General features: G+C 69.9%; 34 protein-coding genes and 1 pseudogene (1 of these 35 cut by a window edge). 6 read left to right on the top strand and 29 right to left on the bottom strand.

What is annotated here, in order from left to right; all coding sequences use genetic code 11:
* Nucleotides 1–229 precede the first annotated feature (229 nt).
* Complete coding sequence (gene pepN, locus ACFWHU_RS09015) at nucleotides 230–2,800, bottom strand: aminopeptidase N (RefSeq protein ID WP_387224450.1); 2,571 nt, start codon at nucleotides 2,798–2,800, stop codon at nucleotides 230–232.
* 148 nt (nucleotides 2,801–2,948) lie between these two features.
* Between pepN (ACFWHU_RS09015) and ACFWHU_RS09010 the strand changes: the two genes are divergently transcribed.
* Nucleotides 2,949–3,458, top strand: a complete 510-nt coding sequence (locus ACFWHU_RS09010) for a DUF1203 domain-containing protein (protein WP_385802496.1) — start codon at nucleotides 2,949–2,951, stop codon at nucleotides 3,456–3,458.
* A 196-nt stretch (nucleotides 3,459–3,654) separates the two neighbouring features.
* On the opposite strand, the gene ACFWHU_RS09005 is transcribed toward ACFWHU_RS09010, so the two are convergent.
* From ACFWHU_RS09005 to ACFWHU_RS08950, 12 genes are all read right to left on the bottom strand, one after another.
* Nucleotides 3,655–4,317 (bottom strand): DUF6875 domain-containing protein, encoded by a 663-nt coding sequence (locus ACFWHU_RS09005; RefSeq protein WP_387224449.1) that lies wholly within the window; start codon nucleotides 4,315–4,317, stop codon nucleotides 3,655–3,657.
* Between the two features lie 157 nt (nucleotides 4,318–4,474).
* Complete coding sequence (locus ACFWHU_RS09000) at nucleotides 4,475–5,116, bottom strand: hemerythrin domain-containing protein (protein WP_385802500.1); 642 nt, start codon at nucleotides 5,114–5,116, stop codon at nucleotides 4,475–4,477.
* Between the two features lie 279 nt (nucleotides 5,117–5,395).
* On the bottom strand, nucleotides 5,396–7,234 hold the full coding sequence (locus tag ACFWHU_RS08995) for an acyl-CoA dehydrogenase (protein ID WP_387224448.1): 1,839 nt from the start codon (nucleotides 7,232–7,234) through the stop codon (nucleotides 5,396–5,398).
* Between the two features lie 88 nt (nucleotides 7,235–7,322).
* Nucleotides 7,323–8,420, bottom strand: a complete 1,098-nt coding sequence (locus ACFWHU_RS08990; RefSeq protein WP_387224447.1) for a pyridoxal phosphate-dependent aminotransferase — start codon at nucleotides 8,418–8,420, stop codon at nucleotides 7,323–7,325.
* A 31-nt stretch (nucleotides 8,421–8,451) separates the two neighbouring features.
* Nucleotides 8,452–10,098 (bottom strand): AMP-binding protein, encoded by a 1,647-nt coding sequence (locus ACFWHU_RS08985; RefSeq protein ID WP_385802506.1) that lies wholly within the window; start codon nucleotides 10,096–10,098, stop codon nucleotides 8,452–8,454.
* A gap of 2 nt (nucleotides 10,099–10,100) precedes the next feature.
* Nucleotides 10,101–11,111 carry an acyl-CoA desaturase gene (locus ACFWHU_RS08980; protein ID WP_385802508.1) on the bottom strand — a complete coding sequence of 337 codons (1,011 nt, stop codon included), beginning with the start codon at nucleotides 11,109–11,111 and terminating at the stop codon, nucleotides 10,101–10,103.
* 93 nt (nucleotides 11,112–11,204) lie between these two features.
* Nucleotides 11,205–12,677, bottom strand: coding sequence for an MFS transporter (locus tag ACFWHU_RS08975; RefSeq protein WP_385802510.1), 1,473 nt, complete (start codon nucleotides 12,675–12,677; stop codon nucleotides 11,205–11,207).
* Nucleotides 12,678–12,741: 64 nt separating this feature from the next.
* Nucleotides 12,742–13,668 (bottom strand): SDR family NAD(P)-dependent oxidoreductase, encoded by a 927-nt coding sequence (locus ACFWHU_RS08970; protein ID WP_385802512.1) that lies wholly within the window; start codon nucleotides 13,666–13,668, stop codon nucleotides 12,742–12,744.
* A gap of 20 nt (nucleotides 13,669–13,688) precedes the next feature.
* A complete protein-coding gene (locus ACFWHU_RS08965; protein ID WP_387224446.1) occupies nucleotides 13,689–14,705 on the bottom strand; it encodes an SDR family oxidoreductase in 1,017 nt (338 codons plus the stop codon).
* A complete protein-coding gene (locus ACFWHU_RS08960; RefSeq protein WP_385802516.1) occupies nucleotides 14,702–16,027 on the bottom strand; it encodes an NAD(P)/FAD-dependent oxidoreductase in 1,326 nt (441 codons plus the stop codon). Before ACFWHU_RS08960 ends, ACFWHU_RS08965 begins: the two co-directional genes overlap by 4 nt.
* Entirely contained in the window at nucleotides 16,028–16,921 is an 894-nt protein-coding gene (locus tag ACFWHU_RS08955) for a class I SAM-dependent methyltransferase (protein WP_385802518.1), read from the bottom strand.
* The gene (locus ACFWHU_RS08950; RefSeq protein WP_385802520.1) at nucleotides 16,918–17,169 is read right to left on the bottom strand and encodes an acyl carrier protein; all 252 of its coding nucleotides are present in this window, start codon (nucleotides 17,167–17,169) and stop codon (nucleotides 16,918–16,920) included. Before ACFWHU_RS08950 ends, ACFWHU_RS08955 begins: the two co-directional genes overlap by 4 nt.
* Nucleotides 17,170–17,343: 174 nt before the next feature.
* On the opposite strand from ACFWHU_RS08950, the gene ACFWHU_RS08945 reads away from it, so the two are divergent.
* From ACFWHU_RS08945 to ACFWHU_RS08930, 4 genes are all read left to right on the top strand, one after another.
* On the top strand, nucleotides 17,344–19,122 hold the full coding sequence (locus tag ACFWHU_RS08945) for a thiamine pyrophosphate-binding protein (protein WP_387224445.1): 1,779 nt from the start codon (nucleotides 17,344–17,346) through the stop codon (nucleotides 19,120–19,122).
* On the top strand, nucleotides 19,119–19,787 hold the full coding sequence (locus ACFWHU_RS08940; protein WP_387224444.1) for an SRPBCC family protein: 669 nt from the start codon (nucleotides 19,119–19,121) through the stop codon (nucleotides 19,785–19,787). The genes ACFWHU_RS08945 and ACFWHU_RS08940 overlap by 4 nt, the downstream gene beginning before the upstream one ends.
* Entirely contained in the window at nucleotides 19,784–20,809 is a 1,026-nt protein-coding gene (locus ACFWHU_RS08935) for a 3-oxoacyl-ACP synthase III family protein (RefSeq protein ID WP_385802526.1), read from the top strand. Before ACFWHU_RS08940 ends, ACFWHU_RS08935 begins: the two co-directional genes overlap by 4 nt.
* A gap of 332 nt (nucleotides 20,810–21,141) precedes the next feature.
* A complete protein-coding gene (locus tag ACFWHU_RS08930) occupies nucleotides 21,142–21,636 on the top strand; it encodes a hypothetical protein (RefSeq protein WP_385802528.1) in 495 nt (164 codons plus the stop codon).
* Between the two features lie 67 nt (nucleotides 21,637–21,703).
* On the opposite strand, the gene ACFWHU_RS08925 is transcribed toward ACFWHU_RS08930, so the two are convergent.
* The 9 genes and pseudogenes from ACFWHU_RS08925 to pepN (ACFWHU_RS08885) form a co-directional block, all read right to left on the bottom strand.
* Nucleotides 21,704–22,456, bottom strand: a complete 753-nt coding sequence (locus tag ACFWHU_RS08925) for a 4'-phosphopantetheinyl transferase family protein (RefSeq protein ID WP_387224443.1) — start codon at nucleotides 22,454–22,456, stop codon at nucleotides 21,704–21,706.
* Between the two features lie 20 nt (nucleotides 22,457–22,476).
* Entirely contained in the window at nucleotides 22,477–22,833 is a 357-nt protein-coding gene (locus ACFWHU_RS08920; protein ID WP_387224442.1) for a helix-turn-helix transcriptional regulator, read from the bottom strand.
* Complete coding sequence (locus tag ACFWHU_RS08915) at nucleotides 22,830–23,666, bottom strand: thioesterase II family protein (protein ID WP_385802534.1); 837 nt, start codon at nucleotides 23,664–23,666, stop codon at nucleotides 22,830–22,832. Before ACFWHU_RS08915 ends, ACFWHU_RS08920 begins: the two co-directional genes overlap by 4 nt.
* A gap of 427 nt (nucleotides 23,667–24,093) precedes the next feature.
* Nucleotides 24,094–25,128, bottom strand: a complete 1,035-nt coding sequence (locus ACFWHU_RS08910) for an aspartate-semialdehyde dehydrogenase (protein WP_385802535.1) — start codon at nucleotides 25,126–25,128, stop codon at nucleotides 24,094–24,096.
* Between the two features lie 212 nt (nucleotides 25,129–25,340).
* Nucleotides 25,341–28,646 (bottom strand): S8 family serine peptidase, encoded by a 3,306-nt coding sequence (locus ACFWHU_RS08905; RefSeq protein ID WP_387224441.1) that lies wholly within the window; start codon nucleotides 28,644–28,646, stop codon nucleotides 25,341–25,343.
* Nucleotides 28,647–28,842: 196 nt separating this feature from the next.
* Nucleotides 28,843–29,370, bottom strand: a pseudogene (locus ACFWHU_RS08900) (hypothetical protein); the annotation flags it as partial.
* A gap of 601 nt (nucleotides 29,371–29,971) precedes the next feature.
* Complete coding sequence (locus tag ACFWHU_RS08895) at nucleotides 29,972–30,781, bottom strand: hypothetical protein (RefSeq protein ID WP_387224440.1); 810 nt, start codon at nucleotides 30,779–30,781, stop codon at nucleotides 29,972–29,974.
* Between the two features lie 1,460 nt (nucleotides 30,782–32,241).
* Complete coding sequence (locus tag ACFWHU_RS08890; protein WP_387224439.1) at nucleotides 32,242–33,309, bottom strand: hypothetical protein; 1,068 nt, start codon at nucleotides 33,307–33,309, stop codon at nucleotides 32,242–32,244.
* A gap of 176 nt (nucleotides 33,310–33,485) precedes the next feature.
* A complete protein-coding gene (gene pepN / locus ACFWHU_RS08885; protein ID WP_387224438.1) occupies nucleotides 33,486–36,143 on the bottom strand; it encodes an aminopeptidase N in 2,658 nt (885 codons plus the stop codon).
* Nucleotides 36,144–36,305: 162 nt separating this feature from the next.
* On the opposite strand from pepN (ACFWHU_RS08885), the gene ACFWHU_RS08880 reads away from it, so the two are divergent.
* On the top strand, nucleotides 36,306–36,944 hold the full coding sequence (locus ACFWHU_RS08880; protein WP_385802542.1) for a DsbA family protein: 639 nt from the start codon (nucleotides 36,306–36,308) through the stop codon (nucleotides 36,942–36,944).
* A gap of 191 nt (nucleotides 36,945–37,135) precedes the next feature.
* On the opposite strand, the gene ACFWHU_RS08875 is transcribed toward ACFWHU_RS08880, so the two are convergent.
* From ACFWHU_RS08875 to ACFWHU_RS08845, 7 genes are all read right to left on the bottom strand, one after another.
* Nucleotides 37,136–37,780 carry a superoxide dismutase gene (locus ACFWHU_RS08875; RefSeq protein WP_385802543.1) on the bottom strand — a complete coding sequence of 215 codons (645 nt, stop codon included), beginning with the start codon at nucleotides 37,778–37,780 and terminating at the stop codon, nucleotides 37,136–37,138.
* A 104-nt stretch (nucleotides 37,781–37,884) separates the two neighbouring features.
* Complete coding sequence (locus ACFWHU_RS08870) at nucleotides 37,885–38,976, bottom strand: glycerophosphodiester phosphodiesterase family protein (RefSeq protein WP_387224437.1); 1,092 nt, start codon at nucleotides 38,974–38,976, stop codon at nucleotides 37,885–37,887.
* A gap of 401 nt (nucleotides 38,977–39,377) precedes the next feature.
* The gene (locus ACFWHU_RS08865) at nucleotides 39,378–40,784 is read right to left on the bottom strand and encodes an FGGY family carbohydrate kinase (RefSeq protein WP_387224436.1); all 1,407 of its coding nucleotides are present in this window, start codon (nucleotides 40,782–40,784) and stop codon (nucleotides 39,378–39,380) included.
* 44 nt (nucleotides 40,785–40,828) lie between these two features.
* Nucleotides 40,829–41,839 (bottom strand): 2-hydroxyacid dehydrogenase, encoded by a 1,011-nt coding sequence (locus ACFWHU_RS08860; RefSeq protein ID WP_387224435.1) that lies wholly within the window; start codon nucleotides 41,837–41,839, stop codon nucleotides 40,829–40,831.
* Nucleotides 41,836–42,972, bottom strand: a complete 1,137-nt coding sequence (locus ACFWHU_RS08855; RefSeq protein ID WP_385802551.1) for an ABC transporter ATP-binding protein — start codon at nucleotides 42,970–42,972, stop codon at nucleotides 41,836–41,838. Before ACFWHU_RS08855 ends, ACFWHU_RS08860 begins: the two co-directional genes overlap by 4 nt.
* Entirely contained in the window at nucleotides 42,965–43,756 is a 792-nt protein-coding gene (locus ACFWHU_RS08850) for a DeoR/GlpR family DNA-binding transcription regulator (protein ID WP_385802552.1), read from the bottom strand. The genes ACFWHU_RS08855 and ACFWHU_RS08850 overlap by 8 nt, the downstream gene beginning before the upstream one ends.
* On the bottom strand, nucleotides 43,753–44,880 hold the 3' portion of the coding sequence (locus ACFWHU_RS08845; RefSeq protein ID WP_387224434.1) for an ABC transporter ATP-binding protein. It continues 24 nt past the right edge of the window; only the last 1,128 of its 1,152 coding nucleotides appear in the window; the start codon falls outside the window, past its right edge — the gene reads right to left on this strand; it ends in the stop codon at nucleotides 43,753–43,755. The genes ACFWHU_RS08850 and ACFWHU_RS08845 overlap by 4 nt, the downstream gene beginning before the upstream one ends.

The following is a 44,880-nucleotide window of genomic DNA, read 5'->3' as shown; positions in this document are numbered from 1 at the left end:
GGTTGGGGTTTGAGGGGGTGTGTGTTGTGCCCCCGCCATCGGGCGGTCCAGCGCCTGGCGGGGTGCGCGCCGCCCCTGTTCCCGCGGCGCGGGGCCCACCCGGGGGGCGGGGGGCCGCCTCTCCGCGTTCTACGGGGCGGGGTACGGGACCGTACGGCGAAGGGGGTGGGGCCGGTCCCGACAGGACCGACCCCACCCCCGACTCCGTCAACTCAACGTCGGAGCGTCGTCACCCCGCCGCACCGTCGACCGCCTGGGCGCGCAGAGCGCGCTCCACGCCCGCGCGTGACTCCGACATCAGCCGCCGCAGCGACGCGTTCGGGGACGCCGAGGCCAGCCAGCCGTCCGTCGCGTCCAGGGTCGACTGCGCGACCTGGAGCGCGGGGTACAGGCCCAGCGCGATCTGCTGCGCCATCTCGTGGCTGCGCGAGTCCCACACGTCCTTGACGGCCGCGAAGTACTTCTCCGTGTACGGCGCCAGCAGTTCCAGCTGGTCCGTCTGGACGAAGCCGCCGATGACCGCTTCCTGGAGCGCGTTCGGGAGCTTGTCGGACTCCACGACCGACGCCCACGCCTCGGCCTTCGCCTCGGCGGTCGGCCGCGCAGAGCGGGCCGCCGCGGCGTGCCGCTCGCCCGCCGCCGTGCGGTCGCGCTCGTACTCCGCGGCGATCTCCTCCTCGTCGTGCAGACCGACCGCCGCCAGCCGCTGGACGAACGCCCAGCGCAGCTCGGTGTCGACGGCCAGGCCCTCGACCGACTCCGAACCGTCCAACAGCCCCTGGAGCAGGTCGAGTTGCTGCGGGGTACGGGCCGTCGCCGCGAAGGCGCGCGCCCACGCGAGCTGGTGGTCGCTGCCCGGCTCCGCGGTGCGCAGATGCGCCAGCGTCGCCTCCGTCCACTGCGTCAGCCCCGCCTCGCGCCACTCCGGCGCCGCGTACAGGTCCAGCGCGAGCTTCACCTGGCGGTGCAGCGACTGCACGACGCCGATGTCCGTCTCCTTGGCGATGCCCGACAGCACCAGCGCCAGATAGTCACGGGTGGCGAGTTCGCCGTCGCGCGTCATGTCCCACGCCGACGCCCAGCTCAGCGCGCGCGGCAGCGACTCGGTGAAGTCCCCGAGGTGCGCGGTGACGACCCGCAGCGACTCCTCGTCGAGGCGGACCTTCGCGTACGACAGGTCGTCGTCGTTGAGCAGGATCACCGCGGGCCGCGGCGTGTTGTGCGGGAACGGCACCTGGGTCAGCTCGCCGTCGACGTCCAGCTCGATCCGGCTCGTGCGGACCAGCTTGCCGTCCGCGTCCAGGTCGTAGCAGCCGATCGCGATGCGGTGCGGGCGCAGCACCGGTGTGCCCTTGGCACCCGGAGGCAGCGCGGGCGCCTCCTGCCGTACGGCGAGCGAGACCACGTGCCCCGACCCGTCCAGCTCGATCTCCGGCCGCAGGATGTTGATGCCGGCCGTCTCCAGCCACGCCTTCGACCAGGTCTTCAGATCACGTCCGGAGGTCTCCTCCAGCGCGCCCAGCAGATCGGAGAGGCGCGTGTTCCCGAATGCGTGCGCCTTGAAGTACGCCTGCACACCCCGGAAGAACTCGTCCTGCCCGACGTACGCGACGAGCTGCTTGAGGACGGAGGCCCCCTTCGCGTACGTGATCCCGTCGAAGTTGACGAGCACGTCGTCCAGGTCGGTGATGTCCGCCATGATCGGGTGCGTCGAGGGCAGCTGGTCCTGCCGGTACGCCCAGGTCTTCATGGAGTTGGCGAACGTCGTCCACGAGTGCGGCCACCGGGACTCCGGCGCGTGCGCGAGGCACGCGATCGAGGTGTACGTCGCGAACGACTCGTTCAGCCACAGGTCGTTCCACCACTCCATGGTGACCAGGTCGCCGAACCACATGTGCGCAAGCTCGTGCAGGATCGTCTCGGCGCGCGTCTCGTACGCCGCGTCCGTCACCTTGGAGCGGAAGACGTACTGGTCGCGGATGGTGACGGCGCCGGCGTTCTCCATCGCGCCCGCGTTGAACTCGGGCACGAACAGCTGGTCGTACTTGGCGAACGGGTACGCGTAGTCGAACTTCTCCTGGAACCAGTCGAAGCCGAGCCGGGTGACCTCGAAGATCGCGTCCGCGTCCAGGTACTCGGCGAGCGAGGACCGGCAGTAGACACCGAGCGGTACCGACTGCCCGTCCTTCTCGTACGTGCTGTGCACCGAGTGGTACGGGCCGACGATCAGCGCGGTGATGTACGTCGAGATCCGCGGCGTCGGCTCGAAACGCCACACGTTCGAATCGGGCTCCGGCGTCGGGGAGTTCGACACGACGGTCCAGCCCTCGGGGGCCGTCACGGTGAACCGGAACGTCGCCTTGAGGTCCGGCTGCTCGAACGACGCGAACACGCGACGCGAGTCCGGCACCTCGAACTGCGTGTACAGATAAGCCTGCTGGTCGACCGGGTCGACGAACCGGTGCAGACCCTCACCGGTGTTGGTGTACTCGCAGTCCGCGGTCACCGTCAGCTCGTTCGCGCCCTGCCGCAGATGGGGCAGCGCGATGCGCGAGTCCCGGAACACCGCGGCCACGTCCAGCGCCTTGCCGTTCAGCACCACCTCGTGCACGGCGGGCGCCACCAGGTCGATGAAGGTCTCCGCCCCGGCGTCCGCGCTCTCGAAGCGCACGGTCGTGACGGACCGGTAGGTCCCGCCCTCCTGCGCGCCGCTGAGATCGAGATCGATCTCGTACGAGTCAACGGTGAGGAGGCGCGCCCGCTGCTGCGCCTCCTCACGGGTCAGATTTGTGCCAGGCACCCGGTCAGCTCCTCGGATCGGTACGTTTTGGCCCATCCTTCCATGCGGACCCCGTCCACCGCCCGGCAGTGGCCGGGCTGCCTCCAGCCGCACCGTGACGTCCGAAAACCGCCGGGATGCGCGGCCCGGTGACGTGATGCTCGGTTGCATGACGCATCACACCGCACGGCACGTCGCACGGCCCATCGAGCCCGCCGTACTCAAGGAACTCCGCGACACCGACGACGCGGGCGCCGCCCGCACCCCGTACACCGACACCGAGGGCGGCGCCCCGCTGCGCTGCTGTCTGCGCTCCAGCCGGGCCGGTGAGCGGATCACCCTTGTCACCTACGCGCCGCTGCGCCGCTGGGCCGCCGAGAACTGGGCCAAGCCCGGCGCGTACGACGAGCAGGGGCCCGTCTTCATCCACGCCGACGTCTGCGAGGGGCCGGCCGAGGACGCGACCGGCTACCCCTTCGCCCGGCCCGGAGCGCTGCGCACCGTACGCCGCTACGACTCCGAGGGACGCATCGCAGGCGGCCGGCTGCTGGAGATCCCCGAGGCGGCGGACGAGGGCTTCGACGCGGCCTTCGCGGAGGCCTTCGCGGACCCGGAGGTGGCGCTGGTCCACGTACGCGCGGTGGAATACGGCTGCTTCCACTTCGAGGTACGCCGCTAGAGACCGTGCTTCAGAGGTCCCGTGTGGCCCGCGACGCCTGGCACGGCACCTCGCCGCGTTGGCGGATCGCCCGAATACGCGCAGTATGAGGACGGTTCTCCTCCTTGCGATGCACCGCATCCGACGCCGCGCGCTGATCCACCGGGGTTACGGGACAGTCCTTGTTCAGTCTTCTGAGTCGGGAATTCCGGGACGGTCAGGCCCTGTCCCATCGGTCCCGCGCCGCGGCGAACGTTTCGGCGAACAGCGGGTCGGCGACCGGTCCCCGCTCGTGCCGCGCGCCGTACCGCTTCTCGTAGGCGGCGAACCACTCGGGATCGGAGTCGAGGAAGAGTACGTCGTGGAAGGCCATCCGGCGCATGGCGAGCATCGGCACCGGGGCCCGGGCGACCTGGAACTCAGGGTTACGGGCGGCCCGTTCATCGCAGTGCGGATGGAACTGCGCGGCCATCAGCTCCCTGTCCACTAGCTCGGGCTTGACCAGCCGGTGTGCCTCGTCGAGCAGACGGAAGCGCCGCTCGGGGAGACCCGAAAGCACCAGCACCAGCGTGTGCAGGACGCGGTTACGGCCCTCCCAGCGGATGGTCTCGAAGGTGTCGGCCATCCGGCGCACCACTTGCACCAGGCCCTCGGTGTCGATCTCCGGATCGACCTCCCACTCCCTCAGCAGGAAGGTCCGCGCCTTCGTCGCGGATTCCACGAAGGGGCAGACCGCGCCCTCCCTGTTGGTGCCCTCGTGCGGGCGGGTGACGAACTCCTCGACCCAACGGCGTCCCGCTTCGAGGAGCGCTGACGGTGGGGAGCCTGTCGCGTCCTCTCCCTTCTGCCCGTGGGGAGGGGAATATATGGGTACTTGCATGGACATTCCCTCTCGTTCAAGAAAGTGCTGAACCGCCACCCGGAGTCGCACGAAGCGGGAGCATTCGGCGACCGGGCGGTTCAGTGATTCAGTTGTGCCGTTCATTTCCGGTGCGCCGACGCCGGGCGCCGGTGGATCAGTCCCCTGGCCGGTGTGTTCAGTAGCGCTCGCCGAAGGCGGCGAGCCGGTTCTTCTCCAACCAGCCGCTGAACAGCCGCCCGACCGGTGCGGCGGGCACACCACCGCGCTCTCCGGGACCCGCCACGGACAGCAGCCAGGCCGGCATGAACCGCAGTGTCCAGACCGGTGCCGTCTTGCGCATGTGCTTTGCGAAGCCCTTCCAGATCCTGCCGTCCAGGGCGGGGGCCAGTCGTCCCGTCAGCTCGCGTTCCTCGTCGGCGGCGTGCTTGGCAAGCTGCTCGCGCAGCTCGTCCGTCCGGGTGGCCAGCTCAGCCGGGGCCGCCTCGTCGGTACCGAGCCGCCGACTCGTCGTGTGCCAGGTGTGCAGGACCTTGGTGAGTTCCTCGTGCTCGGCGGTCATCAGGGCCAGCGCCTCCTCGTCGGCGCCGCGTTCACGCAGCTTCGGCCAGAGGAAGTCGTCCTCGCCCTCGTGGTGGTGCTCGATCAGCTGGAAGATTCTTTCCACGTAGTCGCGCAGAGCGGTGGCGCGTTCAGCGTTGGCCGCCGGCAGTTCACGGGTGGCGCGGCCGATGCGCTCGAGGTCGCGCACCATGGCGCGGTGAGCCAGCAGCATCGTCTGGTGGCCCGGGGCGAGGGCGGTGGTGTCGGACTCGGTCACGAGCGGCTCCTTACATGCGCAACGATGAGGGGACCTGGGGCGTGTTCAGAAGTGGCGTCGTCCGCCCGAAGGGCGGGGCTCGCGGCGGCCGGTGCGTGGGACCGCGAGGCGGAGGATCGCTCTCGTACCGGGCGCACTCGGATGCTTGCGACAACGCTGCCCGCGCGGGGAGCGAACGTGCCAGGCGACGTGAGCCGGACGGGACTTCTGAAACACACCCTGGAGGGGGTGGGCGCTTCACGGATGGCGAGCCGACGGATCGCGGGGCCCGGCACGTGGTCACCAGGAGTCGTCCGGCAGCTCCATCAGGACGCTGTCCTGACGTTCGGCGAGAGCGCGTTGGGCGGCGAGCAGCGGAAGCACCTCCTGTGCGAAGAACCTGGCCGTCGCTATCTTGCCCAGGCAGAAGGCGTGCTCGGCGCTGTTCCGGTCATCCTGGTGCGTCGCCAGCTTCTCCTCGGCCACCGTCGCCTGACGTAGCAGTAGCCAGCCGAGCAGCACGTCGCCGGTTGCCATCAGCAGACGTGTGGTGTTCCGCCCCACCTGGTGGACGGCCGTCGGCTCCTCCAGCGAACGGAGCAGCATCGTGCCCATGGCGTCTGCCATCGCACGCAGTTGCGCCACCGCTTCCGCGAGCAGAGCGCGCTCCGCCGCCAGGCCGCCGCCCGTCTCGCTGCGCGCCTCCTTCTCCACCTCGGCGAGCAGCGCGTGCAGGGCCGAGCCCTGGTCCCGGGCGACCTTGCGGAAGAAGAAGTCCATCCCCTGGATGGCGGTGGTTCCCTCGTACAGGGTGTCGATCTTGGTGTCGCGGATGTACTGCTCCAGCGGAAAGTCCGTCGTGTAGCCGGCCCCGCCCAGGATCTGCAGGGCGTGGTTGAGCTGCTCGCAGGCGCGCTCGGAGCTGTAGCCCTTGACGATGGGCAGGAGCAGGTCGTTGAGCGCCGTCGCCTCCTCGTCGGTGCTCCCCTCGGCGAGCGCCGCCGCGATCCGGTCCTGCACGGTCGCCGTGTAGAGGACCAGGGCGCGCAGCCCCTCCGCGAAGCCCTTCTGGAGCAGCAGGGAGCGCCGTACCTCCGGGTGCCGGATGATGGGCACCTTGGGCGCGGAGCGGTCGCCGAGGGCGGCCAGATCCGAGCCCTGCACCCGCTCCTTCGCGTACGCGGCCGCGTTGAGGTACCCGGTGGACAAGGTGGCCGCCGACTTGGTGCCGACTATCATCCGGGCCTGCTCGATGATCTGGAACATCTGCCGGATGCCGTCGTGCTCCTCGCCGAGCAGCATGCCGACCGCCGGCTCCTCGGCCCCGAAGGTGAGTTCACAGGTGGCCGAGGCCTTGAGACCCATCTTGTCCTCCAGCGCGGTGGCGTAGACCCCGTTGCGGGCCCCCAACCGGCCGGTCGCCGGCTCGGCGATCCGGAACTTGGGCACCAGGAACAGTGACAGTCCCTTGGTTCCAGGGCCGTGCCCGTCCGGCCGGGCGAGTACGAAGTGGACGATGTTCTCGGCCAGATCGTGCTCGCCGGAGGTGATGAACCGCTTGACCCCCTCCAGGTGCCAGCTCCCGTCGGGTTGCCGCCGCGCTCTGGTCCGGCAGGCGCCCACGTCACTGCCCGCCTCAGGCTCGGTCAGCACCATGGTGCCGCCCCATTGCCGTTCGGCCATCACCCGGGCGAGCTGCCGTTGCTCCTGGTTGCCGAGGCGGTCGAGGACTCGCGCGAAGCCGACGAACCCCTGATACAGGTAGAGCGCGGGGTTGGCGCCCAGAGCCAACTCGGCCACCGCCCAGCGCAGCGACGGCGGCACCTCGGCCCCGCCCAGCGACACCGGCAGGTCGAGCAGGTGCCAGCCGCCCTGCAGCCAGGCCCGATAGGCGCGCTTGAAGGAGTCGGGCAGCGTGACCGAGCGAGCTGCGGGGTCGTAGACCGGCGGGGTGCGGTCCGCCGCCACGGAGGCGTCCGCCAACTGGTGCACGGCCAGGCGCTCGACCTCGGCCAGCATGGCCCGCGCGGTCTCCTGGTCAGTTGCGGCGAACGCCCCCCGACCGTATTCCCCGGCGCGGCCCAGCACCTCGAAGAGGACGAACTCCAGGTCCCGCAGGTTCGACTTGTAGTGGCTCATGGCCGGTTGCTCCGCTCCATTGGTGAGATGTGCCGATCCGGCGTCGGAATCCGGCTCCGTGCCGGGCGGCCCTCGGCACGGAACCGGGTCACGGGCGGCCGAGCAGCTGGGTCAGAGCCGTGGCGAGGCGCTCGACCTCCGCCTCCGTACCGACCGAGATACGCAGCCGGCCCGGCAGCCCGAGGGCGGTCAGATCGCGGACCAGGACGTGGTGCTCGTCGGCGAGACGGGCGGCGAAGCGGGCGCTGTCGCCAGGTTCTGCGCCCTTCCCCGGAACCTGGACCATCACGAAGTTCGCTGCCGAGGGAAAGTGGTCGAGACCCAGCGAGTCGAGGGTCTTGCACAGCAGCTCCCTGACCCTGGCGTTGTCCGCGCGTACCCGGTCCAGGTACTCGGGTACCTCCAGGGCGCGCCGCACGGCCCGCTGGGCCTGCCGGTTGACGTTGAAGGGCAGCGCCGTGGCGGTGGTGTTGAGCTGCCGGATCAGATCCGGGGGGCCGACGGCGAAGCCCACGCGCACCGAGGCCAGGCCCCACGCCTTGGAGAAGGTGCGGGTCACCAACACCCGCCGCCCCTCCCGCACCGCCTCCAGTGCGAACTCGTGGGCGGGGCCGGCGAAGTCGATGTACGCCTCGTCGAAGACCAGCACGGTTCCGGTGCTCTCGGCGGTGTCGATCAGCTCCAGGACCTCGTCGCGGTCCAGAAGCGCCCCGGTGGGGTTGAGCGGGTTGCAGACGAACGCGAGGGCGGCACCCTGCCGCATGGTGGCCGTGAGGCCGGCGACCGGGATCGCCGCGCCCGTCAACGGGACGGTGTGCGTCCGCGCGCCCACGGCCGCGGCCGAGGTCACGTAGCCGGGAAAGGTGGTGCTGGTGGTGGCGACGAAGCCGTCGGTCCCGCGCAGGAACGTCAGCGAGGCGAGCAGCACCAGCTCGTCGGTGCCATTGCCGAGCGCGATCATCTCGGGGGCGACCCGGAAGTGCTCGGCCAGACGCTCCCGTACCGCTGCGCACTCGCTGTCCGGGTAGCGATTGAGATGGTCCGAGGCCTCCGCGCAGACGTCCTCGACCGTGCCGGGCGGCGGGCCGTACGGGTTCTCGTTGAGGTGCAGGCGCAGCCAGTCCTCACGGCCGGTGATCTCTGTGGAGGTGAAGAAGTACGGCTGAGCCGAGCCGTCTTGCGGCATGGGAATCCCTCTCTCGAACGGTGTCGACGGGTCAGCCGAGGAGGACCCGGGCCAGGGTCTTGAACGCGTCCCCGTCCGGCCTCAGGGCGGCCCGGCAGCGGAAGCGCTGGACCTTCCCGCTGGGTGTCCGGGGCAGGTGGCCGCGCTCGACGAAGACGCACTCCGCGAGCGCGATGCCCGACTTCTCACGCGCGACGGCGGCGGCCCGGTCGGCGATGAGGTGGAAGTCGTCGCTCCGCCGCTTGGGCTCCAGCAGCAGGACCAGCCGGGAGACGCCGCCGTCGGCCACGTCCACCAGAGCCGAGCACCCCGAGCGGACCGAGCCGAGCGCCTCGACCGCCGACTCGATCTCGCTGGTGTAGACGTTGCGCCCCCCTACCGAGATCAGGTCGTCGGCCCGGCCGACGAAGTACACCTCGCCGTCGTGGACGAAGCCCAGATCGCCGGTGTGCAGCACGCCGTCCCGGAACCGCTCGGCCGTTTGCACGGGGTCCCCGAGGTAGCCGGAGGCCAGACTGGGGGAGGAGACCAGGAGCTGTGAGACCCGTCCCGGCTCCTGGGTGGTCACCGTGACCCCGGGCAGCGGCGGGCCGTTGGACACCAGCCGCGTGGCGCCCGGAGTGTCGTCGGGGACTTCGACGATCTCGCCGGCCATCAGCCCCGCCCCATCGAAGCTGCGGGTGGACGGTTCCTGCCACGTCGGGCTGCTGGAGACAGCCAGGGTCGCCTCGGCCATGCCGTAGGCGGGCATGAACGCCGCCCGGGACAGGCCCGAGGGCCCGAACGCGGCCATGGTGGCCTCCAAGGTCGCCGCGTCCACCCGCTCGGCGCCCACCACGAAGACCTTGAGAGCGAGCGGCTTGGGCAGCGGCGTGCGGCCCTGAGCCCTGGCGGCCAGGTACAGGGCGGTGTTGGTGCCGGCGGACATGGTGGCGCCGAACTCCGACATGTCCCGGAACCAGGTGCGCGGCGCCATCCCGAAGCGTTCGGGGGAGGAGAGGACGAAGTCGTAGTCGAACGCCCAGGCGTTCAGCAGGGTTCCGAAGACGCCCATGTCGTGGGAGAGCGGCAGCCAGGAGACGATCGTCTCGGCGCCGACGCGCCCGTCCGCCAGGTCGTAGAGCATGTGCAAGTGCGTCGCGATGGCGCGGGAGGTGAGCGCGCAGCCCTTGGGCACGCTGGTGCTGCCGGACGAATACTGGACGAAGGCGATCTCCTCCGGGCCGGGCGGCGACGGGTCGATGTGCCCGCCGCCGTACAGCGAGGTCCAGCTGCGGACCGGGAGCCGCGCGGCCAGTCCGGCCGGCACCATCGGCGCGACCGTTTCGTCCGTCAGCAGCAATGTGGCATCGAGCCGCTCGGCCAGCCGCGTGAGCTGACTCCCGTACTCCTCGGGGGTCTGGCCGCGGGCCGGCAGTGGGAATGACGCGACGGTGCCGCCGGCCAGCCAGACCGCGAGCAGGCCGCGCACGGTGTGCGCCGAGTTGGTCAGGACGGTGGCGACCCGGGTCCCGGGTCGCACACCTGCCGTACGGAGCGTGGCCGCCATGCCATGCGCCTCCCGCACGACCTCGCGCCACGGGGTGTGCCCGAAGCCTTCCCCGTCCCAGTGGTGCAGGACTCCCCGGGACCCGCCGCGCAGCAGCAGGTCCCACAGTTCGGTGCCGGTGGCTGCCATGGCTATTCCACGTCCACGAGGGAGATGTCGGAACCGTCGCGCGACCGGTGCGCCATGGGGACGATGCTCTGCTGCCCGGTCAGCAGCTCCTCTCGGCTGAGCTTGCTGCCCTCGACCCGGCTGACTCCGGCCTCGCGCATCGTCATCCGCTCGGGGTCGATCCGGATGACCTTCCAGGCCAGCCGAGTCCGCTCCAGACTCCAGATGAAGACGGCCGAGAGATCGACCTCGTACCACTTCATCCCATGCCGCGCGGAGCGGGGGAAGGCGTGGTGGTTGTTGTGCCACGCCTCACCGAAGGACGGCAGGGCGAGCCAGGCGACGTTGCGGGACTCGTCGGTCGTGGCGAACCGCCGGCTGCCGAAGTAGTGGCCGATGGAGTTCACCGCGTACGTCATGTGATTGATCAGGAAGATCCGCACCAGGCCGCCCCACAGGGTGCCGGTCAGCAGCGCCTCGACGGAGCCCCCTGTGACGGCGAAGGCCAGCAGGCCGGGCAGCAGAATGCCGGCGGCGACGACGGCGATGAAGTTCTCGCTCAGCCAGCGCAGCGGCTTCTCGCGGACCAGGTCCGGGCAGTAACGGATGGGCTCGGATTTGAGCCCCTCGTCGAAGAGCCAGCCCAGGTGCGCGTGCCACATGCCGGCCATCGCGCCCCTGAACCCGGGTTCGAAGCCGAGATGGGGGCTGTGCGGGTCGCCCTCCTTGTCGGCGACCCGGTGGTGCTTGCGGTGGTGGGCTGCCCAGATGATCGGAGGCCCTTGGCCCGCCAGCACGCCGGCCGTGGCGAGCGCGACGCGTATCGGCTTGTACGTCTCGAACGCGCGGTGCGTCAGCATCCGGTGGTACCCGGCGGAGATGCCGAGGCCCGATATCGCGTACATGATCAGGGTGACCAGCACATCGGTCCAGCCGAAGATGTGATTCCAGGCCAGCACCATGGCCGCGCCGAGTGCGAGCAGTGGTACCAGTGACGCGACGAGCATGTACCAGCGGTGTTCCCTGCCGTCCATATCCTTGCTGTCCTCTTCTCTCGTTCCTGCCGTGTCTGGTTCTGTTGCGCGTGGTCGTCCTGTCGTGCGGCCAGGGGCGCGGGCTTGCGGGGTTCAGACGCCCGAGGTGGTCTCCGGGTCGAACTCGGTGCGCAGCGCGGGCAGTGCCAGCGACAGCAGCGCGGCGCACCCGGTGAGCACCGTTCCGAGCAGGAACGCCGAGTGGAAGCTGGTCAGCAGCGCGTCCGGCAGAGCGGCGCCGGAGGAGACCTCGTCCTCCAGCCGGCTGCTCGCCAGGGTGGCCAGGACCGCGAGTCCGATCGCGCCGCCGATCTGCTGGCCGGTGTTGAGCACCCCGGAGGCCGCCCCGGAGTCCGCCTTGGGCACTCCGCTGACGGCCGCCACCACCAGCGGCACCATGGCCAGCCCGTAACCCGCCGCGCACAGCAGCAGGGTCGGCAGCAGATCTGCCGGGTACGACGCCTCCAGCGGTGTCCTGAGCAGCAGCCCGAGCCCGAGGGTCGCCGAACCGAGGCCGACAAGGCACAACACACGGCTGCCCACCTTCGGCAGAAGCTGGATCGCGATCCCGGAGAAGACCGCCATGGTGACGCCGAACGGTGCCCAGGAGACGCCCGCCTTCAGCGGCGACCAGTGCAGCAGGTTCTGCATGTACTGGGTCAGGAAGAAGAAGATCCCGTACAGTCCCGAGGCCGCGAGCAGCATCATGACGTTGGCGGTGGCGATCTGCCGGTTGGCGAAGAGGCCGAGCCGAATCAGCGGTTCGTCGGCGGTCTGCTCCCGCACCACGAACGCGGCCAGCAGCACTGCGGAGCCGATCAGACCGGCCACCGTCGCGGCGGATCCCCACGGGCGGTGGTTGGTGCTGATGACGGTGTAGACGAGGAGCAGCAGCGCGCCGGTGATGAGCACAGCCCCGGTGCCGTCGGTGGAGGGCCGCTTGGCGGGCCGCTCGGCGCGGTCGGCGAGCGCGGGCCGCAGCGTGAGGGCGAACAGCAGGATGCCGATGGGGATGTTGACGAAGAACACCCATCGCCAGTCGATCAGATCGGTGATGACGCCGCCCAGCAGCACCCCGGAGACACCGGAGATGCCGGTGAGCCCGCCCCAGATACCCAGCGCCCTGCGCCGCTCCTTGGCCTCGCTGAAGACGGTGATGAGGATGGTCAGGGCGGCCGGACTCAGCAGCGCCGCCCCGAACCCCTGGGCCCCGCGGCCCACGATCAGCGTTTCCGGTGAGTTGGCCAGCCCGCACCCGAGTGAGGCGAGGGTGAAGATCCCCAGCCCGGTGAGGAACACCCGACGGGGGCCGAACAGGTCGGCGCAGCGGCCGCCAAGCACCAGGAAGCCGCCGAACAGCAGCATGTAGGCATCGACGACCCAGGCCAGCGAGGCCCGCTCGAAGCCGAGCTCGTCGCGGATGGTCGGCAGCGCCATGGCGACGACGGTGTCGTCGATGATGACCATGAACTGCGCACCGCAGGTGACCGCGAGCGCGAGTCCGGCCGCCCTGGGTGCTGCGCCGATCGGGAGGCCCTCGGTGGGCCGCACTATTCCCCTGCTCATTGAGATTCCTTCACGTCGGGTGCGTCGTGCCGTGCCGCAGGACAGCGGGACGGTGCCGAGGAGGTCAGGAGGCACCGGTGCGGCTGATGACCCGGTTCAGCCGGTCCATGCGGGTGGCGAGGCTCATCCGGCCCTCCAGGCGGAAGGCGGGCAGTCGCCGGCCGTCGATGTCGTTGAACCCGTACTCCTCGGCCAGGTCACCGGTCGAGAGCACCTGGCCGGAGCGTTCCAGCACCTGTGGGTCGGCGGCCAGATGGGCGATCGCGCGTCCCACGTACTCGGGGGAGTGGACGACTGCGGCGGGCCCGTCGCCGAGCGCCTCCCAGGCTGCCTCCACCCGCTCGGTGCGTACGAATCCGGGGTGCACCGACAGGGCCGCGACCCGCTGCTTGCGCAGGTCCGCGGCGAACGCCTTGCTCAGCCGGTCACTCGCCGACTTGAACACGTCGTAGGCGGCTTGGCCCAGGTAGGTCTCACCGTCGGTGAAGCCGATGCCGACGATCAGCCCGCTGGGCTGCCCCGTCATCAGCGGGGTGAGCAGCCTGGTCACGTCGTACTGGGCGCGCAGCGAACCCTCGCACAGCTCGTACCGCCACATCGGCTGCTTCCAGTAAGGGGCGTCGAAGCGGATGTCGGCGGAGCGCTCGTAGCCGGCCCAGGCGTTGTTCACCAGCAGATCGAGGGCGCCGTGCTCGGCCGCGACGCGGTCGGCCAGCGCCTGGTTGTCGTTGGTGGAGCGGTGGTCGCAGCGCACCGCGATGCCGGTGCCGCCGCGGGCGGTGACCTCCTCGGCCGTGTCGTCCACCGTTCCCGGCAGGTCCTCGGTGCGCCCGGCGGTGCGGGTGCTGCGCCCGGTCACGTACACCGTCGCCCCGGCGCTGCCCAGAGCGAGGGCGATGCCGCGCCCGACCCCCCGGCTGGCTCCGGTGACCACGGCGACGGTCTTCTCCAGTCGGGGCGGCTGCCACTCCTGGTGCTTGTCCTGGTCCACAGCGTGTCCTTTCCGGCTCGCTAGCTGAGGTGGGCGGAAGCGTAGGCGAGGGTCCGCGCGTAGGCCTCCGTGTCCGCGATGTGCGGCAGGCCGTAGCGCTCGCGCAACTCGGGCATGGAGGTGGGCAGTACGCCGCCGCCGCACCGGGTTACCTCGCTGACGTCTCGCAACACCGAGAGGTAGGAGCGGGCGAGCGGGGGCAGCCGGCGCAGCTCCTCGGGGTCGAGGGTGTCGGGGTCGGTGACCGGCGGCGGGGTGAGAGGGCGCCCGAGTGAGGAGGCGTGCTTGGCGCACACCTCGACGGCGGTCTCCATGTCCATCGCCTCCTGGCCGTAGGTCACCCAGAACTCCCCGCTGTTCTCGTCCAGTTCGACGCAGCGGAGTACCGCCTTGGCGAGCAGGTCCTGGGGTACGACATCGATCCGGTTGCCGCGGTGCACCGGGAGGAACGGCGCCCGCCCGCGGCAGATCCAGTCCGACATGAGCTGGACGATCTGCCCCCGGGATGTCCAGCCGGTCAGGGAGTCACCGATCAGGTTGGTCGGCCGGAAGACGGTGTGCGGCAGACCGCTGTCGCGCAGCAGCTGTTCGGAACGGAGCTTGGAGCGAACGTAGTTGGTGGTGACGTTGGTCTCACTGAGCCGGTGCGGCGCGCCCGCCGACAGCGCGGCGACGAACGCGGTGCTCATGAAGTGCACCGTCGCGCCGGCCGTTTCGGCGAACTCCATCACCCGGCGGGTGCCCTCCACGTTGACCGGCCGGTAGCGCTCGTCCGGCAGGCCCCACTCGGTCAGCCCGGCCGAGTGGATGACGGTGTCCACGTCGCGGACCAGCGTCCCATAGCTGTCCTTGTCCAGCCCGAAGCGCGGTTCGGCCAGGTCAGCGGTGAGCTGTTCCTCCGCGTCGGCGGGCAGTGCGCTGCCCCCGGGCCGGACCATCGAGACCAGCCGGAGGGGGCGGCCCGGGGCCTCTCGCAGGATCGCCCGGCCGACGACGCCGGCGGCCCCCGTCAGCAGTACGGTGCGGCTCGCGCTCATCCCCGGGACTCCTTCCACTCCATCAGGCGTGCGGTGGCGCGGGCCCCGATGTACAGCAGGGGCTCCGGCGGGAAGTCGCGTGCCGAGCGCTGCGCGTCGTCCACGTAGAGCAAGCGGGAGAAGTCCGAGTCCTTGCCCAGTACCAGGTCCCGCAACACCTTGCCGCCGGTGTGGGTGGCGGCGATGCCGTTGCCGTTGAATCCATAGCCGTAGAAGATGTTGCCGCCCGGCAGCGAGCCGAAGTGCGGGGCGTAGTCGCGGGTGATGTCCATGACGCCGCCGTAGGTGTAGGTGAATCGCAGGTCCCGCCACATGGGGAAGAACCGGCCGAACTCCTCGAAGAGAGCGCGGTAGGCGCGCTGGTCGTTCATGCGGCGGCGACGGGTGTCCCGGCCCCAGAAGTAGAAGGCGGGGCCGCCCGCCCACAGCAGGCGGTTGTCGGCGGTGAAGCGGGCGCAGGTCAGGAATGTCTTGGCCTCGACCATGCCCTCGCGGCCCGCCCAGGCGACGCGGCCGAGCTGCTCCTCGGTGAGCGGTTCGCTCACCATCGCGTAACTCCACAGCGGCACCGTCTTGTTGCGGAACTGCCGGAAGGTGAACTGGCGTGCGTTGGCGGCGACGATCACCTTGTCGGCGGTGATCGTGCCCCCGGGAGTGACCACCTGCGGCCGTACCCCGGGCCGCACTTCCAGGACCGGAGTGTTCTCGTGGATCACCACCCCCCGTTTCTTGACCACGCGGGCCAGTCCACGGGCCAGTTTGAACGGATTGACCAGTGCGCCGCCGGTGCGGGTGGCTCCCAGCACGGCCGGGGAGCCGATCACCTCCCGCGCCTGGGCCGCCGAGAGGAGGGGCGGCTGATCCCGGCCGGCGATCGTGCCGGCGAGCTCGCGGTCCGCGCGCAGCCGGTGCAACTGCGCCCGGGTGGTGGCCACCATCAGGTAGTCGTTGGCCTCGTACTCGACGTCTATCTTGTTGCGGCGGGCGAAGCGGCCGATCTCCAGCACGGAGCGCCCTACCGCCTGCGATGCTTCCAGGCTGCGGCGCGTCCCGAACGTCTTGACCAGGCCCTGGATGTCCTTGCCGATGGTCGGCGTGACGAAGCCGTCCGCCCGGCCGGACGCCCCGTACCCGGCGTACTCGGCTTCGACGACGCGGATGTCGAGCGCGGGCTCGGCCTCCTTGAGGAAGTGCGCGGCCCACAGCCCGGTGTAACCGCCGCCGACGATGGCGATGTCGCAGTCCGCGTTCTCGCGCAGCGGCGGCTCGGGGACGACCGGCTCCGTCTCGTGCCAGTAGACGACATGCTTTCTGCTAGTCACTCAGCGCCCCTTCTGGAAAATAATTCTCGACAGCCCCAGATGGCGATTCTGGAAATGCCTGACACTCGCCTCCAGATACTTCTCGTAGTTGGCAACGTTCTCCTCACCGGAGAACCGGACGGCCGCATTCCTGTTCTTCCTGAGCCGGTGCAGCCATTCCACACAGGTCCGACTGTAGTGGTCTGGGTCGTTGCGTATGGAGACGACGTCGAAGAGCTTCTCGCCCCCCTCGACAACCTCCGAGAGGGCCGGAATTTCGGATTCCGGAAAGATGGTCTCGATGATGAACATCAGCTCGCGCACGGTTGTCTTGTCCATCACCGTATTGTTGCCCTTGACATTCGTCTGGAGGGCAAGGCGACCGCGCGGCGGCAGCCACTCGAAGCAGCGCTCGAAGAACTCCCGGTAGGCCGCCACGCGTTCGGCGCGCGAGAGCCCGGTACGGGCGAAGTGCTCGAAGGCGCCGATCGAGATTATGGCGTCGTAGGGCTCGGCCGGATGATGGTCACGCCAGTTCTCCACCCGGATCTCGGCCCCGGGGATGCGGGCCGACTCGGCAAGAGCGGCCTGACTGTCGCTGAGCGTGAGGCCCACCGCGTGCTGGACGCCGTGCACCTGCGTCAGTCGGCTCAGCACGCTGCCCCATCCGCATCCCACGTCGAGGACGCGCCGTGTGCCACCGGCGCGCGCCCCCTCGATGAGGTAGTCCAGCTTGCGTGCCTGCGCCGTTTCCAGGTCGTCCGGCACAGCCTCCGTGCCGAGTACGGGCTCGGCCCACAGGGCGCAGGTGTAGGTGAGGGACCGGTCCAGCCACAGCGCGTAGAAGTCGTTGGAGACGTCGTAGTGGTGCCGGATGGCCTCGGCGGTGGCACCCCGGTAGGCGGCCGTGTTCATGTTGTCGCACCGGCGGCCCGGGTCGTCTCGATCAGGTCAACGAGATCGCCGACCGTCTTGACGCCGGCCGCCTGGCTCGGGTCCAGCTCGACCTCGGCGTCGTCCTCGATCGTGTAGACGATGTCGGCGATCTGGAGGCTGGAGAGGCCAACCGAGTCGAAGGCGGTGTCAGCGTCGAGAATAAAGTTGCCGGCCTTGTTGCCGAGCTTCTTCGCTATGAGGGCGCACACGGTTTCGACGGTGATCACGGATTTTTCCTCTCGATTGATCGCGATTTGAGGAAGCTAACCCGGTCGGCCGCGTGAAACATGGCAGATCCCTGCCATGTGCGTTCCTTTGACGGGTGGCAGAGAGGTGTCACTTGCCGATCTGTGCCGCTGGAATTCAAATTAATGGAACACCGCCTGAGAAAAGAACGGTATATGAGAAGCGAATCCCGTGTGGTCGACTTCATCGTCGATTTCTTGAGGTGCCAGGAGGTTCGGCATGTCTTCGGAGTCGGCGGCGCCAATGTCGAGGACCTCTACGACGCACTCCACCTCTCGGCGGACGGCCCGCTCGGCGTGGTCGCGAAACACGAGTTCTCGGCCGCCACGATGGCGGACGGCTACCACCGTGCCTCCCAGCGGATGCCCGTGATCGCTTCCACCTCCGGTGCCGGTGCCATGAATCTGGTTCCGGGACTGGCTGAACTGCGGGCCTCCTACGTACCCGCCCTCGCGCTCATCGGCCAGCCGCCCCTGTCACTGGACGGCCGCGGTTCCTTCCAGGAGACCAGCGGCCTTGCCGGCTCGATCGACGCGGCCCGGCTGTTCGCGGAGATCGCCGTGCACTGTGTACGGGTGACCGACCCGCAGGCGATCACGGAGGAGCTGCCGCGGGCCTTCGCCGCCGCGCTGGCCGCGCCCGGACCCGCCGTCCTGCTGCTGCCGAAGGACGTCCAGCAGTCCGTACTCGAACCTTGGGGCAGACCCGGGGCGCCGACCCGCACCGCCCGCCCGCGCTCCGCGGACGCGGACCGCGCGCGGGCGGTGGCCCTGCTGCGCTCGGCCGTGGCACGGCAGGGCGTGGCGGTGATCGCCGGCGAGGGCGTGGCCAGAGCGGATGCCCGGCCTCAGCTGGCCGCTCTGGCCGAAGCGCTGGAGGCGCGCGTCGCGGTGGCACCGGACGCCAAGGACGTCTTCGACGACCGGGACCCCCGTCATCTCGGCATCGCCGGAGTGATCGGCAGCGCGCAGGTGCAGGCAGCGGTGGAGCAGTCTTCCGCCGTCCTGCTGGTCGGCACCCGGCTGCCGCAGATGGCGGGGGCCGGGCTGCACGATCACCTCAAGGGCGTACCGGTCGTCTGCCTCGACCCCAGGGCCCCGTTCCTGGAGCCGCACGAGGACATGGTGCGGCTCACCGGGGACCTCGCCGAGGAAATGACGCTGTTGACCGGGGAACTGCTCCCGCCCACCGCGGGGCTCCAGGAGCGCGGCGGCGCCGCACGGGCTCCGGCGGACAACCTGCGTCGGCCTGAGCTCGCACCGATGGACGTGACGGCGGCGCGGGACACGGCCACGGCGGTGCCGGACACCTCGACAGCGGTGCTGGACATGGCGACAGCGGCCCGGGTGATCGGCGCGGTCCTCCCCGAGCGCTCCATCGTGGTCAGCGACGCGGGCAACACCGGCGCGGTCGCGCTCAACCATGTGGGCCTGCCCCCGGGCGGCCGGTTCATCACCGCCATGGGCATGGGCGGCATGGGCCACAGTTTCGGTGCCGCGGTCGGTGCCGCGTTCGCCACCGGGCGGCGCACCTGCGTGGTGGCCGGCGACGGGGCGTTCTTCATGCACGGCATGGAGGTGCACACCGCGATCGAGCACCAACTACCTGTCACCTTCGTCATCTTCAACAACCAGTCCCACGGCATGTGCTACACGCGGGAGCAGCTGTTCTACGCGGGCGACTACTCCTACAACCTCTTCCGCCCGGCCCGGATCGGCGACGGCATGGCGGCCATGTTCCCGGGTCTGGACGCGGTGACACCCCGTAGCGCCCACGAATTGCGCGCGGCGCTCGAACGGGTCCATGCCACCCGCGCGCCCGCACTGATCTGCATCGAGGTCGATCCGGCTGAGGTGCCCCCCTTCCGCCCCTTCCAGAACGTCATCGCCGCCGGCTCCAACCGGCCCGCCAACCTAGGAGTTGTACCAGGATGACCACCGCCCCGACGCACAACGATCCCACCGCCGGCTACACCCCGCCGCCCGCGGTCCCCGACGACCTCGAGGGTGTTCCCGGGCTGCTGCGCTGGGAGACCACGCCCCGAGAGGATGCGTTCGCCCACGCGGCGAAGCTGACCAAGGACGCCTTCACCTACGACGAGGTGTACGGCGAGTTCGTGACCGTCCACCAGTACATCGACGCACCGCCGCAGGCCGTCTACGACTACCTGACCGACGAGCGCAACCTCAACGAATACACCTACAGCACCCGTGACTTCGCGCCTACCAGCGCCCCCGGCGTCTACCAGGGCCGCGACACCCTGCTCGACGACGAGACCAAGATCTTCCTGCGTATCGACGGCAACCCGGACGCGCTCACCGTGGACATGAAGTGCGCCTGGGACCAGGGCGAGGAACTGTGGATGGTCTACATCCACCGGATCATCTCGGCCGAGACCGTGCTGGGCAAGCGCGGCTCAGTGGTCATCTGGACCAACTGCCACCACCCGAACTACGACAAGAACCCGCACCCCGAGCTGGCCTCCAGCCCCGATCGCCCCTGGGTCGGTGACACCTGGGGCCTCTTCTACGCCGGGCACAAGATTGAGATCGACAACCTCAAGAAGATCCTTGAACTCCGCCACGGAACCGCAGTATGAGGACGGTGAGTCTGCTGGAACTCGCCTCCTACCTGCCGGGGGATCCGGTGGGTACGGAGTACTTCCTCCCGTACCAGGGGAACGACGGTGAGCTGGCCGGGAACACCATGTTCAAGGCGCCGGGCCACCGGCACCAGGTGTCCCGCGACGAGACTCCGGCGGACATGATGGAGAAGGCCGGCGCGCTCCTCGCGGAACGGATCGGCAAGGACGCGCTCCGGGGCGCCGACGTGGTGATCACCAACACGCTGCTGCCGGAGGTGCCGTTCACCGGGCCGGGCGCCGAGGTCGCCCACCGGCTCGGAGTCCGGGCCGACTGGGTGCTGGACGCCCACAACGGCGGCTGCGCTTCCTTCGTGCACATGCTCCGGCTCGCCAGGGCCCTGATCGCCTCGGGCCAGGCGAACTCCGCGCTGCTGTTCAACGTCCAGAACAGCGCGGGTCCGGTGATGACCCAGTCCGAGGTGCGTAAGCTCCCGGAGGCCGTCATCCCGGGGGACGGCTGCGCTGCCGCTTACCTGGCTGCATCCGACGAGTCGCCGGTGCTCGGTATCGCGGTGACCAACCGCGGCGACTACACCCGTGACTGCGGGCTCACACTCCACGACGGCCGTAAGTACTGGGAGGCGGGGGAGAGCCAGATGCACGTCGGATTCACCCCCGACAAGGTGTCGGACATCGTCGAGCGAGGCAACCGGCTCGTCCCGGAGGTGGTGGGCCGGGTGTGCGAGCAACTCGACCTCAAGACCGACGACATCGACCTGCTGATCACCAACCAGCCCAACCGGATGTTCTTGAAGCAGTGGCAGGAGCGGCTCTCCATCCCCGCGGAGCGTCACCTGGACACTTTCGACCGATTCGGGAACCTTTTCGGCGCGGGCGTCCCCATCACGCTCGACCACGGTATCCGCGAGGGGCGGGTCGCGGACGGCAGCCTGCTGATGCTGGCCGGCTTCGCCCATGCCGGGGACTTCGCCGGAGCGGCGGCCGTGCACTGGCGGGCGGGGGGTGTGCGCGAGTGACCGAGCGGGTCGGCCCGGACGGGCTCCGCCACGTCCACCGGCCCGAGCGCACCGTGTCCACCCCCGAGGAGAGCCCGCGCCCCGTCCCCGAGCCGTCGTCATCGGCGGCCGGACCGCCGCGCAGGCTCGGCGCCGGCACGGTCGTACGGCGGGCCGCGCGCGTCCTTGAACCGGCCCCCACGCCCCGGACCCCCCGCTCTTCCGGGTTTCCCAGGTTTCCCGAACCCGAGCGGTCCCGCTACGAGGGCCCCTGGCCGCTTCGCGATCGCACGCGTGGGCGGCCGATCCAACAGGCCTCAGCACCCCCTGTCACGAGTGAGAAGAGGAAAGATATGAGTCGGATCGTCCAGGCAGGCACCGTTGCCGCCGTTGCCGCGCTGCTCGGCGGGATGGCCCTTGCCTCCCCGGCCTCCGCGGCCCCCGGCGCGGCGCAGACCGTGACAGCGACGTACGACTGCGGCGCCTTTGGGGTCACCGACCTGGAGATCGAGGCTTCGGCCGCGGGCGGCGTCGGCTCCGTCAAGGTGTCCACCAGCGGCGGTCTCGCTCCGGCCGACATTCCGGCCGACTCCGTCACCGCCACCCTGCGCCTGGAGAGGGCCTCCGGTGGCACGGTGGACTTCACCGGTACCGCCAACGAGGCAGCGTCCGCCGGCCAGCCGCTGACCGTCGGCCCGCTGACCGCGCCGATCGTCGGCGGTGACAGCCTCGATTCCTACATCCCTGCCGCCGGTTCCGGCGACGTGTCGCTCAGCCTCAACATCCTGGGCGTGCCGAACACGTGCAAGGCCGTCTCCAAGCAGACGCCCGGACCGTTGGTCTTCTGAGGACCTGTCTCTTTGTGCCGCCGGCCCCGGAGCGATCCCGGGAGCCGGCGGCTCCTTTCATGCCCTTTCAGCCTGCCCCGGGCCGCGGTGAGCCCGCGGTGTCACCCCCGCGCCACACCCCGGACTCCGGCGGCTGGACCACCGGCGGCGCGGACGGTCCGGCGGGGCGGGCGAGCGCGGCCAAGCAGTCCGCTCCGGCCGGAACGTCTTGGACCACCCACAGCTCCCTCGCGGCTGCGCCCTGCGCCCGCGTACGCTCCAGAACCGCGCCGGGCTGGTCCGGACGGACCGCCAGATGGGCCAGATCGGTGCCCAGCCCGATGCCCCAGCCTTTGACCACGGCCTCTTTCCGTACCCAGCAGCGCATCAACGCCTCGTCCCGCGCCGAGCCCTCCGGCGCCGCGGCGACGTAGGCGCGCTCCTGGTCGCCGAGGCAGCGGCGTACCACAGCGGGCACCTCGAGCGGGCGGCGGTACTCGATGTCCACACCGACAGGTACCGAGTGGGAGAGGGCGAGAATCCACCACGCGCCGGAGCGTGACGTGTTCACCCGCCAGTCGGTGCGGGGTGCGCGGATGAGCGGCGGGCCGTGCCGATCGCTGCCGCAGCCCGGGCATCGTCCGGTGCCCCACACCACCTCTGTCGGCCGGACGCCGTGCCAGCGCGCGACCGTACGCCGGATCGCGGCCCGGGCGCCCGCGTAGTGGGCCGCCGTGACCGGGTCCCCGTACTTCTCGAAACGGCTTCTTTCCCGCTCGTCCAGCAGGGCCATGTCTCCGGCCGCGGCGGTGTCCGGTGCGCGGCCCGTCCACAGGCGCACACCTCCGTGTGTCTGCACGCTCACCGCCGGGCCCGCGCGAGGGGACCCACCACATGCACCCGGTCACCACAACCCGGCTTCCGCATGACGGCACGCGGGTGGTTGGTCACAGTCCACTCAGAAATGCCCTTCGCGGAGCTGATCTGGCGGTTCGTCATTCCCTCGGTGACGAGGAGGGCGATCTCGTGCTGACGGGGTGTGAGCCCGTGCGGGGCGGCGGCCGACGCATTCTCCCGCGCCGGCGGCCTCGGTGTGTGCGGATACGCGACGAACCGGTCGGGGTCCGGGTCCATCCCAGCGCGGACGCCCCTCGCGCACACCTCGCCGACCATGACGGCCACCTCGCGCCGTACCGTCGTTCCCCGCAGGGCGCTCACCCCGCGCACGATTCGGTCTCCCGCCCTGAATCAGGTGTCTTGTGCGTCCGGTGTCCTGCCGAGTGACGGGGTCGCTGGGCAGGAACAGCGCGGTACCGGTCTGCCACTGCTGCCAGGTGGCACAGCAGGGCGTTCTCGTGGGTGCGGACGAAGAAGTGTCCGCCGGGCATCGTGCGCAGCTCGCTGTCCAGGCCGCAGTGCGCGGACCACGCCTCCATCGCGGCCACCGGCACCAGCTGATCGTGGGCGCCGACCAACAGGTGCAGCGGCACGCGCAGGGGCTCCGTCTCCGCCATGGGCAGGGTTGTGGAGCACAGCCGCAGATCGTCGCGGATCAGCGGCAGAAGCCGGGACCGGAACCCGCGTCGGCCGGCCAGCTCGGGCGGGATGCCGCCCAGTTGGGCGAGCCGCGTGGCCAGCGTCTGGTCGTCGGCGCCGGGATCCAGGACGCGGTTGGGAGGCACGTGCGGGGCGCGGTGGGAGCTGAGCACGAGTGCCCGCGGCAAGACCGCACCGCGCCGCTGCCGCCGCAGGACCAGGGCGTGGGCGACGAATGCGCCCATGCTGTGCCCGTACAGGAGGTGAGGCCGGGAGAGGGCGGCGTCGAGCTGCTCGTCCATCTCCTCCACCAAGGCCGCGACCTCGGTGAACCGGCGCTCGTGAGCCCGCTCCTCGCGGCCCGGCAACTGCACTGGAAGCACTTGCAGCCCGGAGCCGAGCTTGTCCAATGCCTGCTGCCACCCACGGTAGGCGGATGCGCCGCCGCCCGCGCAGGGCAGGCAGAAGAGTGGTATCCCCGTCTCGGTGGCCGAGCGCGGCAGATACGGCGTCATGGTGGCACCCCCCGGTTCCCGGCGGGAACCGCCACGGACCGCCACGCCCTCGAAGATATCACCGGCGGCGGACAGGACGCAGTGTCGCCGTCCCCTCCAGAAAGCGCGTGCTTCGCCGTGCCCGGGCCATGACATCGTCCTGGTCGTCGCGGCTCCGGAGGCGGGTCAAGCGGACGGCCGCGCAACGCGCGACAGGACCCGTACGATCCTTCGATCTGCGCCCTGTGGCCGCGGCCCCCCAGCGGAGCGGCGCGCCGAGTTCCAGGACATCGTCCTGGAACTCGGCGCGCGCTTCGGCCTGCGGATCGCACTGCGCCGGGCCCTGACCGGGGGAACAGCTCCCCGCCGACCGCGACACCCGCCCCGACGGGCCGGGGCCGCGCGTCGAATGCCCCGGCCCGGTGGGCCGGTGGCGGCACGAGCGGTGTCAGTTGTCTCCGCGCAGCTCCGCGGCGACCAGTTCCGCGATCTGCACCGCGTTCAGCGCAGCGCCCTTGCGCAGGTTGTCGTTCGAGACGAACAGCGCCAGACCGTTCTCCACCGTCTCGTCCACGCGGACGCGTCCTACGTAGGAGGCGTCCTTGCCCGCGGCCTGGAGAGGCGTCGGGATCTCGGACAGCTCGACGCCAGGGGCGTCCTTCAGCAGCTCGTACGCGCGCTCCACGCCGATCGGGCGTTCGAAGCGGACGTTCACCTGGAGGGAGTGTCCGGAGAAGACCGGCACCCGCACACAGGTCCCGGAGACCTTCAGCTCGGGGATCTCCAGGATCTTGCGGGACTCGTTACGTAGCTTCTGCTCCTCGTCCGTCTCGAAGGAGCCGTCGTCCACGATCGAGCCCGCGAGCGGCAGCACGTTGAAGGCGATGGGGCGCTTGTAGACGGTGGGCTCGGGGAACTCCACGGCCTCGCCGTCGAAGGTCAGCCGGTCGGCGGTCTCGACGACCTTGCGGGCCTGGTCGTGCAGCTCGGCGACGCCCGCGAGACCGGAGCCGGACACGGCCTGGTAGGTGGTGGCGACGAGCGCGACCAGCCCCGCCTCGGCGTGCAGCGGGCGCAGCACGGGCATCGCGGCCATCGTCGTGCAGTTCGGGTTGGCGATGATGCCCTTGGGGCGGTCGGCGATCGCGTGCGGGTTGACCTCGGAGACCACCAGCGGGACCTCGGGGTGACCGCGCCAGGCGGACGAGTTGTCGATCACGACGGGGCCCTGGGCCGCCACCTTCTCGGCGAGCGCCCTGGAGGTGGCGCCGCCCGCGGAGAAGAGCACGATGTCCAGGCCGGTGTAGTCGGCCGTGGAGGCGTCCTCGACGGTGATCGGCTCGCCCCGCCACTCGATGGTGGAGCCCGCGGAGCGTGCGGAGGCGAACAGCCGCAGCTCGTCGGCCGGGAAGTCCCGCTCGGCCAGGATGGTGCGCATGACTGTGCCGACCTGACCGGTGGCTCCGACGATTCCGACCTTCACAGGGACTCCTCCGTACGTACATGCGGCCCGGGTGCCGCGTCCATGATGCGTCTGTCCGAGCCCGGCTTGTCCAATCCATTCCGCTGGTCGGGACGGTGCGTCATGGGTCACACGGCGGGGCGGGCACGCGTGAGGGGCGGGCGCCCGTCCGGACGCCCGCCCCCTTCTGCCACGTAAATCCCCCCGTACCGCGTACGGGGACCGTTACGCCGTTACGGCAGGACCTTCTCGATCACGACACTGCCGGTGCCCGCGGCAGTACCGCGCGCGTTCAGCAGCTGGACCTCGCCGAAGAACTGCCGGCCCTCCGGAGCCGCGCCGGCCACCGTCACCTCGGCGGAGACCTCCGCCGACGCGCCGTTGGCGAGCTTCACCGGGGCGTCGCCGACCGTGACCTCGCCGAGCGACGCCGAGTAGAACACGTCGCGGTAGTCGTACTCGGTGGTCCCGGCGGGCACCGAGTAAGCGACCACCTCGAAGGTGTACTCGCCGGCCGCCGGTGCGATCAGGCTGACGGCCTCCTCGGAGTCACCGTCGGCGGACTCGCCGACCGGCACGCCGTCCCGGTAGACCGCGAGGTCCAGGTCCGCCGACTGGTCCGAGGTGCCGCCGATGGCCACGTCGAGCCGTTCGACGCCCGCACCGAGGGTGACGGTCGTCTCCTTCTTCTCGCCGTGGGCGATCGTGGGCCGGTCGACCTTCGCGGAGCCGAGCGAGCCTCCCGCGAGCTTGCCGTCGATGGCGGCGAACCCGTTGGTGACGGTCCATTCCACCGGGGCCGGCGTACCGATCTTGGCCTCGGGGAGAGTGGTGACCGCCGGGTCGAAGGAGGCACCCAGCACGCTGACGTCGAGCTTGTACGGGTTGTTCAGCAGCGGCGACGTACGACGCGACTCGACCTCGACCTCCCAGACGCCGGGCTGCGGGTTGCTGTAGGACCGCAGGTCCGGACGGCAGGTGTTCGCCGGGTTCGAGTAGTTCGGGTAGCAGTTGACGGTCGAGGTCGGGTCGACCGGCGTCCCGTACGGGTGGAGGCTGATGAAGCGGGTCTGGCTGCCGTCGGCGAGTCCGCCGAGGGCGACCTCCAGGGACTTGGCACCCTCGGGGACCGTGACGAAGTACGACTCGGTGCTGTTGCGCTCGACCGAGCCCAGCGACGAGTACGTGAACGAGGGCTTCGCCAGCTTCTTGGAAACGACCACCGTGGCGAGGATCTGCTTGTCCACGCCCGTGGTGGAGCGGTCGTCCAGCTCCAGGATCGCGCTGTGCGCGCCCGCCTGGTCGGGCTTGGCCTGCACCGTGACGGTGACGGCCTTGTTCTTCGGCAGCTTGACCTTCTTGCCGCTCAGCAACTTGAAGGTGCCGTCGTTGTACTTCCAGTTGAGCTGGTGCTCCACCAGACGGTTGGGACCGGTGGTGCGGGTGATGGTGACGTCGTACGTCCGGCTCTTGCCGGCCTGGAGGCCACCCTCACGGTCGTACAGACCGGTACCGAAGCCCGGGGTCTTCAGCGCGAAGTCGATCGAGGTGTCGACCGGGGCCTTGACGCTGTACTCGTTGGCCTTCGCGCCGTCCTTGATCGCGTCCCACGCGTCGACGACGTCGATGAGGCCCGCGCCCTGCTCGTGCGCCTTCTTGCCGTCGATCTTGCCGGCGGTGGAGGTGAGGGCGGTGCGCAGCTTCGCGGGGGTCAGGTCGATCCCCTTCTGCTTGGCCGCCGACAGCAGCAGCGCGCTCGCGCCGGCGGCCTGCGGGGAGGCCATCGAGGTGCCCTGGAGCATCGAGTAGCCGGGCGGCAGCTGGTAGCCGGCCTCGGCGACGGGACCTCCGGGCGACCAGGTCTGCGTGGTGTTGATGGCGGCGCCGGGGGCCGAGATGATCGGCGCGAAGCCACCGTCCTCACGCGGACCGCGGGACGAGAACGGCAGCATGTCGTACTTCGTCGACACGACCGAGCCGTAGTTGGATGCCCACGTCTCCTTGGAGATCGAGGCGCCGACCGAGATCACCTTGTCGGCCAGGGCCGGGTCACCGATGGTGTTGAGGCCGGGGCCGGAGTTGCCCGCGGAGATCACGAGCTGGACGCCGTAGGTGTCGATGAGCCGCGTGTACAGTTCGGCGCGCGCGTTGTTGCCGTCGTTCAGCGCCGGCAGTCCGCCGATGGACATGTTGACGATGTCCACGCCGCGCTCGATGACGAGGTCGGCCATGCCCTCCGTGAGGGCGATGTTGGTGCAGCCGCCGCTCCAGGTGCAGGCGCGCGAGGAGACCAGCTTGGCGCCGGGCGCCGCGCCGTTCATCTTGCCGCCGAACAGGCTGTTGGCCGCGGTGATACCGGCGACGTGGGTGCCGTGCGAGCCCTCGATGACACCGATGTTGACGTAGTCGGCCTTGACGCCATCCTTGTTGACGACGTCCTCGCGGACCTCGATGACGAACGGGATGCGCTCGACGATCTCGGTCTTCGGATTGTCCTCGCCGAAGTAGCCGATCTGGAAGCCGTTGCGGTACGGCTTCATGATCGTGTCGTTGCCGAACTTGCCGTCGTTGTCGAGGTCGATGCGCACGGTCCGGGTGCCGGGGTCGTACAGCATCGCCCAGACGTCGGTGGTGTCGCCGTCCCGGTTAAGGTCCCCGGCCATGTCGCCGCCGCGCGTGGCGGACTCGGCGAAGAGATTGATCTTGTAGTTCCCGGCGGGGGCCGTGTAGGTCCGGTCGTTGTACGTGAACGACGGGCCCTTGACGTCGGTCTCCATCGGACGCCAGGTGCCGTCCTGGTCGTTGACCGGGTCCGTCGCCGTCACCCAGTCGACGATCTTGCGCTCGCCGGTGGTGGTCTTCTGAAGCGCCGGGTGGCCCAGGTCGATGCCCGAGTCGAGGATGCCGATGGTGACCCCGCGGCCGTCCGCCTTGGGGTTCTGCTTGACGAAGTCGACCGCGCCCGTCTCGAAGGACGGGTTGTACGGGTTCTTCGCCGGGGTGTTCGCGCCGGGTGCCGTGGAGGCCAGGGCGCCGGCGGCCTTCGCGGCGCCCTTCACCGTGTCGGCGGCGGGCGTCGGGTCGTCCAGCTCGATCTCGTGCTTGAGGTCGATGCCGTGGACGGAGGAGAGCTTCCCGGCCGCCTTGAGCGCGGCCTCGGCCTTACCGGTGGGCAGGGTGGCCCGTACGTAACCGAGCTTGTCGTACGTCTTGCCGACCACGGCGCCGGACACGGCGTCGAACTGGTCGGAGACCTGCTCGGTCCGGCCTGGGGCCGTGGCCACCATCACGGTGACGTTCTTCTCACCTTCGGCCACCGCCTTGTCGAGCAGATCGACGTCGTCCGAACCGAGCTTCTCGGTGGCGGACTTGGCGGGTTTCACAGGTGCGGAGGCGGCCGGGTCGTCGGCGGCCGGAGCGGCGAAGACAGGCAGCGCGCCGGTGGCTATCAGCGCTGCGGCCAGGCCCGTGGCGGCGGCGACCCGAGCCACGCGTCTCGGCCCGGATATGGAGCTCTCGGATTCGGAGGTCATCAGCATCCCTGGTTGTGAAAGAGACAGTCCGGAATTCGGTACCGGATGACCGCTCAGCTTTGCGTAAATGACCAGGTTTTGTGGAGAGCTGTCGGTGGGGGGAAGTGTCTGTGGCGTACATCCGCCACCACGCGGACCCCGCCATCAAGGACCAACCACCTGATATCCGGGCCTTCTTCGGCCCGGCCGAGGCCCACGGCCGTCACCTCGGCAGCTCGATCACATGGGCCGGGGGCTCGCGGTCGGAGGAGGCGAGAAGGGCCGTGCGCACCACCGTCGCCTGGAGTTCCGGCGAGTCAAGCAGTTTGCGCGGGGTCAGGTGGACCACCCTGATGCCCAGGCGCTCCAGGTGTTCGCGCTTGCGGGCGCATTCGGACCAGATGACGTCGTCCTGCGGGGTCTTGCCGTGGCGCGGTGCGCGGGTGTCAAGTTCCACGGCGACCGCGTGGTCCGGCCAGTAGGCGTCGAGGCCGCCCAGATGGGGGCCGCTCGGCAGGCGCAGGTCGACGTTCCAGACCGGCTCGGGGAGCCCGTACGTCCGCACCATCTCGTAGAGCCGGCCCTCGGCGAGGGCCCGTCCGGCGGCGAGCAGCGAGTCCACCGCGTCCACGACGTACGGCCGGGACAGCAGCCGGGCCAAGCTCAACTCCCGTACGACGGACGCCGGTTCGCAGTGACCTTGGCGCACGGCCTCGGTGAGCAGGAGGCGTACGACCACCGCGTCCGTGAGCTACCAGCACACCCGATGAGGCCATCACCCGGCTCGAACTGTGCCACCGCCAGCGCGCCCGCTGCCAGGACCGCATCCGGGACGCCCGCGCCACCGGCCTGCGCAATCCTCCCAGCCACGGGCCTCGCCCAGAACTCAGATCTGGCTGGAGATCGTCCAGGAGGCTGGCGAGCCTGCTGCCTCACCGCCCCTGGACGACATGGAGGCAACCTCAAGTGAGACTGCCTCTGGAGGGACTCAGATGCAAGGGTTGGAATGGGACTCACCTCCCACTGTCATTTTGTGGCTACGTGGCAGAGGGGGGCGACTTTGAAGAGTCGACCCCCTCTGCCACGTAGCGCACTGTTTGTGAACCAGGCGTCACAGGTTCGGCTTTGCACTATGAGGAGAACCGCGCTGACGAGGTCATCTCACTGCATTCGCTGCTCTGCGGTTACGCAGGAAACGTCGGAACGTCCAGGCGATGGCAAATAGTCCGATAGTACTGATCAATGCAATCTCGACAATTCCACTACGGGACCCCAAAAGGGTCAAGATCGCTGAGCAGCCGGCCAGTATGAGCAGAACCTGCAAGACTAGTTTGAACATGCCTGTACTTATATCAGAGCGCGGCACCGGTAAAGGAGGTGCCGCCGGACCCGGTCATCTTGATCTTGATCCAAGGGTAGTTGCTAGCATACTCGCCATAAATGGGAACCTTGAGTACAATCTTGCGCTTCATTGTCGAGTAGGCGGTTGACGCTGGGAGGCTGGTCTTGGTGTTCGTCAAGCGGTTTTGGACATCCACAACGCTTGACTCGTTCGAGGTGTAGTCGCTACGGCTCCCCCAGGCGCGGACCTTGCCGCCGGAGTACTGGAAATTTGCCTTGTGGTGGTATTTGTAGATCACCGAGCCGGTGTAGCTGTAATTCGTGTACGTGACGTGTGTGGCCCTCCAGGTGCCTGTGGCGGCGCGAGTGGAAAATTCCTCTGGCGAGGAGAGGCCCCCCTCAGGCTCCTCCGGAACGATGACCTCGTCAGCGTTGGAAGCGTCACCGCCCCCGATGAAGTCGAGGACAACGGCTTTTGCCTCGTCAGCCGTCAATAGGGTGTCAGGTATTTCGTATTCGCCAAGGGCATTAATTCGGTAATCGAGCACCGCCGATTCTTCTTTCGGATCAAGAGGTTGAGAGCCAAGCTTAAATACCTGATTGCCATTGACAATGCAAGGAACCGTAGCTGCGATTTCGGGGGCGTTTTGGGCGACCAGGTCACAGTCGGCCTGTGTGTTCGTCCCCGCGCTCATTCGGGAAAGCGCCGCAGCGACGTCCGCTTCGTCAGTTGCGTATGCGGGCGATGGCAGGGTCAACAGCGCGAGGGAAGCGCAACCCACGATGCCGACACGGGCTCTTCGCCAAGTATCCTTGGTCATGTTTTCGACCTTTCTGGGTGAGTTCGCTAGCCGCGAATGGCGTAACGATCGCTCACGGCGTGTAGTTAACGGCCTGCCGGTGATCTTGTCAACCACTTAGTTTTTCGCATTCCTAACTAACGTGCACAATGCTCCATCAATGGGAATTACTGCTTCCGGGTGGCCGAGTGAGAGCTCGGAACTTATGGGGCGAAATCGCTTAAATGAGGGCGCATAGGGATACTGCTGCTCAGGTATTCCAGGGTCAGCTTGAGCATCGAAGGAAACCGGCACAGTTGAGGCACAGGTTCTGAGACCACACAAACGCAGTCGACCCCTGTAGGCCCCCTCGGGGCTTTATTTATGGCCTCTGGAGGCTCCATTATCAATGGCGCCAAGACGATTCGGCTTGCGCCGAACGGCTCGATCTAAGCGGCTCCTGCCGTTGTCCGTCGTCCGTCCAGCCTGAGCCGACCTCCGACCGGCTGCCAGCGAGGATGAGTTCGCCCCACCCTGTCTCAGGAAAGCGGAAGTCCTGCTTTCGTAGATCTGCCCCCTCGGACGGCCGCAGGGACGCGTAGTAGAGACAGCCGAAGGCATGCAGATGCTCGCCGCGGCGCCCCTGTGCTTGAACGGTGGCCAGGAGTTCACGTGCCAGCTTCGGGTCTGGGACGTAACGAAAGTCGACTTCGTCGTTCGTCTGTGGCGGGCGCCAGTCGATGCGGGACAGCGGGTGTGGAGAGGAGGTCACGCTCCACCGCGTAGCGCAGGGCGTTGCTCAGCGCTGTGAGCTTGCGGTTGATCGTGTTGTCCGCAGCACGCTTCCCGTCCAACTTGAGTGACAGGGCTTCGAGTGCTGGGCGCAGGTTGTCGGACTGGGTTAGGTCTCTGACCTTGAGAGAGTATGCGGCAGCCCAGTTCAGCGCCGTCCTGATGTCTTTCGGCGGGTCGATCACGTCTTTGCGCGCTGCCTATTGCTCGTCATCGTCCCTGATCATCTGGAAGGCCCAGGAATGGAGCGCCAGGCACAGAAGAGCCGGTTTCAGCCGGCCTTTTCGAGTGGTCACGAGCGCGGTCATGACGACCGCAAGCGCCTCGGCGAATGTCGGAGGGGTGCTTGGCTGATGCGTTGGGCCACTTCATGCGTACGCAAAACGAGTGGTTGAACCAGGTGGGTGAGTTGAGTTCGCGGAGCTCCGAGGCCGGAAGCGGTTTCGGTGTCGAATTGTTCGCCGCTACGTAGAGACGACATGGGCTCGGAGCGACGGCCATCGGCGAGAGTCTTGGTGGCGAATGGCTCTTGATGCGTGGAGTCCAGGACCTTCCAGCGGAGCTGGAACGGCGCGCTCTTGCTCGGGCGGCTGCGCCGAGGTCGCGCTCAAGGAGGCCGGGAAGCTCTCCTCCGTCCAGGTATCGACCTCAAGCGCGACCAACTACCCTATATGCGGGCCGCTTTCCGCCGCGTGGGGTGTCTGCGGCCGTCACCTCGGCAGGACGACCACCCGCGCGGGGGGCTCCCGGTCCGCCGCCGCGAGAAGGGCCGTGCGCACCACCGTCGCCTGGAGTTCCGGCGAGTCAAGCAGTTTGCGCGGGGTCAGGTGGACCACCCTGATGCCCAGGCGCTCCAGGTGTTCGCGCTTGCGGGCGCATTCGGACCAGATGACGTCGTCCTGCGGGGTCTTGCCGTGGCGCGGTGCGCGGGTGTCAAGTTCCACGGCGACCGCGTGGTCCGGCCAGTAGGCGTCGAGGCCGCCCAGATGGGGGCCGCTCGGCAGGCGCAGGTCGACGTTCCAGACCGGCTCGGGGAGCCCGTACGTCCGCACCATCTCGTAGAGCCGGCCCTCGGCGAGGGCCCGTCCGGCGGCGAGCAGCGAGTCCACCGCGTCCACGACGTACGGCCGGGACAGCAGCCGGGCCAAGCTCAACTCCCGTACGACGGACGCCGGTTCGCAGTGACCGTGGCGCACGGCCTCGGTGAGCAGGAGGCGTACGGCCGCCGGGTCGCTGAGCCCGGCGACCGCGTCGGCCAGGGCGCGTGCCACGGGGGCCACCGGGAGGCCGGTGACCTGCCGCGCGCCCGGCAGCGCGTGGGCGCGCACGATGCGGACGCAGCCGGTGGAGCGCAGCCGGCGGGTGCGGGGGACCAGTACGTCGATGTGGTCCAGCGCGGTCAGCGCGGGGGCCGACGGGAGGCCGTGCAGGGTGAGGGCGGCGAGGCCGGTGATCATGGCGGTGTCGCGGGGAGCGCCGGCGCCGGTGCCGGCGGGCTGGGCCGGGACGTCCTGGCGGCGCCCCGCGTACAACAGCGCCCCGTGCAGGCGCTCCTCGCTGGTCGGCGGCCCCTGATGGAGCAGGAAGACCCCTGGCAGCAACTGCTGCCAGGGGCCTCCGGGCGCACACCGCGCGACGGCGTACGCCGTGCTGACACCGTGCTCGCGCAACTGCGTGGCGGACAGCACGCGCCGCTGCGTGCCGACGAGGTGGCTGAGCGGGCGGGGGGAGAGCGGGGAAGGGGTTTCGCCGCCGCAGGAGGTGGGGGAGTTGTTCATGTCCGGGGCTTCCCCATGAACGGCCCGCCCGCTAACCGCTGTTACGAGCCCGTCGGCAAATCGGGACAAGCTCGTCCTAAAGTACGGACGTTCGATTGCCGATCAGGCGGGGTGCTTTCGGGCAAACCGCCGGTCCGCCCCGCCGGTCCGTCTCTTCCCTTTTCCTCCCGTCGCGATCAGCCCGACGTCACCGCCGCCGTCGCGTCGCACGCCTGCGCCGCCAGCGCCCGCGCCAGATCGTCCCGTGCCTCAAGTACCAGACGGCGCAGCGCCGGTGGCGCGTCCGGATGCGCCGCGAGCCAGTTGTCCGTGTCGCGCACCGTCTCCTGACGGTCCTGGAGGCTCGGATACAGGCCCTCCACCAGGTCCATGCCGATCTGGATCGAGCGCTCGGCCCACACCCGTTCGATCATCTCGAAGTACTTCTCCGCGTACGGCGCGGTCAACTCCCGCTGCCCCGGCTGCGCGAAGCCCGCGATCGTCGCCTCCACCAGCGCGTTCGACAGGGCGTCGGAGTCGACGACGTCCGCCCACGCATTCGCCTTGACCTCCTCGGAGGGGCGCGAGGCCAGGCACCGGACCTGGTGGCGCTTGCCGGACGCCGTGTCGTCGCGGGCCAGCTCCGCCGCGATCACGGACTCGTCGGCCAGACCGTGCGCGGCCAGGGGACGCAGGAAGCTCCAGCGCAGCTCCTGGTCGACATCGAGGCCGTCGATCTTCGCCGTGTTCCCCAGCAGGCCCCGCAGCAACTGGAAATCGGCGTCCGAGGTGGCCGTCGACGCGAAGAACCGCGCCCAGGTCAGCTGGTGCTGGCTGCCGGGCCCGGCGAGCCGCAGCTCACGCAGCGCGCCCTCCGCAAGCGCCCGCGCGCCCTCCTCGCGCCACTGCGGCGCCGCGTAGTGGATCAGCGCGCCCTGTGCCCAGGCGTGCAGCCTCTGGAGTACGCCGATGTCCGACTCGCGCCCGGCGAACCGCAGCACCAGTTGGATGAAGTCGCGTGCGGGCATCAGCCCGTCGCGCGTCAGATTCCACAGCGCCGACCAGCACAGCGCCCGCGCCAGCGGGTCGGTGAGTTCGCCCAGGTACTCGCGCAGCGTCTCCAGCGAGCCCTCGTCGAAGCGGATCTTGCAGTATGTGAGGTCGTCGTCGTTGACCAGGATCAGATCGGGCCGCTCGGCGCCGGCCAGCTCCGTGACGACCGTGCGCGGCCCGTCGACGTCGACCTCGGCGCGCGCGTACCTGACCAGCTCGGCGTCCACGCTCTCGCGCCGGTACAGGCCCACCGCCACCCGGTGCGGGCGCAGCTCGGGGTGCGACTCGGTGGCCTCCTGGAGCACGGCCAGCTCCGTCACATGTCCGGAGGCGTCGTAAGTGACCGCCGGCGTCAGCGAGTTGACGCCCGCCGTCTCCAGCCAGGAACGCGACCACGACACCATGTCGCGCCCCGACGTCTCCGCCAGGACGGAGAGCAGGTCACCGAGGCGGGTGTTGCCGTACGCGTGCCGCTTGAAGTAGCGCCGCGCGCCTTCCAGGAACGCCTCGCGCCCGGCGTACGCGACGAGTTGCTTGAGCACCGACGCGCCCTTGGCGTAGGTGATGCCGTCGAAGTTGAGCTTGGCGTCCTCCAGGTCACGGATGTCGGCCGTGACCGGATGCGTGGACGGCAACTGGTCGGCGCGGTACGCCCACGACTTGCGGTTGTTGGCGAAGGTGACCCACGCGTTGGTGAAGCGCGTGGCCTCCGCCTGCGCCAGCGAGCCCATGAAGTCGGCGAACGACTCCTTGAGCCACAGGTCGTCCCACCAGCGCATCGTCACGAGATCGCCGAACCACATGTGCGCCATCTCGTGCAGGATGACGTTCGCGCGGCGCTCGTAGGACGCCTGGGTGACCTTGCCCCGGAAGACGTAGTCCTCGCGGAAGGTCACACAGCCGGGGTTCTCCATCGCGCCGATGTTGTACTCGGGCACGAACGCCTGGTCGTACTTCCCGAAGGGGTACGGGTAGTCGAAGTTGTCGTGGAAGAAGTCCAGGCCCTGCTTGGTCACCAGGAAGATGTCGTCGGCGTCGAAGTGCCGGGCGAGGCCCTTGCGGCACAGCGCGCCGAGCGGGATCTCCAGCGTGGAGCCGTCGGGCAGCGCGCGCCGGTACACATCGGTGACGTGGTGGTACGGCCCCGCCACGACGGCCGTGATGTACGTCGAGATCGGCTTGGTCTCGGCGAACGTCCACACACCGGTCTCGGCACCCGACCCGGTCGTCTCACCGTTGCTCCACACCGTCCAGCCCGCGGGCGCGGTCACCTCGAAGGTGAACGGTGCCTTCAGATCGGGCTGCTCGAAGTTGGCGAAGACGCGGCGCGCGTCGGCCGGCTCGTACTGCGTGTAGAGATAGACCTCGCCGTCCTCCGGGTCGACGAAGCGGTGCATGCCCTCGCCCGTACGGCTGTAGGCGCACCGCGCGTCCACGACCAGCACGTTCTCCTCGGCCAGCCCGTACAGCGCGATGCGCGAGCCGTCGAACACGACGGACGGGTCCAGCGAGCGGCCGTTCAGGGTCAGCGACGTCACACTCGGCGCCACCAGGTCGACGAAGGTGGCCACACCCGGCCGCGCCGACCGGAAGTGGATCGTCGTCACGGAGCGGAAGGTACGGGGCGCACCCGGTCCGTCCGCGGCCGGACCGTCCGGCGCCCCGTCCGGCTCCCCGACCGACGCGTCACCCGGCGACTCACCGACCGCCGACCGCAGGTCGAGCGCGACCTCGTACCGGTCGACGGACAGCAGCTCGGCCCGCTCGCGGGCCTCGTCGCGGGACAGGTTCTCACCGGGCACGGACACTCCTAGGTGCGTGTTTTTACCTACAACGGTTCGAATTCTCCCACGGGGCACCGTGTCCGACGGCTGCCGGGAATGACTCCGGCGACCGGCGGCGTTGCCCCGTACGTTGCCAATGGTTGGACCGCAGCCCTTTCTTTTTCTAGGAGAGACACGCCCATGAGTGAAACGAGTGCCAGGACGCCGGTCGACTTCTGGTTCGACCCGATCTGTCCATGGGCCTGGATGACGTCCCGCTGGATGCTGGAGGTCGAGAAGGTCAGGAACGTCGAGGTCAACTGGCACGTCATGAGCCTGGCCGTGCTGAACGAGGACAAGCTCGACGAGCTGCCCGAGCAGTACCGGGAGGGCATGAAGGCCGCCTGGGCCCCGGTCCGCGTCGTGACCGCCGCCCAGCAGCTGCACGGCGACGAGGTCGTCGGCAAGCTCTACACCGCGCTCGGCACCCGTATCCACAACGGCGGCGAAGGCAACGAGCGCGCCACCATCGTCGCGGCGCTGGCCGATGTCGGCCTTCCGGCGGACCTCATCGACTACGCGGACAAGGACACGTACGACACCGAGCTGCGCGCCTCCCACAAGGAGGGCATCGACAAGGTCGGCCAGGAGGTCGGTACCCCGGTGATCGCGGTCCCCGGCTCCGACGGCGAGCAGATCGCCTTCTTCGGCCCGGTCGTGACCCCCGCCCCCAAGGGCGAGGAGGCCGCCCAGCTGTGGGACGGCACGCTGATGGTCGCCTCGATCCCCGGCTTCTACGAGATCAAGCGCACCCGTACGCAGGGCCCGATCTTCGACTGACCGGCCGTCCGTGTCACGGGCCGCGTGGTGAGCCCGTCGCGGCGCCCGCCGGTGACCGGGCGTATGTGGAAGGACCCCCGCGAGTCATGTCCTCGCGAGGGTCCTTCGTCATTCCGTCCGCAGGTGAAGGCTGAGAAGACGATCACGAGCAGGACGCCTGTGGGGGCGGCGGCGCGGGTGGCGGGATCAGGTCACTGCGCCAGGAGCAGGACGTCGTCCCGCTCCTTCGCCGCCGCGTAACGCTTCGCCACGTCCTGCCAGTTCACGACGCGCCACATCGCCTCGATGAAGTCCACCTTCTGGTTCTTGTACTGGAGGTAGAAGGCGTGCTCCCAGGCGTCGAACACCAGGACCGGCACGGATCCCTGGCCCACGTTGCCCTGGTGGTCGTAGACCTGCTCCACGATCAGTCTGCCGCTGACCGGCTCGTACGCCAGGACGCCCCAGCCGGAGCCCTGCGTCGTCGCCGCGGCCTTCGTGAGCTGGGCCTTGAAGCCGGCGAACGAGCCGAACGACGCGGTGATCGCGTCGGCGAGGTCGCCCACACCGTCGGCCGCCAGCGGCTCGCCGCCGCCGTTGTCGCCCGTCATGTTGTGCCAGTAGATCGAGTGGAGGATGTGGCCGGAGAGGTGAAACGCGAGGCTCTTCTGGAGGCCGTTGATCGCGCCCCAGGACTCCTTGTCGCGTGCCTCGTCCAACTGCTCCAGGGTGTCGTTCGCACCCTTCACGTACGCGGCGTGGTGCTTGTCGTGGTGGAGCTCGATGATCTGCGGGTTGATCACCGGTTCGAGCGCCGCGTAGTCGTAGGGGAGTTCGGGGAGTGTGTAGATGGCCATGGGCGAGCCCTCCTGCTGCTTATTGCACATCTTATGCAACTGCACGCTAACAGCAAGAGGGCTCGGTGTTGATCAGGCGTTGGTCCTAGGCCTGTTGCCCACGCTCAGGCTTCCGCCGCGTCCCGTGCCATCGCCGCGATGTCCGGGTAGTCCGTCACCACGGCGTCCACGCCGCGGCCGAAGTGCAGGGCGTACTCGGCGAAGGCGTCACCGAACGCGTTGGGATCGGTGCCGCGCCGGAGCGCCGCCGGCAGGTACTGGTTCTCCGCGCGGAAGGTGTACGCGCCCACCTTCAGACCGGCCCGGTGCGCGTCCGCCAGCAGAGTGAACGGCTCCACGACGGACGACTTGTCGGGCCCGATCCAGTCCGCGTACCGCGCGATCTTCCGCAGCCCCTCCGGCGTCATCATGTCCTTGTACGTCGTGGGGTCACCCGCCGCGACGTGGTCGTACGGCGCGCCCGTCGTGCCCAGCGCCTGCCAGAGCGGCAGCCTCAGCCGCTCGTCGGCGAACGCCGCGAGGCTGCTGGGCTCGAACGACTGGACCACGCATTCGTCGGCGTCCAGCCGGTAGCGCCGCACGATCCGGGCGAGCGCGGGCTCCAGGGGCAGCCCGATGGAGCGGAAGTACGTGGGGTGCTTGGTCTCCGGGAAGACGGCGACCCGGCGGCGGTATCGGCGGGACAGCTCGCGGGCCAGCTTCACGACCTCCTCGAAGGTCATCACCGGCTCACGGCCGTCGAAGACGGTGTTGCGATTACGGATCAGCGGCAGCCGCTCGACGGCCCGCAGGGTCTTCAGCTCGGCCAGCGTGAAGTCCTCGGTGAACCAGCCGGTCACCGGCCGTCCGTCGACGGTCTTCGTCGTACGCCGGTCGGCGAACTCCGGGTGCTTGGCGACGTCCGTCGTCCCCGAGATCTCGTTCTCGTGCCGCACGACCAGGACATGGTCCTTGGTGGGCACCAGATCGGGCTCGATCCAGTCGGCGCCCGTCTGCACGGCGTAGGTGTAGGCCGCCGCCGTGTGCTCGGGCCGCCAGCCGGCGGCGCCCCGGTGGCCGATGACCACGGGCCGGCCGGAGCCGTCGGGCCGCCGGGGCGATGCGGCGGCGGCGGTGGCCGTGACGGGCAGCGCGGTGGCGGCGGTGGCGGCGCCGGCCGCGAGCAGTATCGAGCGGCGTCTGGGCTGTGCGGACATACGGGTCTCCCTCGTAAGGCTCGTGAACGGCGGTCAGTTGGCGTGATCCAGGGTTCGGCGGCAGCACGATAGGCAGGTGAGCGGCCCGAGTTGGCGCGATGCGCGGTGGATTCACCGCCTGTGCGGCGGGCGTCCATCCCGGGTTCACCCCGAATGCCGCCCGACCACTCGGCCCGCCGAGGACCAGGTTCGGCGTGCGGCCCGGGGCCGCGTGCGCAGACGCGTCCTCCGCGCGCGGATCGCCGCGTACGACCCACACCCCGCCCGTCGTACGGCGAGTGCCCGCGCCCGCCCGCGCGGCCGGCGGTTCCCGGTCCCGGATACGCCGTCGGCGCGGGGCCGCGTACGGTGCCGACGTCCGCACGGTGCGTCCACCCGTGGCGGCCCACCCCACCCGTCCCCTACGAACCGTGCCGCGCCCGCGCCGTTCCCAGGCGGGTCAGGTGGTCGTCGTAGCCCTTCGTGTAGTACGCCGCCCGGACCGGGTCCGGGGTCACCACCGCCGTCGGGGACGTCCACGCGGCGACGTCCAGCGGCACCCCGTGGCGTGCCGCCGACGCGAGGACCGCGCCCCGTGCGCCGACCTCGCCCTCCACGATCCGCAGCGGCCTGCCGAGCACATCGGCGAACAGGCGCATCCAGGCGGGGCTCCGGGTGCCGCCGCCGCAGACCGCGAGGCTTCCCGTCAGGCCCGCCGCCTCCAGGCAGTGCCGGGCGGCGTAGGCGATGCCCTCGCAGGTGGCCCTGATCAGATCGGCCGCCGTCGACTCCAGTGAGACACCGGTCAGTTCGGCCCGCAGTGCCGGATCGACGAACGGCGCCCGCTCACCGGACGGCGCGAAGTAGGGGAGCACCCTGACCCCTCCCGCGCCCGGCTCCACCGCGTCGAGCATCGGGTCCACCTCCGCGAGGTCCGTGCCGGTCATGGTCAGCACCCAGTCGAGCGCGGCGGTCCCCACCATCGCGGGCATGGCGCGCAGCCAGTGCCCCGGCCGGTCCGTCGAGATGTGCAGCCCGCCCGGTTCACCGTCCAGGTCGAGCGTGTCCGTCGCGACGAGCGAGGCCAGACAGGTGCCGATGATCAGCAGCCCGTCGCCCGGCTCGGTGACCCCCGCGCCCAGCGCGCAGGCCGGCAGGTCGTACGGCCCGTTGGCGATCCGTACGCCCGAGGGCAGCTCGCCGATCGCGACCGGATCGCTGACCGGGGCCAGCAGCCGCTCCCGGTGCGCGAGGCCCAACTCCGCGAGCACGTCGGGCGAGTACGCCCGTGTCCTCGGGTCCAGGAACGGCATCGACGCGTCCGAGACATCCGTCGCCCGCACCCCGGTCAGCCGCTGGAAGACCATGTCCTTGCAGTACAGCGCCGTCGTCGCGGCGTCCAGCGCCGTCGGCTCGTGGCGGTCGAGCCAGGCCAGCACGGGCCCCGGACAGCCCGGGAACATCGCGCTGCCGCTGCGCCGGAAGACCGACTCGAAGACCCCGGACGCCAGCCACGCGTCCACGAACTCGTGCGCCCTGCCGTCCATCCAGGAGATCGCGGGCCGCACCGGGCGCCCTTCGGCATCGACCAGCCAGACCCCGTCGCCCTGGCCGGTGAGCCCGGCCAGTTCGACCGGCTCGGGCAGCGCGGCGGTGAGCGTGCCGAGGGCGTCGACGACCGCGCCGTACAGCTCCTCCATGTCCTGCTCGACATGGCCGCCGTGGATGTCGAGGCGCACCGGGCGGGACTCGACGGCCAGTGCGTGGCCTCCCGCGTCGAAGGCCGCGGCCTTCACCATCGACGTGCCGACATCGATACCGACGTACATCGCGCTCTCCTCAGGTTCCGGGGGGCCCGAGCGGCCCGCGGCCTCTATGTCAGGCAGTGCTCCAGCGGCTGGCCCTTGGCGTAGCGCGCGACCTCGGCGGCGGCGATCCGCGCCGCCTTGCGCGCCACGGCCTTGCTGGCCCCGCCAAGATGCGGGGTCAGCACCAGATTGGGGGTGCCGTGCAGCCGGGAGCCGGCCGGCAGCGGCTCCCGCTCGTACGTGTCGAGCGCCGCCGCCGCGAGCTGCCCGCTGTCGAGCGCGTCGCACAGCGCGTCCGTGTCGAGGAGCCCGCCGCGCGCCACGTTCACCAGGGTCGATCCCCTTGGCAGCAGGGCGAGTTCGCGCGCGCCGATCAGGCCCTTCGTCTCCGGGGTGAGCCGCGCGTGCAGGGTGACGACGCTCGACCGGGACAGCAGCGCCTCCAGCGACGGGGACCGCATGCCGTGCACGTCGCCGCGTACGTACGGGTCGTACACCTCCACCTCGGCGCCGAACGCGGTCAGCACACGGGCGACCCGGCTGCCGACCGCGCCGTAACCGATCAGCCCGACCGGCGTGTCCTCCAGCTCCGGGCCGCAGCGCTCGTACGTGTAGTGCGTGGCGTCCCACTTCCCGTCCAGGGCGAGGGAGTTGTGCGCCTCGGGGATCCGCCGCAGCGCCGCCAGCATCATCCCGACCGTGAACTCGGCCGTGGCCGCCGCGTTGCGTCCGGGCGCGAAGCAGACCTTGACGCCACGCGCGCGGGCGGCCTCGACGTTGACGTTGACCGGGCCGCCCCGGCACACGGCGATCATCCGCAGCGCGGGGGAGGCGGCCAGCACCCGTTCGGTGAAGGGACCCATCTGGGTCACACAGACGTCGACCCCGTCCAGCGCCTCGATCAGCGCGTCCTCGGAGTCGTTGGCCTCGTCGACCTCGGCGACCTCGCCGAAGGGCGTGAGCGGCCAGGGGAGGGTGAGTTCGGTGATCTCTGCCGGGCCGGCGACGACGCGCCGCAGAGCCTCGGTGATCAGGGAGTTGAGGACGAAGTGGTCACCCGCTGCGAGGATCCTCATGTCAGGGTCAGGGCCTCTCCGGTCTCGGCGTCGAAGACATGCGTGTGCCGTGGGTCGGCGATGACGCGTACGGTGTCGCCCCGGTCCAGGCGTGTCTCCGGGCCGGTCTCCACGACAAGGGGTTCGGCGACGCCGTCGAGCGTGAGCGTGGCGATTCCGGACTCCAGGAGCGGCTCATGGGCGCTGACCGTAGCCCGTACGGCGCCGCCCGGGTCCCCGCCCGACCCGGTGTCCCCCGTCCCGGCCCCCGGCTCACCCACACGGGTCAGCCGCAGGTCCTCCGGACGGATGCCGAGCACCACCTCCCGGCCGACGGGCGGACCGGCCGGGCACGGGAACCGCGCCGACGCACCGAGCCGTACCCACCCGTCGGCCGCCACGACGCCCGGCAGCAGGTTGATCGCGGGCTCCCCCACGAAGTCGGCGACGAACACATTCGCCGGGGCGTCGTAGATCTCGTACGGCGTGCCGAGTTGCTGGATCACGCCGTCCCTCATGACGGCGATCCGGTCGGCCAGCGACAGCGCCTCTTCCTGGTCGTGTGTGACGAGGATCGTCGTATGGCCCAAGTCCCGCTGGATGCGCTTGAGTTCACGACGTGTCGTGTCGCGCTGCGCGGCGTCAAGATGGGACAGCGGCTCGTCCAGGAGCAGTACGTCCGGCTCCCGGATCAGCGCCCTCGCCAGTGCCACGCGCTGCTTCTGGCCGCTGGACAGACCGGCGGGCCGGGCGGCGAGGAGGTCGGTGATGCCGATCCGCTCCGCCATGTCGGCGACCCGTCTGCCCCGTTCCGTACGCCCGTGCAGGCCGCGCGCCGCGAGTCCGAAGCCGAGATTCTCCGCGACAGTCAGCGGCGGGTAGAGCGCGTAGTTCTCGAAGGCGACACCGATGTTGCGCTCCCGCGCGGGCAGGGCGACGACCGACTCGCCGCCCACCAGGATGTCGCCGCCGGTGACCTCCTCCAGTCCGGCGATCATCCGCAGCGTGGTGGACTTGCCGCAGCCGGACGGGCCGAGGAGACCGAGCAGTTCGCCGGAGCGCAGGTCGATGTCGACGCCCCGTACCGCGTCCACGGCGGGACGGCCGCGCGACACATACGTCTTGCGCAGCTCACGCAGGGCCAGTTCAGTCACCGCCCACCTCACAGACTTGATAGGGGACCTTGTGCTCGTCCAGGTCGCGCAGCGCCTCCGCGGAGGCACCGGCGTCCACGAGCACCAGGTCGAACGCGGAGAGCGGGGCAAGCCGGTGCAGGGCGACCCGGCCGAGCTTGGAGTGGTCGAGCAGCAGGACGTTGCGGGCCGCCGAGTCGAGCATCGCCCGCTTCACGGAGACGATGTGCTGCTCCTGGTGGTAGGCGAAGCCCCCGGAGACCGCGGAGGTGGAGGTGAAACAGACGTCGACCTGGAGCGACTGCACGGCCTCGACGCAACTGACCCCGAGGAAGGAGGAGTGCAGGGGGTCGTAGTCGCCGCCGAGCGCCATCAGATGGATGCCGCGCTCCCCGGACAGCAGGTTGATCGCCTCCAGGAAGTTGGTGACGACGGTCAGCGGGGTGATGGAGCCGAGCCGCCGCGCGATCTCCAGCGTGGAGGTCGAGTCGTCCAGCATCACCGCCATGCCGGGCTCGATCAGGCTCAGCGCCCGCCGGGCGACCGCCGCCTTCTCCTCGTGCATCGCCTTCAGCCGGAAGGCGACGTTCGACTCGAACACACCGGACGGCTGCGCCGTCACCCCGCCCCTGAACTTCCTTACGATTCCCTGGCGTTCGAGCTCGTCCAGATCGCGGTGGATGGTCATCAGGCTCACGTCGAACCGTTCCGCCAGCTCGGCGGCGGTGCCCTCGCCCTGTGCGAGGACGTACTCGGCTATCGCCGCCTGGCGCGGGGCGGGGCCGCGCTGCTGCTGGGTGCTCATGGGCTGATCCTTCGTCCTGGACGCTCCGGCCGGTCGGCCTCGAACAGGAGCAGGTTCTCAAGATCCGCGCGGAGCCGTACAGGATCGTCCGTGCGCAGGCCCGCCGCGGCGGCGCGCGGGGCGACGAGCGAGAGCTGCCGGGAGCCGAGCCGGACGGTGACCTCGGTGGCGCGGCCGAGGACCTCGGTGACGTAGACGGTGCCGGTCAGCTCCACCGCGCCTGCCCCGCCGCCCCCACCGGCCGTCTCCCCGCCGGCCCCGGCCTCACCCAGGGCGACGTCCCTCGGCCGTACTCCCAGCTGCACCGCCGTGCCCGGCGGCGCCGGTACGTCCAGCGGCAGTTCGAAGCCGCCATCCGCCGACCCGAAGCGCCCGTCCGCGGTGACCGTCCCCGGCAGCAGGTTGATCAGCGGTCGCCCGAAGGCGCGGGCGACGAACGTGTCGTGCGGCCGGTGCCAGATCTCCTCCCGGGTCCCGGTCTGGACGATCCGCCCGTCCCTGATCACCCCGATCCGGTCGCCGAGCGCCAGCGCCTCCACCGAGTCGTGCGTGACGTACAGCGTGGTCGTGTGCCGGACGTCCCCGATGGCCTTCAGCTCCGCGCGCATCGCCTGGCGGAGCTTGGCGTCGAGATGGGAGAGCGGCTCGTCGAGGAGGAACGCGCGCGCGGGCCGTACGAGCACCCGGCCGAGTGCCACCCGCTGTCGCTGCCCGTTCGACAGCGCGCCCACCGGACGCTCCAACAGCTGCTCGATACCGAGGAGTTCGGCGATCTCGTGTATCCGTGTACGGGCCTCGGCGGCCGGCAGCCGGTACTTGGGCGAGCGCAGCGGCGAGGCGAGGTTGTCGTAGGCGGAGCGGTGCGGATAGAGCGCGTACGACTCGAAGCACATGGCCACGCCCCGGTCGTACGGCTCGACGCCGGTCATGTCCCGGCCCCCCAGCTCGACCACGCCGGAGTCCGGCTCCTCCAGACCGGCGACGGTCTTGAGCGTCGTCGTCTTGCCCGCGCCGGACGGGCCGAGCAGACAGAAGAACTCGCCCTCGGCCACGTCCAGTTCGATGCCGTCGAGCGCGGTGGTGCGCCCGTACGACTTGTGGACGCCACGCAGCCCTATCGAGGT

This window comes from Streptomyces sp. NPDC060366 (assembly GCF_042725135.1).
GTDB lineage: Bacteria > Actinomycetota > Actinomycetes > Streptomycetales > Streptomycetaceae > Streptomyces.
This window is presented reverse-complemented; position numbering and strand designations above follow the sequence as displayed.

Coding starts and splice junctions, on each gene's coding strand:
- ACFWHU_RS08985 (WP_385802506.1), bottom strand. CDS start 10,098: ATGGCAGCCACCGGCACCGAACTGTGGGACCTGCTGCTGCGCGGCGGG.
- ACFWHU_RS08860 (WP_387224435.1), bottom strand. CDS start 41,839: ATGAGGATCCTCGCAGCGGGTGACCACTTCGTCCTCAACTCCCTGATC.
- ACFWHU_RS08890 (WP_387224439.1), bottom strand. CDS start 33,309: ATGAACAACTCCCCCACCTCCTGCGGCGGCGAAACCCCTTCCCCGCTC.
- ACFWHU_RS08990 (WP_387224447.1), bottom strand. CDS start 8,420: ATGCCGCAAGACGGCTCGGCTCAGCCGTACTTCTTCACCTCCACAGAG.
- ACFWHU_RS08905 (WP_387224441.1), bottom strand. CDS start 28,646: ATGCTGATGACCTCCGAATCCGAGAGCTCCATATCCGGGCCGAGACGC.
- ACFWHU_RS08875 (WP_385802543.1), bottom strand. CDS start 37,780: ATGGCCATCTACACACTCCCCGAACTCCCCTACGACTACGCGGCGCTC.
- ACFWHU_RS08945 (WP_387224445.1), top strand. CDS start 17,344: ATGAGAAGCGAATCCCGTGTGGTCGACTTCATCGTCGATTTCTTGAGG.
- ACFWHU_RS08870 (WP_387224437.1), bottom strand. CDS start 38,976: ATGTCCGCACAGCCCAGACGCCGCTCGATACTGCTCGCGGCCGGCGCC.
- ACFWHU_RS09010 (WP_385802496.1), top strand. CDS start 2,949: ATGACGCATCACACCGCACGGCACGTCGCACGGCCCATCGAGCCCGCC.
- ACFWHU_RS08975 (WP_385802510.1), bottom strand. CDS start 12,677: ATGAGCAGGGGAATAGTGCGGCCCACCGAGGGCCTCCCGATCGGCGCA.
- ACFWHU_RS08955 (WP_385802518.1), bottom strand. CDS start 16,921: ATGAACACGGCCGCCTACCGGGGTGCCACCGCCGAGGCCATCCGGCAC.
- ACFWHU_RS08850 (WP_385802552.1), bottom strand. CDS start 43,756: ATGAGCACCCAGCAGCAGCGCGGCCCCGCCCCGCGCCAGGCGGCGATA.
- ACFWHU_RS08880 (WP_385802542.1), top strand. CDS start 36,306: ATGAGTGAAACGAGTGCCAGGACGCCGGTCGACTTCTGGTTCGACCCG.
- ACFWHU_RS08940 (WP_387224444.1), top strand. CDS start 19,119: ATGACCACCGCCCCGACGCACAACGATCCCACCGCCGGCTACACCCCG.
- ACFWHU_RS08965 (WP_387224446.1), bottom strand. CDS start 14,705: ATGAGCGCGAGCCGCACCGTACTGCTGACGGGGGCCGCCGGCGTCGTC.
- ACFWHU_RS08995 (WP_387224448.1), bottom strand. CDS start 7,234: ATGAGCCACTACAAGTCGAACCTGCGGGACCTGGAGTTCGTCCTCTTC.
- ACFWHU_RS08930 (WP_385802528.1), top strand. CDS start 21,142: ATGAGTCGGATCGTCCAGGCAGGCACCGTTGCCGCCGTTGCCGCGCTG.
- ACFWHU_RS08935 (WP_385802526.1), top strand. CDS start 19,784: ATGAGGACGGTGAGTCTGCTGGAACTCGCCTCCTACCTGCCGGGGGAT.
- ACFWHU_RS08895 (WP_387224440.1), bottom strand. CDS start 30,781: ATGACCAAGGATACTTGGCGAAGAGCCCGTGTCGGCATCGTGGGTTGC.
- ACFWHU_RS08980 (WP_385802508.1), bottom strand. CDS start 11,111: ATGGACGGCAGGGAACACCGCTGGTACATGCTCGTCGCGTCACTGGTA.
- ACFWHU_RS08865 (WP_387224436.1), bottom strand. CDS start 40,784: ATGTACGTCGGTATCGATGTCGGCACGTCGATGGTGAAGGCCGCGGCC.
- ACFWHU_RS08915 (WP_385802534.1), bottom strand. CDS start 23,666: ATGACGCCGTATCTGCCGCGCTCGGCCACCGAGACGGGGATACCACTC.
- ACFWHU_RS09005 (WP_387224449.1), bottom strand. CDS start 4,317: ATGCAAGTACCCATATATTCCCCTCCCCACGGGCAGAAGGGAGAGGAC.